Origin of the sequence: Pontibacter harenae (genome assembly GCF_020907245.1) — a bacterium.
GTDB classification, from domain to species: domain Bacteria; phylum Bacteroidota; class Bacteroidia; order Cytophagales; family Hymenobacteraceae; genus Pontibacter; species Pontibacter harenae.
The window spans coordinates 173,014-215,739 of record NZ_JAJJWH010000002.1; the positions used below are offsets into that span (position 1 = coordinate 173,014).

The 42,726-nt window shown below is 43.4% G+C and carries 41 protein-coding genes and 1 tRNA gene (1 of these 42 only partly in view); 23 read left to right on the plus strand and 19 right to left on the minus strand.

Annotation, left to right across the window (positions count from 1 at the left end):
- A protein-coding gene (locus LN893_RS02090; protein WP_229967809.1) for an OmpA/MotB family protein crosses the window boundary here: on the plus strand, window positions 1-747 show its 3' portion. 132 nt of this gene lie to the left of the window's left edge; 747 of the gene's 879 nt are visible here — the last part of the coding sequence; its start codon lies beyond the left edge, outside the window; it ends in the stop codon at window positions 745-747.
- Window positions 748-830: 83 nt separating this feature from the next.
- On the opposite strand, the gene LN893_RS02095 is transcribed toward LN893_RS02090, so the two are convergent.
- Window positions 831-1,334: a DUF2062 domain-containing protein gene (locus tag LN893_RS02095; protein ID WP_369427648.1), complete on the minus strand. Its 504-nt coding sequence runs from the start codon at window positions 1,332-1,334 to the stop codon at window positions 831-833.
- Between the two features lie 319 nt (window positions 1,335-1,653).
- On the opposite strand from LN893_RS02095, the gene LN893_RS02100 reads away from it, so the two are divergent.
- Window positions 1,654-4,437: a TonB-dependent receptor gene (locus LN893_RS02100; RefSeq protein WP_229967812.1), complete on the plus strand. Its 2,784-nt coding sequence runs from the start codon at window positions 1,654-1,656 to the stop codon at window positions 4,435-4,437.
- A gap of 446 nt (window positions 4,438-4,883) precedes the next feature.
- Here the strand turns inward: LN893_RS02100 and LN893_RS02105 are convergent, their stop codons facing one another.
- Window positions 4,884-5,996 (minus strand): AI-2E family transporter, encoded by a 1,113-nt coding sequence (locus LN893_RS02105; protein WP_229967814.1) that lies wholly within the window; start codon window positions 5,994-5,996, stop codon window positions 4,884-4,886.
- Window positions 5,997-6,240: 244 nt separating this feature from the next.
- Between LN893_RS02105 and LN893_RS02110 the strand changes: the two genes are divergently transcribed.
- The 6 genes from LN893_RS02110 (at window position 6,241) to LN893_RS02135 (ending at window position 13,770) form a co-directional block, all read left to right on the plus strand.
- Complete coding sequence (locus LN893_RS02110; protein WP_229967816.1) at window positions 6,241-7,617, plus strand: DEAD/DEAH box helicase; 1,377 nt, start codon at window positions 6,241-6,243, stop codon at window positions 7,615-7,617.
- 142 nt (window positions 7,618-7,759) lie between these two features.
- Window positions 7,760-8,758, plus strand: a complete 999-nt coding sequence (locus LN893_RS02115) for a zinc dependent phospholipase C family protein (protein ID WP_229967818.1) — start codon at window positions 7,760-7,762, stop codon at window positions 8,756-8,758.
- Between the two features lie 188 nt (window positions 8,759-8,946).
- Entirely contained in the window at window positions 8,947-9,783 is an 837-nt protein-coding gene (locus tag LN893_RS02120; protein ID WP_229967820.1) for a histidine phosphatase family protein, read from the plus strand.
- Window positions 9,784-10,314: 531 nt separating this feature from the next.
- Window positions 10,315-11,478, plus strand: coding sequence for an alpha/beta hydrolase (locus LN893_RS02125; RefSeq protein WP_229967822.1), 1,164 nt, complete (start codon window positions 10,315-10,317; stop codon window positions 11,476-11,478).
- A 261-nt stretch (window positions 11,479-11,739) separates the two neighbouring features.
- The gene (locus LN893_RS02130) at window positions 11,740-12,624 is read left to right on the plus strand and encodes an alpha/beta fold hydrolase (RefSeq protein ID WP_229967824.1); all 885 of its coding nucleotides are present in this window, start codon (window positions 11,740-11,742) and stop codon (window positions 12,622-12,624) included.
- Between the two features lie 141 nt (window positions 12,625-12,765).
- Window positions 12,766-13,770 carry an amidoligase family protein gene (locus LN893_RS02135; protein WP_229967826.1) on the plus strand — a complete coding sequence of 335 codons (1,005 nt, stop codon included), beginning with the start codon at window positions 12,766-12,768 and terminating at the stop codon, window positions 13,768-13,770.
- 80 nt (window positions 13,771-13,850) lie between these two features.
- Here LN893_RS02135 and LN893_RS02140 read toward each other — a convergent pair whose 3' ends face one another.
- The 11 genes from LN893_RS02140 to LN893_RS02190 form a co-directional block, all read right to left on the minus strand.
- Entirely contained in the window at window positions 13,851-14,273 is a 423-nt protein-coding gene (locus LN893_RS02140) for a nuclease A inhibitor family protein (RefSeq protein ID WP_229967828.1), read from the minus strand.
- Window positions 14,274-14,300: 27 nt separating this feature from the next.
- Complete coding sequence (locus tag LN893_RS02145) at window positions 14,301-15,155, minus strand: DNA/RNA non-specific endonuclease (RefSeq protein ID WP_229967830.1); 855 nt, start codon at window positions 15,153-15,155, stop codon at window positions 14,301-14,303.
- 313 nt (window positions 15,156-15,468) lie between these two features.
- A tRNA-Ser gene (locus LN893_RS02150) sits at window positions 15,469-15,556 on the minus strand.
- Window positions 15,557-15,622: 66 nt separating this feature from the next.
- Window positions 15,623-16,690 carry an asparaginase gene (locus LN893_RS02155; protein WP_229967832.1) on the minus strand — a complete coding sequence of 356 codons (1,068 nt, stop codon included), beginning with the start codon at window positions 16,688-16,690 and terminating at the stop codon, window positions 15,623-15,625.
- A 3-nt stretch (window positions 16,691-16,693) separates the two neighbouring features.
- Window positions 16,694-17,461 (minus strand): TatD family hydrolase, encoded by a 768-nt coding sequence (locus LN893_RS02160; RefSeq protein ID WP_229967834.1) that lies wholly within the window; start codon window positions 17,459-17,461, stop codon window positions 16,694-16,696.
- A 240-nt stretch (window positions 17,462-17,701) separates the two neighbouring features.
- The gene (locus tag LN893_RS02165; RefSeq protein WP_229967837.1) at window positions 17,702-18,793 is read right to left on the minus strand and encodes a glycosyltransferase; all 1,092 of its coding nucleotides are present in this window, start codon (window positions 18,791-18,793) and stop codon (window positions 17,702-17,704) included.
- Complete coding sequence (locus LN893_RS02170) at window positions 18,790-19,425, minus strand: polysaccharide deacetylase family protein (RefSeq protein ID WP_229967839.1); 636 nt, start codon at window positions 19,423-19,425, stop codon at window positions 18,790-18,792. The genes LN893_RS02165 and LN893_RS02170 overlap by 4 nt, the downstream gene beginning before the upstream one ends.
- 124 nt (window positions 19,426-19,549) lie before the next feature.
- Window positions 19,550-20,773: a GAF domain-containing SpoIIE family protein phosphatase gene (locus LN893_RS02175; RefSeq protein ID WP_229967841.1), complete on the minus strand. Its 1,224-nt coding sequence runs from the start codon at window positions 20,771-20,773 to the stop codon at window positions 19,550-19,552.
- A gap of 347 nt (window positions 20,774-21,120) precedes the next feature.
- Window positions 21,121-21,378 (minus strand): hypothetical protein, encoded by a 258-nt coding sequence (locus LN893_RS02180; protein WP_229967843.1) that lies wholly within the window; start codon window positions 21,376-21,378, stop codon window positions 21,121-21,123.
- Window positions 21,375-22,508, minus strand: coding sequence for a glycosyltransferase family 2 protein (locus LN893_RS02185; RefSeq protein WP_500797090.1), 1,134 nt, complete (start codon window positions 22,506-22,508; stop codon window positions 21,375-21,377). The genes LN893_RS02180 and LN893_RS02185 overlap by 4 nt, the downstream gene beginning before the upstream one ends.
- The gene (locus LN893_RS02190; protein WP_229967847.1) at window positions 22,505-23,494 is read right to left on the minus strand and encodes a lysylphosphatidylglycerol synthase domain-containing protein; all 990 of its coding nucleotides are present in this window, start codon (window positions 23,492-23,494) and stop codon (window positions 22,505-22,507) included. The genes LN893_RS02185 and LN893_RS02190 overlap by 4 nt, the downstream gene beginning before the upstream one ends.
- A 23-nt stretch (window positions 23,495-23,517) precedes the next feature.
- On the opposite strand from LN893_RS02190, the gene ruvC reads away from it, so the two are divergent.
- From ruvC to LN893_RS02210, 4 genes are all read left to right on the plus strand, one after another.
- Complete coding sequence (ruvC, locus tag LN893_RS02195; RefSeq protein ID WP_255709835.1) at window positions 23,518-24,090, plus strand: crossover junction endodeoxyribonuclease RuvC; 573 nt, start codon at window positions 23,518-23,520, stop codon at window positions 24,088-24,090.
- 430 nt (window positions 24,091-24,520) lie between these two features.
- Window positions 24,521-25,339, plus strand: a complete 819-nt coding sequence (locus tag LN893_RS02200; RefSeq protein ID WP_229967849.1) for an MlaE family ABC transporter permease — start codon at window positions 24,521-24,523, stop codon at window positions 25,337-25,339.
- Between the two features lie 12 nt (window positions 25,340-25,351).
- Window positions 25,352-26,125 carry an ABC transporter ATP-binding protein gene (locus tag LN893_RS02205; RefSeq protein ID WP_229967851.1) on the plus strand — a complete coding sequence of 258 codons (774 nt, stop codon included), beginning with the start codon at window positions 25,352-25,354 and terminating at the stop codon, window positions 26,123-26,125.
- Window positions 26,126-27,130: an MlaD family protein gene (locus tag LN893_RS02210; protein WP_229967853.1), complete on the plus strand. Its 1,005-nt coding sequence runs from the start codon at window positions 26,126-26,128 to the stop codon at window positions 27,128-27,130.
- A 171-nt stretch (window positions 27,131-27,301) separates the two neighbouring features.
- Here the strand turns inward: LN893_RS02210 and LN893_RS02215 are convergent, their stop codons facing one another.
- From LN893_RS02215 to rsmA, 5 genes are all read right to left on the minus strand, one after another.
- Window positions 27,302-27,694, minus strand: a complete 393-nt coding sequence (locus tag LN893_RS02215) for an HIT family protein (RefSeq protein WP_229967855.1) — start codon at window positions 27,692-27,694, stop codon at window positions 27,302-27,304.
- Between the two features lie 3 nt (window positions 27,695-27,697).
- A complete protein-coding gene (greA, locus tag LN893_RS02220; protein ID WP_229967857.1) occupies window positions 27,698-28,171 on the minus strand; it encodes a transcription elongation factor GreA in 474 nt (157 codons plus the stop codon).
- A 500-nt stretch (window positions 28,172-28,671) separates the two neighbouring features.
- The gene (locus LN893_RS02225; RefSeq protein WP_229967859.1) at window positions 28,672-29,622 is read right to left on the minus strand and encodes an NAD(P)-dependent oxidoreductase; all 951 of its coding nucleotides are present in this window, start codon (window positions 29,620-29,622) and stop codon (window positions 28,672-28,674) included.
- 171 nt (window positions 29,623-29,793) lie between these two features.
- Window positions 29,794-31,146, minus strand: a complete 1,353-nt coding sequence (gene mgtE, locus LN893_RS02230) for a magnesium transporter (protein ID WP_229967860.1) — start codon at window positions 31,144-31,146, stop codon at window positions 29,794-29,796.
- A 4-nt stretch (window positions 31,147-31,150) separates the two neighbouring features.
- Window positions 31,151-31,930, minus strand: coding sequence for a 16S rRNA (adenine(1518)-N(6)/adenine(1519)-N(6))-dimethyltransferase RsmA (gene rsmA, locus LN893_RS02235; protein WP_229967862.1), 780 nt, complete (start codon window positions 31,928-31,930; stop codon window positions 31,151-31,153).
- A gap of 157 nt (window positions 31,931-32,087) precedes the next feature.
- On the opposite strand from rsmA, the gene LN893_RS02240 reads away from it, so the two are divergent.
- The 11 genes from LN893_RS02240 (at window position 32,088) to LN893_RS02290 (ending at window position 41,854) form a co-directional block, all read left to right on the plus strand.
- Window positions 32,088-33,524, plus strand: coding sequence for a leucyl aminopeptidase family protein (locus tag LN893_RS02240; RefSeq protein WP_229967864.1), 1,437 nt, complete (start codon window positions 32,088-32,090; stop codon window positions 33,522-33,524).
- 3 nt (window positions 33,525-33,527) lie between these two features.
- A complete protein-coding gene (gene pdxA / locus LN893_RS02245) occupies window positions 33,528-34,550 on the plus strand; it encodes a 4-hydroxythreonine-4-phosphate dehydrogenase PdxA (protein WP_229967866.1) in 1,023 nt (340 codons plus the stop codon).
- Between the two features lie 67 nt (window positions 34,551-34,617).
- The gene (locus LN893_RS02250; RefSeq protein WP_229967868.1) at window positions 34,618-35,175 is read left to right on the plus strand and encodes a YceD family protein; all 558 of its coding nucleotides are present in this window, start codon (window positions 34,618-34,620) and stop codon (window positions 35,173-35,175) included.
- Between the two features lie 52 nt (window positions 35,176-35,227).
- Complete coding sequence (rpmF, locus tag LN893_RS02255; RefSeq protein ID WP_229967870.1) at window positions 35,228-35,425, plus strand: 50S ribosomal protein L32; 198 nt, start codon at window positions 35,228-35,230, stop codon at window positions 35,423-35,425.
- Window positions 35,426-35,474: 49 nt separating this feature from the next.
- Complete coding sequence (plsX, locus tag LN893_RS02260; protein ID WP_229967872.1) at window positions 35,475-36,416, plus strand: phosphate acyltransferase PlsX; 942 nt, start codon at window positions 35,475-35,477, stop codon at window positions 36,414-36,416.
- 134 nt (window positions 36,417-36,550) lie between these two features.
- On the plus strand, window positions 36,551-37,549 hold the full coding sequence (locus LN893_RS02265) for a beta-ketoacyl-ACP synthase III (RefSeq protein WP_229967874.1): 999 nt from the start codon (window positions 36,551-36,553) through the stop codon (window positions 37,547-37,549).
- A gap of 253 nt (window positions 37,550-37,802) precedes the next feature.
- Window positions 37,803-38,291, plus strand: a complete 489-nt coding sequence (locus tag LN893_RS02270; protein ID WP_229967876.1) for a GAF domain-containing protein — start codon at window positions 37,803-37,805, stop codon at window positions 38,289-38,291.
- A 259-nt stretch (window positions 38,292-38,550) separates the two neighbouring features.
- Window positions 38,551-39,114 carry an elongation factor P gene (gene efp / locus LN893_RS02275; RefSeq protein WP_229967878.1) on the plus strand — a complete coding sequence of 188 codons (564 nt, stop codon included), beginning with the start codon at window positions 38,551-38,553 and terminating at the stop codon, window positions 39,112-39,114.
- Window positions 39,115-39,117: 3 nt separating this feature from the next.
- Window positions 39,118-39,612, plus strand: coding sequence for an acetyl-CoA carboxylase biotin carboxyl carrier protein (gene accB / locus LN893_RS02280; RefSeq protein WP_229967879.1), 495 nt, complete (start codon window positions 39,118-39,120; stop codon window positions 39,610-39,612).
- 128 nt (window positions 39,613-39,740) lie between these two features.
- Window positions 39,741-41,087, plus strand: coding sequence for an acetyl-CoA carboxylase biotin carboxylase subunit (accC, locus tag LN893_RS02285; RefSeq protein ID WP_229967880.1), 1,347 nt, complete (start codon window positions 39,741-39,743; stop codon window positions 41,085-41,087).
- A gap of 353 nt (window positions 41,088-41,440) precedes the next feature.
- Window positions 41,441-41,854, plus strand: coding sequence for a TolC family protein (locus tag LN893_RS02290; RefSeq protein ID WP_229967881.1), 414 nt, complete (start codon window positions 41,441-41,443; stop codon window positions 41,852-41,854).
- A 141-nt stretch (window positions 41,855-41,995) separates the two neighbouring features.
- Here the strand turns inward: LN893_RS02290 and LN893_RS02295 are convergent, their stop codons facing one another.
- The gene (locus LN893_RS02295) at window positions 41,996-42,574 is read right to left on the minus strand and encodes a DUF3109 family protein (RefSeq protein WP_229967882.1); all 579 of its coding nucleotides are present in this window, start codon (window positions 42,572-42,574) and stop codon (window positions 41,996-41,998) included.
- Window positions 42,575-42,726: the final 152 nt, after the last annotated feature.

The window sequence follows — 42,726 nt, forward strand, 5'->3', positions numbered from 1 at the left end:
GAACTGCAAGAGCAAAAAGCAACACTAGAACAGCAGAAAGCACTACTGGAAGATGAAAAAGCTAACCTGGAGCAAGAGCGTGCACAACTAGAACAACAGAAGGCTGAATACCAGGAAAGCCTTGCAAAAGCTCTTAACGAGGGTAAGTCGCTTAGCGAAACGCTAAACATGAGCAAGTCTCAGATTGATCGTTTGAATGCTGACCTTAAAGCTCGTGAGGCCCGCTTGGCTGAATTGCAGCGTATTCTGAATGAAAAGGAGAAGGCGGTGGCAAACCTGCGTAACAAAGTAAGCAGTGCCCTGCTTGGCTTTAACGACAAAGACTTAAGCATTAACGTTCGTAACGGCAAGGTATACGTATCACTGGCTGAGCAGCTTTTGTTTAACTCAGGTTCTACTAAAGTAGACCCGAAAGGTGTAGACGCTCTTAAAAAAATAGCTACCGTACTGAAAGAGCAGCAAGATGTAAACGTATTGGTAGAGGGTCATACAGACGATGTGCCGATTTCTAAAGGCACAGTAGGCATGCAGGACAACTGGGACCTAAGCGTTTTGCGAGCAACAGAAATAACACGCATTATGGCTGAAGCAGGCTTAAACCCGACCAGAATCACACCATCTGGGCGTTCTAAGTATGTACCTGTAGATGAAGCCAAAACAAAAGAGGCCCGTCAAAAAAATCGCCGCACAGAAATTATCCTGACACCGAAGTTGGATGAGTTGTTCCAGATCTTAGAGACAACCTGATCATACAAAGCAAAATAAAAGCGCCAGCCTTATCTAAGGCTGGCGCTTTTATTTTATACCCATCTAAGGCAAGTTTGGGTTATCTAAAAAGAAGCTTGCACCTCTACCACAGGCTTCGGCAGCACACGCCGAAAAAGCGGAATCAGCAAAAAGTACAGAACAAAGCCAATAGGCAATGCCAGTATAGCCCAAGCTGCCAAGCCTGCTAAATTAGCCATCCAAAGCTTCTTAATAGCCTGAATCCAATCCGCTTTAAACATAGCTACTATTTCGTCTAAAGAGAGCTGTAGCTTCTCCAAACCCAAAGATAAAATTCCGAGCCTGATAAAAGGGACATACAACAGCAACTGTAAAGGCTGTACCAGATAGCTTATAAGTACGGTAGCAGCAATATTTAACCTGAGCCTGGCAGCGACAGCTGTGGCCATGATAGTGGTGAGCCCAAAAGCAGGTATAATACCTACAATAGAACCCACAGCAACGGTAGCAGAAAGCTTAGAAGGTGTCATGCCCTGCTTCAGCAGAGCGAGCATAGGCTTAACAAGCCTGCGCTGAAAAAATGATTGTATAGTTTTTAATATAGACACCTTAAGTAGTTGAAAATGCCTAGCTATTAGAGCAAGGCAACAGATATGTGGTACTAATGCTACATATTTTATACCACAATAGTTTTAAAGTAACCTCCAGACCCAAAATATATTGTATTTTTTTCAAGCATATCAATTTCGGCTTTGTCAGAAAACAGAAAACATGACCAAAACAGGTACCAGCCGCCATTGAAACAAGAACAGAAACATGAAGCCTTCGCAGCTTATTGATATAAAAATAAATATTTTCTATGCTGTTAAACCATTCTAGTAGAACCATGTCTAAACAGGAAAGAAATCATTTATTACCACACTATTCATGAAAAAACTAACACTGACACTGGTTCTACTGATAGCCATTGTTAACGCCTACGCACAAGGTGTTGCTGTGTATGGCACAGTACTCAGCGGAAAAGACACGACTGCTTTACCTGGCGCAGCAGTTATGCTTCAAGGTGCTGCGGGAAGCAATACGGGTGGTGCAGCAGATGTTGATGGCAAATTCAGAGTTGAAAGAGTTAGTCCAGGACAATACACTGTCATCATCAATTATTTGGGGTTCAAGCCTTACAACAGAACGATTCAGGTACAAAACCAGTCTTTGAACTTGGGCAAAATACTCTTGGAAGATGCTTCAGCCACTTTGGGCGAGGTACAGGTTATAGGTCGTGCCCCACTTGGTGAGCAAAAGGGCGACACTACGCAGTTTAACGCAAAGGCCTTTAAAACTGCACCTGATGCAAGTGCCGAAGACCTGGTAACAAAAATGCCAGGCGTAACCATAGAAAACGGAACTGTACAGGCACAAGGCGAAGAGGTTAGGCAAATCATGATAGATGGCAAACGCTACGGTGGCGATGATGTAAGTTCGGCCTTGCGCAACCTGCCAGCAGACGCCATTGAAAGTGTTCAGGTATACGATAGACAAAGTGATCAGGCAGCATTTAGTGGTTTTGACGACGGAAACCGTGCCAAAACCTTAAACTTTGTTACCAGAAAAGACCGCAGACAAGGTCATATGGGTAAAGTATCTGCTGGTTACGGTACCGACGATCGCTATATGGTGGGCGCGGCTCTCAACATCTTCAACAACGACAGAAAAATAACCATCACTGGCCTCACGAATAACATCAACATGTTTGATTTTTCTATTGGCGAAACGCCAGGCGGTGGTATGCGTGGCCGAAGAGGCGGCTGGGGCGGTGGTAGCCCGAACGGCATTATTTCTACAAACACCCTTAGCGCAAACTACAACGACGTTTGGGGGAAAAAAATTGATGTAAGCAGCAACTACAGCTACAATAACCGCGATATTGTAAACAACCAGTATAAGTTCCGTGAATATACTTCTGGCTTAAACGCAGGAGACGTACTAACTGAAAACAGCCTGAACAACAATACTGAAGATAACCATAGACTTAACTTCAGATTACAGTACAACATCAACGAAAATAACAGGTTGTTAGTAACACCAAGCATCTCACTTCAGCAAAATACTTCTACAATATTCAGAGAAGCAATTACAGCGAACGAAGCAGGTGATCAGTTGGCTACCTCCATTAACAGCAACACAACAGACAGCAAGAGCTTCAACTTTAACAATAACATCCTGTACTCACACCGTTTCGGGAAGCCTGGACGTGTATTTACCACCAACTTTAACACTTCTTACAGCAGTTCTGATAACAACAGATACGAAAGAGAATCTACGTTAGACCTGGTAGACCCTAACAGAAACGTAACCAGAAATCAGTTTAACGATATTGAAAGAAACAACCTAGCTTGGTCTGGAAACGCATCTATCTCTGAGCGTGTAGGCGAAAATGCTCTCCTGCAGTTAGAGTACAACATTGGTAACCAAGTAAACGATTCTGATAAATTAGCTTATGACTTTGATGAAAATACGCAAAGCTATAACGAGCTGAACGTACCGCTAAGCAACTCTTTTGAGAGCACATACCTGTCTCAGAGCGTTGGGCCAAGCTACCAGTATCGTACCGATAAAACCAGGCTACAGCTAAACGCACGTTACCAGTATGCCACACTTACAAGCAACGCCCAGTTTCCAGAAGTTTACAACATCAAGCGCAACTTCTCAAACGTACTACCTTCTGCTGAGCTAGAATATAAGTTCTCACAGTCTCAGAGCTTGAACATTAACTTCAGAACAGGGACTAACGTGCCTTCTGCTGAGCAACTACAGGAAGTACTTGATATCTCGAACCCGCTGCAGGTAAGCATTGGTAACCCTGACCTTGACCAGGATTACCAGAACAGATTGTTTATGCGTTTCAGAAGCTTTAACCCTGAAACAAACCGTGTGTTCTTCTTAGGTGTGTTTGGTACCATGACAGATAACTTTATCGCCAACAGCGTATACAGTGGCGATAACGTACCAGCCGAACTGATTGAAGGGTATACCCTGCGTACTGGTGCCCGCCTTTACCGCCCAGTAAACCTAGACGGATATTGGAATGTGCGCTCGTTCTTTAACTACGGACAGCCTATTAACTTTATCAGTTCTAACATTAACTTTAACGGCTCTATTGGTTACAGCAGAACGCCAGGTTTGATTGATGATGTGTTAAACTATGCCAACACCACTAACTTAGGATTGGGTGTTAACCTGAGCAGTAACATCAGCGAAAAAGTAGACTTCAACATCTCTACAAACGGTAACTATAACATTGTAAAGAACACTTCTAACCAGGCTTTACAGAACAACAACTACTTCACGCAGAATTCCAATGCCCGTTTAAGCTGGATCCTGTGGAAAGACCTGGTGTACCGTACCGAACTGAACCACCAGTTTAACTCAGGTTTATCGTCTGGTGTAGATGCCAGCTACCTGCTTTGGAACATGAGCGTAGGTAAGAAATTCTTGAAGAGCAAGAAAGCAGAAGTTAGCTTCAGTGTAAACGACCTGCTGAAGCAGAACGTGAGCATCCAACGTAACGTGACAGAATCTTTTGTTGAAGATGTGCAGTCTACGGTACTACAGCGCTTCTTTATGCTGACACTTACTTACAACATCCGTAACTACAACGGCGAAATGCCAGCACAGAACGGTGGATGGGGTGGCCCAGGACGCCCTCCAAGATAGTAAGTACCATTAAAATCAAATGCAAAAAAGCCTGCCTCGTGCAGGCTTTTTTATTATAAAAGCAGGCAAAACCCACACTGCAGTAATACCAGTTGATATTTAGCTGCTTCCATATCAGTAAAACAAATAAGGTTTTACATTTCACCTTCAGAGCAATTAGCCTGTGCCAGGTGCACTAATGACGATTTTTTGTTTGAGCGTTCAGCGAGTTCAAAATCGAATTGATTCTTTTGCTTACTTTTCTCATCAAGGAGAAAAGTAAGGCCCCGCTGGCGAGGCGAAAAGCTAACAGGGAGCAGTGAACTTCACCAATTGCAGATGGACTTATAGGTTTTTAGAATGTTTGGAGCAATGGAAGCTCCTTTATACGATTTGATATAAGATTCATAAAGCTCTCCGCAGAAGGCGACGACGTTAATGAGTTAACCTACTACGAACAGAATAGCCTAGTTATTTTTCTGCCCTATACCCAATTTGTCTTTTATCTTATCTATGGTAAGCGCATGTTCTTCCGTACCGTCAGTACCTAGCAAAAAGGAGTAAGCATTCAGCTCGCTATGGTTATCACAGTATACTTTAAACATGCCCAGAAAAGGGACGGCCACAAACATCCCTGGCAAACCCCAGATCATCCCTCCTACCACAATGCTAAGAATTGTGAACATAGGATTTATGTTGACCTTGTTTCCTGTAATGTTTGGGGTAAGAATATTATTTTCTGTAAACTGAACTAGCAGAAAAAAACCGACCACTACAAGAGTCTTTTGCGGATCGCCCTGTACCATAAGCGTATAGATAACGGGGAAGGCTCCACCGATAAGCGTTCCGAAGTAAGGTATGAAGTTGATGAGGGCAGCAATAATACCTAACAGTATGGCATAGTCTACTCCAATGATGAGCAAGCCTATACTGTTAATGACACATAGTATGAGAATTACAATAACGACACCACTCATATAACGCTTCATTACGCTGGCAATTTCGTCTATAACGCACTGCGTCGAGGAATGGCGAAAGGAAGGAAGCAGGCGAAGTATAAAGTTCTCAAACTTGTTACGGTAGTAAAGCAGCAAAAACATATAAACAGGTATAAGCCCAAATTTGGTGATGGTGTTCGTTGTGGCCATCAGCACATCTGCAATAAAACCTCCGCTAATCTCGAAGGCATTATAAACCTGCTTCCGCAACCAATGCTCGTTCGCTGAGTCAGTGTCGCCAAACTTATCATCAATCGCGTATTGTAGCCTGTCCAGGTTCTTTAGTGCTTGCTCCTGCAGGCTCGGAAAATCAGACAGGAAAGTAGAAAGCTGTTTATACAAAAGCACAAACAAACCAACTATAGCCAGTGTGCTTAAAATAATGGTTATGAAGTTTGCTAGAATTCTAGGTACACCCCATTCTTCTAGTTTCTTTACCACCGGATATAGCAGATAAGAAAAAAGAACTGCCATAAAAATTGGGTAAAGAAACTCCCGTGCCGCCACCAGTACGTACACCAACAAAACCAAGAAAAGCAGAATCCAAGTAAACTGTTTTATCCGATCGAGTTTTTTTGCCATATATTTTAATACTCCATTTATAGCAAAAAGGGTATGTTTTGATAAGCAGGAATGAAATAGAGAAGGATTTGAAGAAAACACTTATCTGAAGTAGCCATAGTAATTACGTACCTTTGTTACCAGATCAAAACTTAAAAATGAGTTTCAAATCTAACGCTGTTCCCAATAACCATGTTGAGATAGCAGTACAGGTATACAAAGCCTAAAGTCTAACATCTTTTTCTATCATCTAGAATCTAACCCAATGCCAACTTTCCAAGACCTGAAACTAAATCCGCAGCTGCTACAAAGCCTGCAGGAGTTGAATTATACCACGCCCACTCCTATTCAGGAGAGTGCCATACCTGTGTTGTTACAGGGCAAAGATGTAGCAGGACAAGCCGAAACTGGAAGTGGCAAAACGGCTGCTTATGGGTTGCCCCTTTTGCAAAGCGTAAAAACGGAGTTGCAGCATGTACAGGCACTAATAGTGGTGCCTACACGAGAACTGGCTTTGCAGGTGCGCCAGGAGCTAAAGCAATTCGGCAAAAACATCGACAACCTGAAGATCAGCGCCTTCTATGGCGGGCATGCTTTCTCACAGGAGCGAGCTTCCCTGGCCCATCCGCCACAGGTGTTGGTAGGCACACCAGGCCGACTGACAGACCACCTCAACCGCAACACCTTAGATTTGACTCATACCAAAATAGTAACCCTGGATGAAGCAGATAAACTTTTGGAGATGGGATTTCAGGAGGAGCTAGACCAGATTATAGAAGCACTCCCCCGCCAGCGACAAGTTGTTCTTTTTTCTGCCACCATGCCAGACCCTGTAAAAGAACTTATCTCAGATTCACTGAAAGATCCGAAGTTTATAAAAGCCTCCTCCAATGCCATACCTGACCAGGTAAAGCTGATAGGCATAAAGGTTGAGCAATCGGAAAAGAAGGCTACGGTAGTGCAGCTCTTGCAAAGCTTGCCACAGGCAGGCACAGTTGTTTTTGCCAACACCCGCGCAGCCGCCGATGAACTTACAGAACAACTACAGGATGCTGGTTTAGCAGCCAAAGCTTTACACGGTGGCATGGAGCAGCAGGACCGTGAGAAAACCATGACCCTCTTCCGTAACAGCAGCACCCACATTTTAGTCGCCACCGACTTGGCTGCCAGAGGACTTGATATCTCTAGCCTAGAAACAATTATTCACTACGAGTTGCCAGACGACCAGGCCGCCTACCTGCACAGGAGCGGCCGCACAGGCCGTGCTGGCAAAAGTGGCACTGTATATACCTTGGCTACCCTGCGGGACGAGAAAAAGCTACGAGAGTGGGGACTGGTACGAATGGATGAATGGCTTTCGCTACAGAAGCTACAGGCAGCAGAAACAGCACCTGCTAGTAAAGCCCCTGCCTTTGCCACTCTTTATATCAGCGGTGGCCGCAAAGATAAAATTAGTCCACGAGATATAGTGGGAGCACTTATAGCGGAAGCAGGCCTGAAAGCAGACACCATTGGTAAGATAGAGATACAGGATCGCCAAAGCTTTGTAGCTGTGCCAGAGACTGAAGCTCAAATGATTATCAGTAAGCTTAGTGTTGGCAAAATTAAAGGCCGCAAGTTTAAGGTAAGCTTGGTTAACTAAGGTGCTTTCAAGAGGACTCATAGCAACAGCTTATAAGTTCAAGCTGCAGTTCTCTGGCAAGGCCTCTTAATAAGTTTACACGTCTTTAACTCAACTTTAGATCAGAAGCAGTAATTTTGCTTCCGAACACAACTAACATAGCATGAAAAAAATCTCATTGCTTGCAATTGCCCTTTTGGCCTGCAGTGCCTTATCTTATGGCTGGGGCTTTTTTGGCCATAAAGTAGTACATCAACTCGCTATCTATGGTCTGCCAAAACAAATGCAAGCTTTCTTTTACAAGCACCAAGATTACCTGGTTCAGAAATCTGTTAGACCAGATGAGCGTCGTAACGATGATCCTACTGAGGCTCCACGTCATTTTATAGATATTGATGTGTATGGAGAGGATGCCGTATATACCATGCCTCAGGCCTGGGAAGCCGCTGCCGCTCGCTACTCTGCCGATACACTGGTAAAATATGGTATTGTGCCTTGGCATGTTGTTGTAATGAAAGAGCGCCTTACAAACGCCTTCAAGCAGCAAAACGCAGACAACATATTATACTATGCAGCAGACCTAGGCCATTATATAGCCGATGCACACGTACCGCTGCACACCACCGTAAACTACGATGGGCAGCTGACAAACCAAAAGGGTTTACACAGCCTGTGGGAATCGAAAGTGCCAGAGATGCATGCAAAGACATACCAACTACAAAATAAAAAAGCTGTTTATCTTCCCGACACAGAAAAAGCAATTTGGGAAGTTGTAAGAGCTTCTCATAAACTTTTTCCGCAAGTGCTGGAAGTAGAGCGTGAGGCAACCAAAGGATTTACGCCTGAAACGAAATATGTTACTGTTGAACGTTACGGCAGACAACGCCAGTATTATTCAGATGAGTTTGCTGCAAAGTATGCCGAACTGCTGGGCCCAACTGTGGCACAGCGCCTGGAAGGATCTGCAGAGGTAATTGCTAATTTCTGGTATACATGTTGGGTAGACGGCGGCAAGCCTGACCTGGATAAGCTGATGGAAAATAAACTAACCAAAGCTGAAAAGAGAGAACTGAAACAGGAGAAAAAGATTTGGAAGAAAAATCAGCTGTTTCAACAAAACAAGATTATTGCCACGCAAAAGCAAAACAATACAGCTGAGTAATTAAATTCTGCGCCACATATAGCGGCTATACTTGCTTGTGCAGGTATAGCCGCTTTTTCTTTAAGGTTTTATTCGTTGAAGCAATTATTGCCTATGGTTGCTACACTAAAATTGCACTCTTTTACTGAGGTTAAACAGCTCAAGAACGAATAACCTATAAAACAGGAAACTTCGTATACCAAAGATATATGAAGCTACTCTTTCTTATACTCTCTTTCGGTCTTTTGATTATTGCGCCTGTTAGTGCTCAGAATACAAAGCAAATACAGCAGACAGTAGAACAAATTGCACAGAAATACAGAACACTAGACGCCCAAGCTGATTACGTTAAGGCCAACGGTGTGCCCATAGCCAAAGAAACTCGCTTTATCCAACCCGAAGATGAAGTAGTGGAAGAATACAGTAGCTTAAAGCAAATTGCGCTGGTGCGGCACGGTGAACCAGATATAAACAAGACTGGAAAATTTTCGCATCAAGAAGCTCAGCGATATGTAACTCGGTACGACAGCGTAGGCATAGTAGTACCTGACAAACCTTTTTTTGAAATAAAAGACCCTAAAGAAGTAGCTATCTTTTCAAGTTCAGTACAAAGAGCACAAGCTACTGCACAATACCTCTTCGGCGACTCAACCGAAATGGAAGTGTCGCGGGATTTCAGAGAGTTTGAAACCCGTATTGGGAAGCGAGCCATCAAGTTAAGACTACCCATCAAGCTCTGGACAACAAGTGCTCGCATCAAGTGGATGTTAGGCCTGGGTCGCGGTGAAATCGAAAGTTTCGCTGATGCCAAAAATCGTGCTCAAAAGGCTGCCGAACTAATAGCAGATGCTACAGAAGAAAGGCCTAAAGTAGTTTTAGTGGCGCATGGCTTTTTGAACCGATACATAAAAGAAGAACTACAAGGAATGGGCTGGCATGTAGTAAAAGACGGCGGCTCGAGTTATTTTGCTACGACCGTACTTGTCAAAATCGATCCAGAAAAAAAGCAGAAAGAACAAGCTTCCCACGAATCTGCAGGCCAATAGCTTTTTGATTTTACCCTCCGTTTTTAGCAGGCCACAGTTTAATCTGGTTCAAAATAATTGCTTTGGTAATTTTTCAATTTACAAGCATAAGTAATGATCGTTCGTCGCTGTCTGTAGAGCCAGCAGTATCAATAAATCAGAACTTTGTCAGGAATTCTGTACCTGCATTCTCACTATCTCGCTGCCAAGGCTCCTATTACCTGCTCCCGTGTTACCCTATAAACGCTACTTCTGGTAGAGTTACAATAAAAATACGGTATTTGAAATCACAATTTCTCATGCTAAGTATAAACACTGATTTTTGCACTAAAATAAATAAGCTACAAAACCTAAAATTCCATATCACAACTCTCTATAATAGAGAAGAACGAGCAAAATAAAACACTTGTGAACACATGCATGAATTTCAACCACAGCTCAAATTGCACTGCTCTACACTAAGTATAAACTACTATCCACGGATAGATTAGCAAAACTCAGCTGCTTCTGCAGTAGCAGCACGTACAAATCAGTACTAAAACTTATTAAGCTATGAGAAAAAACAACCAGAGTAGTAAAGATTTTACTTCAGAATTAGTACCTCAGCATGGGGTAAAGCAACAACAGAAAAAAAACAAATGGATGCGTTTAGTCCATATGTTAGTCTTAGTAGGAATTGTTTCTTCCTTGTCAGCCTGCGACGATGATGACTCAGGCACCTTAGAACCAGACGGGCCAAGACCTGAATGGGGACCAACTATAACAGACGAGATGCTTACTGTAATAGAAGCGCTGGACAGCTTAATGTCTGGGCCACCTCTACATGAGCGTACAGCAGAAGAGGCACGTATGGCACCTACCCCAGCAGACGCTGTTATGGCCGTAATGGAAAACAACAACATTTCTATGCCACCGTCTATGGTTGATACCACAGGTCAAAAAATCCCTGTGGATGGCGGCATGATCCATGTTCGTATCTATACTCCTCAAAATGCCACCGCACCACACCCAGGCATTGTTTATTATCATGGTGGTGGCTGGGTAATAGCTGGCATCGACACGTACGACGCTTCGGCACGTGCACTTTCAGAAAAGACTGGAGCCGTTGTGGTTTCTGTAGCTTACCGTCAGGCACCAGAATATAAATTCCCTACCGCACATAACGATTCATTTGCGGCTTACCAGTGGGTGCTTAATAATGCAGCGTCGCTTAACATTGACATGGACCGTATAGCCGTAGCTGGTGAAAGCGCAGGTGGTAACCTGGCCGCAGCTGTCAGCATGATGGCTCGTGACAACAACGTGCAAATGCCAGTGCACCAACTACTGGTGTACCCTATTGCAGACCATAATTTTGAAACACCATCTTACCTAGAATATGCTAATGCGAAGCCTCTGAGCAGACCGCTCATGATGTGGTTCTTCGATAAGTACCTAAGCAGCCCTGCAGATGCAGAAAGCCCTTGGATCTCACTGGTAGACGCTCCTGACCTTACAGGACTACCGCCTACCACCATTATAAACGCTGAAATTGATCCACTACTGAGCGAAGGCCAAACGTATGCCGAAAGGCTAGAGGCAGCAGGGGTGCCAGTTACAACGAGGGTGTATGAAGGTGTAACGCATGAGTTTTTTGGAATGGCCGCTGTTGTACCGCAAGCCGCCGATGCACAAGACCTTGCAGCCGAAGAATTAAATGAGGCTTTTGAAGATTAGTTTTTAGATAACTTTAAATCAAGGTAGCAATTATACCAACTATAAAAGTAAAAGCCGCTTGACTGTAGTGTCAGGCGGCTTTTATATTTTACTAGCATTTTGAAAGCATCTGTTCAACTACCTATACATAGGCCATTGTAGCTTCCTATGGCGATGTGCTTAGTGCAGCGGTAAACTTGGTTTTAAAACTCTATGAGCCAAGATCGCCTATACCTTCAGTCATACATTAGCGTAAGAAATAGTATACAGAAACGAAACAGGATGATGAAAGAAACTACCATAGAAGACGTGATAAAGCAGCATGAGGAATCTGGCTACTACTTTAAGGTGAATGGTGTACAAAGTTTTGCTCTTGATGTAGGCTCTGGAGAACCAGTGCTTTGTTTGCATGGTGTTCCTACTTCCTCCTTTCTTTACCGAAAGCTTGCACAGGCTTTGGCTGCCAAAGGCCTGCGAGGAATATCTATAGACTTACCTGGTTTAGGACTAGCTGACAGACCCGCAGACTTCGACTATTCTTTTAGGGGCTTAGCGGACTTTTGCATAAAGGCCACAGATGTTCTTGGCTTAGAAAAGTGTCATTTGGTTGTGCATGATATTGGAGGCCCAATAGGCTTTGCACTTGCTGCACAACTCAGAGGCAGAATTCTATCTCTTACTATTCTGAACACTTGGGTAGATGTAGAGGCGTTTGAAAAACCTCTACCAATGCGACCGTTCGAGAAACCTGTACTAGGCGAAACGGAATTAGCGTTGCTTACCCATAAAACATGGCACCTTGCTTTTTCTTCTTTTGGAGTTTCCAGTACTAATGGGATTTCCAATCCAGAAATAGAGGCTTATATCGACTTATTGAAACGAGATGATAACGGCAGCGCCTCTCTGAAAATAATGCGCAACTTCGATAAAAGCGCTGCTTTCAAGGAAATGTGCTATCAGGCCGTACAAAACACTCCTTATCCTGTACAGGCTATTTGGGGTGCCGAGGATCCTGGGTTAACATACGAGCGTTATGGTTTGGAGATAAAAAAAGCCGCAGGTTTGGCACTAGTGCATAAGCTACAAGCGAAACACCTGCTACAGGAAGAGAAATGGGATGAAATAACTGACCTAATTGTGCTGCAGGCAGCCTCAGGACAGGTTTGAAGCTTATCCATCAAAGACAACAACGAAGTATAATGAGTTAAAAGTCCCTGCTTAGAGTACGCAGTTTGCCTGCAGATAAGGCTAACTTAAAACTGAAATTACTTATTGCCGTTTTAATAATAGAACCAGTTATGAAAACTTATGCAATTTAAAAGACCACCGATACTGCATAACGAGCAAGGAAAAGTGCGGACTGTAGGGTTCGAGTTAGAGTTTACAAATCTTGGAATAGAGGAATCGGTGCAAATTATACAAGACCTTTACGGAGGCGAAGTAAACAAAGAAGGCCGTTTTAAGCAAAAGGTGGTAGGTACAAGTCTTGGCGACTTCACTATAGAGTTTGACCTTACTTTGCTGACCGAGAAAGGCTACAGAAAATTACTGACGCCGTTTAATATCCACCTGGATGAAGTAAAGCTCCAAAATGGCACTTTAGAAGATGAGGTAGAGAAAGCCCTTGAAAGTATAGTGGGCAAAATATTCCCTTATGAAATCGCCTGCCCTCCTGTTCCTTGTACAGAACTGGAACAACTGGAAAGGCTAAGAGAGTCTCTATACAGCCATAGTGCTGAAGGTACTGAGTCTTTTATTACCAATGCTTTCGGAACTCATATAAATGCTGAATCGCCTCGGCTAGATGCAAACACGCTCTTGAACTACATAAAAGCTCTGATACTCCTTTACCCCTGGCTGCTACAGATAGGTAAAACTGATCTAGCCCGTAGATTCAGCCCTTTTATAGATCCATTTCCAAGCACTTATGCGCAGCTTATATTGGCTTCAGACTATAAACCTGATCTCACAAAACTCATATCCGACTATCATACTTATAACCCAGACCGTAATCGGCCGCTAGATATGTATCCAATCTTTGCTGCCTTAGATAAAGACCTAATTCAGCGGTATAAAGATATAGGCAAGGTAAAGGCGCGAAACACCTTCCATTATAGGCTGCCTAATAGTTCTATTGCCCAACCAACTTGGACTTTAGCTCAGGAATGGAACAACTGGATTTTAATAGAAGAACTAGCCTCTGACCAGGAAAAGCTGGATAAGACTAGTCAAGAGTTTATAGCTCTAAAGGAAGACACGCTTATTGGTTTTGATAGTAAATGGACGAAGAGAATAGCGCAGTTAGCTTCCTGATATCTTTGAGGGAACTCTAATATGAAAATATTTAACAGGTTTTATTAAAAACGAACGGGATAGTTGCTTCGCTCTACCTATTACGTTTCAACGAGTATGGTTTTGAGGCCCAGCAACTCCCCTGTACTAGCCTTGCCCAATATGAAAGCTGTGATTTTACGCTCACCAACCCTATAGACTTTAGTTTGTTGCAGGTGCTGTTCTATAAATGCCTGCAGCTTCTGAAAGCGAGAGGCTTCAAGCTTTTCCTCGTCTGACATGTCTTCCGTTTCGTTTGTCATTTTCCGAAAAAAATACTGCAGTTCGACTACTTCTACCTTCTCCTCCTCTGCCTTTCCTGCCCAGGCAAGTAGCTCTGTTGTTGTTGTTGGTTCGCTACCGTCTTTGCCTGAAAAATGTACCACCTCGAATGTAGCATCTGTCTCACTAACGTAAAACAAACCTTCTGACTGCTGTCGAAGCCCCTCCAACAGGTTTGCCGTGGAAATATCTGTATTATCCATCCGTTTTAAGTTGGGTAAATGTTGAGCTTACTTTGTTGGCCCCATGTCCACTTTACTTTCCAGAACTTCCTGCACTGCTTCAGGCACAGCGGAAAGTAAATCATATCCTGTAGCACTTTCGATGGCATCTACAGTTGTGCGGTAGTAACTCCAATCTGATCGCACAGAATTAAGGTTCGGAGTATCTACTGCAATTACACGTGTATCTGAGTTAATGCGCTGCAGGTCATTCTCTCCTTCTGGCAGCACCACCAGTACCTTCCAGATACGTTTGGGAACAGTAACCCTGCCTTTATCTATTGTTTTAGCACTGCCATTGCTACCTGAACCGCCAATGCCATAGCTTCCCATTATAACATATACTTCATTTCCTTCAGCTACCAACCTACGGGTATAATCTTCCAAGTTGGCCCAAGTTTCCTGGTTATTATTTGGAGCCTGCGGAATCATGTTTGTCATCAGAAAGGTGGCAGCGTTATCTTCAACAGTTTTGGTCCTGTCTGCTGAGGGGGCATTATGTCCTCTGTCAAAACCACTACTCCTGTAAGAGCTTGCCGTTACCTTGTACCATCCTTCTGGTAATTCGGGGTCTGCACGGAAATTATCCTGCCTGTCGGCACCGCCCAACCAGCTAGCATTTACATGCCAGCTTACCCAGTTTGGTGTACCCCTATCGCGGCTGTAGGAGAGCGCGAACTGTGGCTTTTGCATCAGGTAATTATTAGGGTTATTTATGTCTGATGTCGCACCATTTGGATTCCCCAGCAGTAACTGCTGCTCTTCTAGTGACTGCCTGGGTGAAACTTGAATTTCCTTACATCCAGACAAGACAAGCAAGAAAAGTAGGATATGGAAATAATATCTATAGGTATGTCTAAGCATTGGTATATAATATAGAATTGGATTTATGGAAGCACTGTACTAATTTTTATAAAGCAACCGCTTCTGTGTTCATTTCTAAAAAAGCTATTTTAATTTCATTCAGTAAGCAAAGGGCCTCGCCTTCAGGTGCTGTTTATACGTGCTTTTTAAGCTGAACCTATGGACTCTTTTGAAATTTTACGACAAGAAATCACTAAGCATGCATCTGGAGGTCTAGCAAATGAATTGCTGTACAGCCAGTTGCATCTACCATCATTTTAAAACAAAAAAGCCTTGCAAGTACCGAACTTACAAGGCTTTTAATTCAAATTAGCAGAGAGTGAGGGATTCGAACCCTCGATACCCTTTTGAGGTATACACACTTTCCAGGCGTGCTCCTTCAACCACTCGGACAACTCTCTAAACAGGGTGCAAAGATAAGAGATTAACTTTTACAGTTGCAAGGGCTTTCCTGCATATATTGTTAATTAAATGGATATCTCTCCCCTAAGATTACTTTCTAAAAGCCTTTTGGTATTAACCTGGTCTTTATTCAGCCCCAACACAAACATCATTTTAGAAATGGCAGCCTCTGTTGTTATATCAACTCCACCTATAATGCCCATGTTAAAGAGATGTTTGCTTGTTTCGTAACGGCCTTGCTCTACCCGTCCTTCATCACATTGCGACACATTCAGTATAAATATACCTCTGTCCATGGCTTCTCTAAGCAAGTCTAAAAGCCAGCTAAAGATGGGGGCGTTGCCAGCACCAAAAGTTTCCATTACTACGCCACGCAAGCCAGGCGTACGCAAGATACTAGCCACTACCTGAGCCGTAATACCAGGAAAAAGCTTTAGAATGGCAACTCTGTCATCCATATGACTATGTACTTTTAATGGCTCCGTAGGGTGAGGCAGGATGGAACTCCAGTAATAGTCTATCACCACTCCTGCCTTGGCTAAAAGCGGATAGTTCTCAGATTTGAAAGCATTGAAATGACTGCTCTCGACTTTCTTACCTCTGTTGCCGCGCAACAGCAGGTTGTGGAAGTAAATGCACACCTCAGGCACCAGGCTATGGCCATCTATTTTGGTGGCGGCAATCTGTAAGGCTGTAATTAAATTTTCGCGTGCATCCGTTCGCACTCTACCGATAGGTACCTGAGCACCAGTAAAGATAACGGGCTTGCACAGGTTCTCGAGCAAAAAACTCATAGCAGAGGCACTATAAGCCATAGTGTCTGTGCCGTGCAGTATCACAAAGCCATCGTAGTTATTGTAGTTCTCTTTTATCAGCTTGGCCAGCAGAATCCAGTTTTCTATCGTTACGTTAGAAGAATCAATAACAGGCTCAACGCTAACAACTGTAAGCAGATACTTAAACTGCGCAAGTTCAGGCACTTTTTCCAGTATCTGGCTAAAGTTGAAGGGCACCAAGTGTTTCTTTTCCTCATCGAAGACCATACCTATAGTGCCACCTGTATAAATGATAAGGATGGATGCCTCAGGGTCTAAGGGTGCAGCTGTATCTATTTCAACTTTTATTACTTGCATGAATTATAGTTTAAACAGGTTAAGGGCATTTTGAGATGTTACAGCAGCAACCTCATCCAGTGGTTTGCCTAGTAACTCGGCTACACGTTTGGCAATAAGTGGCACATACAATGGTTCATTCCTCTTTCCGCGGTGCGGTGCTGGCGCAAGGTAAGGACAATCAGTCTCGAGCACCAAATCTTCTAACTGCACATGAGGCAGCACTTTATCCATGCCTCCATTTTTAAAGGTAGACACTCCGCCTATTCCCATCAGGAAACCCAGCTCTTTTACCCTGACTGCTTCTTCTGCCGTGCCTGAAAAACAATGGAATATACCCTCAAGTGTACCATCCTGTGCCGCAGCTATTATCTCATAAGTCTCTTCAAAGGCATCACGTGTATGCAATATAATAGGCAACTTGTGCTTTTTAGCTAGTTCTACCTGCACTTTAAGCGCCTCCTGCTGTTGCGGCAAAAAGGTCTTGTCCCAGTACAAGTCTATCCCACACTCTCCAACGCCAGCAAAAGATTTTTTGCCTAGCCACTCCTCCACTAGGTACAACTCCCGCTCAAAATCATTTTTTACGTAAGCAGGGTGCAAACCCATCATCGGCAGACACTGAGATGGGTGTTTCTCCTCCGTCTCCAGCATGGCGTCTATAGTAGTATGATCTATATTGGGCATGTAGATTTTTTCTACACCCTCCGCCATAGCTCTCGCCAGCGCCTCTTCCCTGTCTTCCTTAAACTCTTCTGAATATATGTGTGCGTGAGAATCGACTAACATCATGTACTTAAAACATTTTTAGGTGCTAAAAATAGCTCTAACTGAGCGCTAAGTATAAAGCTAAGAGCTGCAAATCAAGAACAATTCTTACTTAGAAACAACTATAAACTAAAAGCCATTGATTTGGAAAAGACTTACTGCACAGGCCGCAGTAAGATAAAAAGTAATAGTTTTTCGAAAATCTTTAACAGGTATAACTTTACTTTAACGATATCTGAAAGAGCCGCTAAAAGAGTTAGTATATTAATAGTTGCGGCCCTTCCAACGAATTTTAAGAGGAAGAAAAAAATAAATGATTAAGGCTATTGAAGTAAAGACGAGGTACAACTCAAAAAGGATATATAGCCACCAAGGTACCTGCCGCTGAATTCTTTTTAAGCTGATGTTTAAATACAAGCTCTGCAGCAAAAGCTTCACACAAAATATGGCAAGCATCACCGAAAATGAAGTATAGGCAAAGAAAGGTAATAAGATAGGATAATAGGCAGAATGAAGTATAAAAATGATCACCATGTACAGGGGCAGGTGCATAGAGCCGCGCATCCAGCGCTTACGCTGCTGCATTAATTGCAGTAGGTTATCAGCAGGTGCAGATAGCGCCAGAACACTTTCATCATAGATGTTTCTTGTGTTCCAGCCTTGCTTTACGAGCTGCTTGAAAATGGCAACATCTTCGGTAACAGAAAACTTAATACTTTCAAACCCACCCACTGATTCATAGGCCTCTCGACGAATGAGCATATTGTTACCCATTGTGCTCACAGGCAATTTCAGGTCAGCGACCACCTGCATCAGCCCTAAAGAGAACAACCAGTCCATAGCTTGTAAATGATCGAAAAGCCTGCAACCCCTAACCGTGGTAATACCTGTCACAATGCCCACGCCTTGTTGCATGGCTGAAAGCATAGACTTCGCCCAACTTTGGTGAACCACAATATCCGCATCTGTATATAAAAAAAAATCGGAGGTGGCTAGTTTGGCTAAATGCGCCAGCACGTTGGCTTTTCCTTTTGTGTCGCCAATGTTTTGAGTGATGGTAACGCAAGTGTATTGTGGCTTACCTTTGATGAAAGCATCTACAATCACTCTGGTCTTATCGGTAGAACTATCGTCTCCAATCAGAATCTCGACCTTATCTTTCGGGAAATCAAGTTGCTCTAAAGCCTCTAAACATTTGATTATTGTATGTTCCTCGTTCCGAGCCGCGATCAGAATACTGATGCGGGGATAAGTAGTTAGGCTGTAGGCATGTGGCTTATGATTGTAAATATGTAAAGCCAACAATACCAGGAAAAGAGAAAAATAAAGTATAAAGTAGACTACCGATACAATCATAGGGTTTCGAAAGTATACCCTTGTGCTGTAAAGTGTTTTAAAAAAGGCGGCAAGGCATACATCATGTTTCGTTTAGCTTTAAGACTGTCGTGAAATACGATGATACTGCCGCTTTGGGTATGCTGCAATGCTTTTTTCAAGCAAGTTTCAGGCGATAAAGAGGCATCGTAGTCGTTGGTGAGCATATCCCACATAACTAACTCATACTGCTCCTGCCTGAGTGCTGTTGCCTGTGCACTTGTAATACGGCCGTGCGGCGGACGAAACAACCTCTTTTGAGGTTCTACTCCAAACTGTTCCAGTTGTTCCTGGCATTGCTGCACGTTTTGCAGGTATATTTGGAGTGGAGTTTGCCAACCTTTCAGGTGATGAAAAGTATGGTTTGCTAGTTGATGCCCTTGTTGCTGTATTTGCAAAGCTATGGCAGGATGCTTGGCCACGTTATCTCCTACGCAAAAGAAAGTAGCTTTTACATTATGCTTTGCCAGTTGCTCCAGTACCCAAGGTGTAACCTCAGGAATAGGTCCATCATCAAAAGTAAGATACAGCTTTTTACCAGCCGCCTCTCGGTGCCAGGTATAGCTTGGCATCAGTTTCTTGAGTAAACGCGGCGTCTTGTAAAGGCGGATCAAAATCGGTTTAAAGATTGGGAGATTTGAGAATTTGAAGATTCAAAGATAATGTGATTACTGAAGAGAAGTTAGGCTTCTTTTTAATAATCTTCAAATTTTTAAAGCTCACATCTAAGTAACGAAACTATTTAAAACGGCAAGATAACAATGTAATGTCGTCATTAAACTTTGCCTCTTCGTTGTAAAGGTTTATTTCTCTTAGGAGTTGCAGGTGCAGCATGCGAGAACTTAGGAACCTGTTTCGCTGCAGGAAATCGATAGTACCTTCTATTCCGAACTCTGTTTCATCCTCATCAAAAACCTCCGTAAGGCCATCGGTATAGCAAACCAAAGTGGCATGAGGCGGAATGTGTACTTTAGTAACAGACATGAACGGAAGCACATCAAAAACACCTAACATCGTGCAGCCTTCGTTTAACAAACGATGAGAATTGTCTTCATACAAAAGTATAGGAGAATTATGACCAGCGTTTACATAGCACAACTCCCTGGTTTTTCGGTTGTAGACAGCCAGAAAAGTGGTGATAAACTTTTCGGCGATCGCATTGCGGTAAATGAGGTTATTCAACTCAGACACAACCGTGTTCAGATCGGTATTCTGGCGCAGAATGGTTCTTAGGCCTGCCTGAAAATTAGACATCAAAAGAGAGGCAGGCACTCCTTTACCAGACACATCAGCCACACAAAAAAGGAACTGGTCCTGGTCTATCTCTATGAAATCGTAATAATCGCCACCTATAGAAGAATGTGGAATGTAACTGGCATGAATGGTTACATCTTTATCGTTGGGCAGATACTTGGGAAATAGCATTGTTTGCACCTCGCGGGCAATCTCTATTTCGCGTCTGATCGCCTCCTGTTCCAAACGTTGGCGGGCCATTCTGTGGTTCTCTATGGCAACCAGCATAATATTACTTACTGTCTGCACAAAGCTCAATGCTTCCATATTGGTATAATATGGCTGTATTTTACCAATCATTACAAAAGCCAGCACTTTGCCGTTATGCAAAATAGGAATAACAATTTCGAAGGCTCGCCACATCTTCTCAACGTTAAGCTTAGCAGTATAAGTTATTTCTTTAAGCTTAAGAATATTCTCTGGCAACTCCTGCTTTGTAAAATCCTGTTCTGTACCTGAACATACTTTGCAATCCCACTCCTCATCGTGCACAAATAACACGAGGCGGCTAATCTGAAGCTGCGCTAACAAGGTAAATCGGTAAATTTTATACAGAGCAGATTCAGGCAGATTATCGTTGATAGCCTGTGTAATCTCTAGTAAAGCGGATAACTCCAGCTTTTTAAGGTTGAGCTCCTGCTGTATGTTAGGAGAGAGTAAATCAGGCATTACAAGTCGTGATCATATAGTTAGTAGTCATGCCCAAGCAACTGGTTTCAGCTAAAAGCAATAACAGTAGGTAGTGTATAAGTTAAGGTAAAACTACAAAAAAAACGAATTTGTAACATAAAATTATTTACCTTCTTCTGTACTTTCAGGTGACAGTGAAAATACTGACAGATGCAAGAACGCACAACCAAAGGCAACTATAACAAAGTGAAACCTGCTAAATAAGCTGTTGTTTGTAGGAGCAATCGCGGCCACAACAATGCTATACATTTGTTAAAAACCTCCTCTGCTGATACTTCACAAGGTGTTATATAACAACATGATTTCCAAAAAGAAACGTTCTATTATCAAACAGAGTTATGAACGATCAATCCAGCTTTGGTGGCCAGAAAGTAATAACTCTGGCAATGCTGGCTAAAGCTTTTCTCCTCATACTCATGCTCAGTATCCTGATCAGGGTATAGGATCTTAACATACCCTTGCTTAATAAGCGACTTTAAGCCTTCACAAAGCTCCTGGTCAGAAAGGGAAAGAGTACTTTTAAGGTCGGCAAACGCCACAACAAAGTAAAGCTCGTCTAAAATATCAAATTCAATATCTGTCATAGGTTCTGAACGTTTCGTCCTTTCCAGGTATAGCGGCCAAGTAAACTGTAAATTGCCACCAGTACTACATAAGGTATATATACGAACTGAAGCGGCAGCATATACAAAAGGTAGCGCGGCTTTCCCAGAAAATGTAGTATACGCTTTAAAAATAAACAATCTACCACAAACTTAACAACATAAGCCATCACAAAAACAGCCAACTGCATATAGTTAAGCAGTACAGCTGGAATAGCCAGAAAAAACATCAGGTTTACCAGAAAAACTGTAGCAGCCAATAGCTGCACCTCTACATTCTGATATGATTTCCATTTACTTGCCCACCGCACCCGCTGCGAAATAAAAGAACCAACCGTTTTGCGAGCCTCTGTGTGTACAATGGCTTTTTGACTTTTCAAAAACGAAATACGATCAGGATACACTTTAGCTACTTTATGAAGCAAAAACTCATCGTCGCCGCTGGCAATTGCCTCGTTACCAGCAAAGCCTCTCACCTCTTGAAAAACAGCCTTTGTGTAAGCTAAATTGGCACCGTTGCACATGTTCGGCTTTCCCAAACCGATAGAAGCACCGCCTGTACCTATCAAGCTAGCAAACTCTACCAGTTGCATCTTTTCGAACCAGGAATGGGTACGATGAAAGCTTACAGGCCCACTGATGAAGCAGGAACGCTTCGTAGTATAGGCATAAGCAAACAAAGCAAGCCATTCGGGTTGCACCCTACAGTCGCCGTCGGTAAAAATCAATAGCTCCCCTTTCGCCAGCTCTACCCCTTGTTGTACTGCTGCCTTCTTACCACCTTGCTTAACATAATTACTCAACTTAAGATATTTAATGGCTATGCTTGAAGTCCAAGCATATTCCGCAACTAGTTGAGGTATTTCATCATCAGAAGCATCATCAATTACTAGTACCTCAAATAGCGCCTTTGGGTAAGTCTGTTGCTCCAGATCCTGAAGTAGGTTTAGTATATTGTCAGCTTCGTTTCGGACAGGAATAATTACTGAAAGTTTTGTAGCTGCCTTATAAGTAGGTGGAAGTTCTACAGAAGGCATTTTTCCCCAAGCAGTGTAGCAGCGTAAAATATACCAACTGTAAGCTAGCAAAGAAACTATTAGTAGAAAGCTCACAGGGCTTCTCCTTTCCGAAACAAGCGAAGGCGGAGCACAAATATAAGCCCTACAGCACTGGGTACTAAAATGTTTAGTAGCCAAAGGCTAAGGCTGGCACTAAGCACCTGTAGCCGCTCCTGTCCTAGTAGTCCGAAAAGGTACATAGCAGACAACTCCCTTACCCCCAAATCTGAAAGCAACGACACAGAAGGCACCACAGATTTAAGAAAAAAAGTACCAGACACACCACACATATACTCCAGCAGGTTTAGCTTTACATTGAACACCTGCAGCAAAAGAATAAACTGCAGCATAAAAACCAGATAACGCCAAAGGGACAGCAACAGCACCTGCGACATTTCGCCTGCGGAATAGTTTCCCATTACGGCCACATACCTCACCAGCTTCTTTAGCGGTTTAATGGCAGCAACTAATGCTACCATTGCTTTTGCATGATATAGAAGGGATAAGAAAACCACATTGATCACCAGCAGCAGCAATGCCATACTAACACAGACACCAGGATAATCTACCCAATACAACAATTGAATAAAGTACAGCAAGCCAACAGAGCCCACTGCCACGGTGGCAGCTAGCTGGCAAACCCTACCTATAAAAATAGCTCCGATGGCATCTAAGCGCTCTTTGCTTTTGAGTTCCAATACGCGGCCAGCATAATCGCCGAGGCGATTTGGAGTAATAAAGCCCAAGGTTAAACCTACCATAACGGCACGATAAGCTCTTTTATAAGATATATATTCTATCTTTTGCCCCAGCAACTGCCATTTGCGTGCTTCCAATCCCCAATTGACAGGTATAAGTACAGCCGCGAATAAATAAAGATACCTAAGCGGGTTCTGAAAAGCTGATTGGAGAATATCTCTCCAAGTGAGAAAAGTATCGGGCGCAGTAAAAATAGTATAGTATAACAGGTACAGCGTGAGTGAAACCAATACAGCCTTCCCCAGAAACGAAAGGAATTTTTTATCGGGATTTATGTTCAAGATAATGTTAATTTTGTGACCTTATGGTTTACCCTTCTGCACTTCCCCCAAATAAGTTGATTCTCGGCATTGACCCAGGAACCCAAGTAATGGGGTACGGCTTGATTGAAGTTACTGGTTCTAAAGTACAACTGCTGCAGTATGGAGTAATCCATTTAAAAAGCTATAGCAACCACGCCATCAAGTTAAAGAAAATTTTCGACCGTGTGCTACAGCTTATCACAGAGTACCTGCCCGACGAGCTGGCTATTGAATCGCCTTTTTATGGGACGAACGTGCAAAGTATGCTTAAGCTCGGCAGAGCCCAAGGCGTAGCCATAGCCGCCGCGCTCTCCCGCGACATACCTTATGTAGAGTATGCCCCTAAAAAAATAAAGCAATCTATAACTGGTAACGGTAACGCTTCTAAAGAGCAGGTAGCCAGTATGCTCATCCAGATTCTAAAAATAAAGGAGGCTCCTAAATTACTGGATGCCACCGATGCTCTGGCAGTAGCGCTTTGCCACCACTACCAAAAAGGAAACAATGCCAAACAAGGAGGTAAATCCTGGAAAAGCTTTCTCACTGATAATCCTGATCGCCTGGCAAGTAAATAGTCTTTTCCACAACCCTTTTAGGTTAGATTATTTAAAGAACTGTCGCCACCTATATTACTAAATATCTTTTGTTTATGCGCTTTCAAGCGGAGCGTATGGAGCTGCACTTAACGATTATAGTAACGGATACCAAAGCAAATCCACCTTCTTGTAAGGTGGCTTTTGCTTTGGTATCCCTGAGTCAAAACCTACAGCACATCCCCTACGCCAACTCAAATTAAAAAATATCAAAAGGCTTATTTTTCCGTTATAACTGACAGTATTGTTCTAACACTATTTCTTTTTTGTAACTTTTGCCCGCATAATAATCAACAAGAGCCATGTTTCTAAACCTTGTGCTTCACCGAAACCGTATGTGGAGGTAGATATTTAAGCGGTTATACCGTTTAGCAGATATCATCTGATGAATTTTGGCTTTCTATAGCAGCTAATGAACCAAAGTAATAACAACAACTTAAACGAACCCCAAAAACGCAAATATGTGCTCTCCAGAAGACTGGATCGTGCATTTTTGGAACTGTACAATATATATGCGTTCGTTGCTCGCTTCTTTAAGGAGGTATTTTTACCGCCCTATGAATTCAAAGAAATAATTAAGCAGTGTTATGAAGTAGGCGTACGTTCGCTTCCGCTAGTTTCTGTTACAGCCTTCATCATCGGTATTGTTTTCACAAACCAGTCCAGGCCTTCGCTTGCCGACTTTGGAGCCACAGCCTTACTTCCAGCCCTTATTTCGGTTGCCATCATAAGAGCCATTGGCCCACTGGTAACAGCCATTATCACCTCTGGTAGGGTTGGGTCAAGTATAGGAGCCGAGATAGGATCTATGCGCGTTACGGAGCAAATAGACGCAATGGAAGTATCAGCTACTAACCCTTTTAAGTTTTTAGTAGTCAGCAGAGTGCTCGCCACTACTTTCATGATTCCAGCTTTAACGATGTACACCACGCTGCTAGCTCTGTTGGGCGGCTACTTAAACGTACACCAAAACGAGCAAACAACCTTAATTACGTTCTTTTCGCAGGTATTCGAGGCTATCACCTTTTTGGATATAGTCGCATCATCCGTAAAATCGGTGCTATTTGGTTTTACCATTGGCATGGTTGGCTGTTATAAAGGCTACAATTCATCTAAAGGTACAGAGGGCGTGGGTAAGGCTGCCAATACATCTGTTGTAACGGCTATGTTCCTCATTTTTGTGGAAGAGCTTTTGGTTATGCAAGTTATAAACGCTGTAAGAGGCATATAACCTCAGGTATTTATGAAAAAAATTAACCCTAATATAAACCGAGACAAAAAGGCTATCGAGATCAGAGGGCTACAAAAAGCTTTCGATGATTTCGAAGTTCTTAAAGGCGTTGACTTGGATCTTTACCAAGGCGAAAACCTGGTTGTGCTTGGTCGTTCGGGCACAGGTAAGTCTGTCTTAATTAAAATCATCTCAGGCTTGCTGAAAGCGGATTCTGGTATCGTGAACGTATTAGGTAAGGATGTCTGCTGCTTAACGTCGAAGGAAATGGACGCCCTGCGCCTGAAGATTGGTTTCTCTTTTCAGAATAGCGCGTTGTATGATAGCATGACTGTAAAAGAGAACCTTGAATTTCCGCTGGTTCGGCACGCCAAACACATGACGCAGAAAGAGCGCGACGACCTGATAGATGTTATACTGGATGCCGTTGGTCTGGCACAAACAATCGATCAGATGCCTTCTGAGTTATCTGGGGGGCAGCGGAAACGCATTGGCATAGCACGCACACTTATTCTGCGCCCAGAAATAATGCTGTACGATGAACCGACGGCTGGTCTGGACCCAATTACGTGCATAGACATAAACAATCTAATAAATGAGGTACAGCGCAGGTTTAACACCTCCTCTATTATCATTACCCACGACCTTACCTGTGCCCGTGCTGTAGGCGACCGACTGGTCATGCTGCTAGATGGACAGTTTCAGCGGGACGGCACTTTTGAGGAAGTTTTCAATTCAGAAGACAAGCGTGTAAAAGCATTCTATAACTACAACTTTACAGACTAAATGGGTACTGCAGAAAATAAACGTTCCGTGTTAGTAGGCATTTTCGTCCTGCTGGCAATTACAATACTTTTGGTAGGCATTTTTACATTGGGTGGGCAGCAAAAGCGCTTCAGCAGTAGCATTACTCTAACTGCCGTGTTCGATGATGTAGGTGGCCTTAAACCAGGAAACAACGTCTGGTTTTCGGGTGTTAAAATCGGAACTGTCAAAAACATCAGCCTCTTCGGAAGTTCTCAGGTACTGGTAACCTTAAACGTTGAGGAAAGTGTACAGGAATATATTCGAGAGAATGCTGTTGCACGCATCAGTTCTGAAAGCTTTATCGGTAACAAAAACATTGTTATTGAGGGTGGCACACAAGAAGCATCTCCTGTAGAGGATGGCGCTAGAATTATGGCAGAAAACCCACTAGACACCGATGCGTTGATCGAGAAGCTTCAGGAGAATAACAACAACCTTGTGGCCATTACGGGTAACCTGAAACAGCTGACAGGCAATCTGGTGAAGGGCCAGGGAACCATTGGCAGGCTTTTAACGGATTCTACCATGGCTGACGATTTAGGAGCGATGGTTGCTAACCTGCAAAGAACCTCCCAAAACAGTGTAGCCGCATCCAGATCTTTAAATCAATTTACTTCTAAGCTTAACACGCCTGGCGGTTTGGCTAACCAGGTTTTAACAGACACAACGGTTTATAGCCAATTGAGGCAATCGATGGCTCAGCTACAAGAGGCAACAAATTCAGCAGCGGCCTTAACAGAAAACCTACGGGAAACCAGCACCAGGCTGAACAACGAGAACAATGCACTGGGTGTGTTGCTGCAAGACGAAGAGTTTGCCCGTAACCTGCAAAACACCATGCAAAATTTAGAAACCAGCTCCCAAAAATTTGATGAAAACATGGAAGCTTTGCAAAGTAACATCTTGTTCAGAGGCTTCTTCAGACGCAGAGATAAGGAAGAAGCCAAACAGCAGGAGCAACAACAAGAACAGCAAAATCAGTAATCCACTTTTTTACTCATGATTAAAGATTGTTGCTCTTCACTGATTTTTTAAAAGGTTTGCTTCTGATATACAAAAAGTATTCGGGTTTATAAACGGTGCACACAGACAAAAAGAAAAGGCGCTGGCAATTATTTGCCAGCGCCTTTTTAATGTCATCCTATAGTTAAGAAACTACAGTTGGGCTTTTATCTTTTCCAGCACCTCTTCAAACTCTTCTTTGGTGTACTTCTGTTTGTTGGCAAAATCCATGTCCTGCATGCCGTTTAGCGGAATGAGATGTACGTGTGCGTGGGGTACCTCTAAGCCCACAACAGCCACTCCTACTCTTTTGCAAGGCACTGCCTTCTCTACTGCCGCAGCTACTCTTTTGGCAAAAGACATCAGGCCCAAGTATAGTTCATCATCCAAATCGAAGATGTAATCAATCTGCTGCTTCGGTATTACCAAGGTGTGGCCTTTAGTAGTCGGGAATACGTCCAGAAAAGCAAGGTAGCGGTCGTCTTCTGCTATTTTATAGGCAGGAATCTCACCATTTACAATCTTTGTGAATATCGAAGCTTCCATAGGTTAACGGCTGATTTCTAAAATTTCAAACTCTATCTTACCTGCTGGTATGGTAATTTCGGCTTTGTCGCCCACGCTCTTGCCCAACAGTCCTTTGCCAATCGGAGATTTTACAGAAATTTTTCCAGCAGCCAAATCAGCCTCTTCTTCCGCTACTAAAGTGTAGTCTACCACCATGTTATTCTTCAGGTTCTTGATCTTTACTTTAGATAGAATAAGCGCTTTGCTGCTGTCCAGGTTAGACTCGTCAATCAGGCGGGCGTTGCCTACAATCTCCTCCATCTTGGAAATCTTCAGCTCCAGGTGGCCTTGTGCATCCTTGGCAGCGTCGTATTCAGCATTCTCGCTCAGGTCTCCTTTGTCGCGAGCCTCAGCCAGCTGGCGTGCTACCTCGGCACGTCCTTTTGTTTTGAGCTCTGCCAGTTCGTCCTTTAATTTCTGCAAACCTTCAGCAGTGTAATAAGAAATCTTGCTCATAGTAGTATCGTCTTCTCGTTTAAAACACAAAAACAAAAAGAACGGTTATGGCCTGCATAACCGTTCTTTTTGCCAAATATGTAAATTTATTTAATCTCTTTTTCAGTAGCAGGAAGTAAAATTACTTTAACTGCTCTAGTTTAGCATATGCTTTACTTTATGAAACATATAAAACCATTGGGCAACTCCCGCTGTGTTCTGATATAAGGCAAATATACGTTTAATTTAATACAGAGCAAAGTGTTTAAGCCCTGATTCTTCTGACGTTTAAACACTTTCTGCGATCGCTCTAACTGTAAATATATACGTTCAAGCTCCGTAAATGTGTTGTGCTCAGGTAGGTTTGTCTCTATCAGTCTCACTTTTAGCACCTCTTCAATTACCAGCACGGCATCCGTTAGAAACACAACCCTTACACTCCTAGGTTAATGCTGCAACTGCCAAAACATATCTTTTCAGCCTTGCAATTATAAAGCTTATGTTAAAGAATTGTTTTGAAGCTACTCACCATGTAGCACCTGCTTGATTTTCTCTACCAGCACCTCGTTTATCTTCACATAAGATTCGTGTGTCCAGCCTGCAATGTGCGGCGTAAGCAGTACATTATCAGCAGATGCAAGAAAATTGAAATTTGCCTGTTGCTCCGCAGTCAGGGTTTTGAGTTTTTCGTTCTCCAACACATCCAGGGCTGCGCCTTTTATAGTACCTGTTTTCAGGTGCTGCACGAGTGCCTCCTGGTCCACTACTTCTCCTCTAGACGTGTTGATAAACCACACCTGCTTCTTCAACCCTTTAAGAAATCTATCATTTATTAAATGATGATTATCAGGGATATATGGAATGTGCAAAGTAATAACATCTGCTTCGGCCTGTAGCGCTTCTAATGAAACCACCTCGGCAGGCACATCTATTTTTTCAGGAGCAAACCGATCGTAGGCCATAATGCGGCAGCCAAAGCCTGTAAGAAGCCTTGCAAAACTCTGCCCCATATTACCATACCCGATAACACCGATGGTTTTGCCGCCCAACTCTTCGCCTCTGTTTTCTTCGCGAAGCCACACCTTCTCCCGCACCTGTTTGTCGGCCCTATTCATGTTTCGCATCAGCGACAGTAGCATACCCAAAGCATGCTCTCCCACTGCCTGACGGTTTCCCTCGTTGGCACCCAATACAGGTATGCCCATTTGCTCCAGCTTCTCCACTTCAATATTATCGAGTCCTGCTCCTGCCCTGGCTACAAATTTGAGTTTCGTAGCAAGCGCAATGGTGTCAGAAGTTATCCGCATTTTAGAACGCACAATCAAACCATCCATGTCAGCTAAGGCCTGCTTTACATCTGTCGGATTTATGTTGGGTTTATACACAACTTCTACTCCTATGCTTTCCAGCAGCGGAAATATATTGGGGTGCAGTTCATCTATAATCAGAATTCGGAAAGTAGCAGCAGACATAATATATATTTGATTTATATCTACAAATTTACAGCCATACGCACAACTTACAAGCAGAACTGCTATGCAGAGGTGAGAAGTTGTTTTAGCAGGTTGGTTGAAGGATGAAAAGCAGATCTATTTCTCGCCTGGAGTTTATTTAACTTAACAAGAAGTTACTCCTAGACTCTGTTACAAATTATACAGCATATGCGCCACGGCAAAATAAATGGTGAGCCCAAGCAAATCGTTGGCCGTGGTAATAAAAGGCCCTGCAGCCACCGCAGGATTGATACCAAACCTATCCAGCACCATGGGTGTGATTGTGCCCATGAGTGAGGCCAACAGCACCACCGAAAATAAGGCAACAGATACCACCAAAGAAAGAGTAAGTTCTCTTCTAAATAGATAAGTGAAGCTAAAAACAAGAATAGAAATGATAGCAGCATTTAGTAGCGCCACTAGCAGTACTTTCAGAATACGTTGGGCAAAATTCTCGAACATTACCTCGTTCGAGGACAAGGTTTGGATAATGATGGACGAAGACTGAATACCGACATTACCGCCTGTGGCCGTTATGAGCGGCACAAAAAGGGCAACAGCAGGTAACAGAGCGATATCTTCCTCAAACAAGCCCATAAACTGGGCAGCCAGCAAGCCGCCCACCATACCAATAATCAACCAGGGCAAGCGCGAGCGGGAAATACGGAATACACTATCGTCTTCCTCCACATTCTCGGTGATACCTGTCATGAGTTGGCGGCTCAGTTCAGCCTGCTCCTGCATTACATCCACCACGTCGTCTATGGTAATGCGCCCCAGCAACCTGCCTTGTATATTCACCACGGGTATCGACTCTAAGTCGTACTTGCGCATCACACTTACCACCTCTCCTTCGTCACGGAATGACTCGATGGAGATGACGTCTTCGTTGTAGATGTCCTTTACCAGCCTGGCGTCTTTAGCCAGCAGCAGCGTTTTTACACTTACTCTGCCAACCAAAATATCTTTATTATCGACAACGTACACAGTATAGATGCGCTCCACATCCTCTGCCTGCCGCCTTATCTCTTCTATACATTGGCGCACGCGCCAGTACAGGTTCACCTTGATAAGTTCTTTTGCCATAAGGCCACCCGCACAGTCTTCATCGTAGCGTAGTAGGTCCAGAATGGCGGCAACTTTTTCGTCGTTGTCCAGCAGAGCAATTACCTCTTCGCGGGTCTGCACACTCTGCTCATTCAGAATGTCTACGGCGTCGTCAGAGTCCATCAGGTTTACATAGCGGGCAACCTCCTGGCTCGTGAAGTTTTGTAGAAAATCCGTTCGTATGTCATAGTCCAGGGCGGAGAGTATCTCAGAACCAACTTCTGGCGGCAGCAAATCCATCACGTACTTCGATTCCTGCGTGTCCAGTTCGTACAGCACCGTCGTGATATCGGCGGGGTGCATCTCGGCCATCGTCTCCAGAATATAGCTATTGTTTTTCAGCTCAATGGCCTCTTCTACCTGATCTATATATTCACGTGTGATTTCTACCTGCATGGGGTTACTTGTTCTGCTCTACCAGCTGGGTTAATTCAATAAAATCCTGCACCGAAAGCTGCTCGGCTCGCTTATCGAAAACAGGTTGTGCAGTAACTTCTGGTGGCAAATTAAACGTTTTAAGGCAGTTTCGCAGCGTTTTGCGTCTTGTTCCGAAACTCGATTTCACCACCGAAAAGAAAAGCTTCTCATCGCAAGGCAAGCTTTCCCGCTCATTCCGCACCAGGCTTATTACGCCAGACTTCACTTTCGGCGGCGGATGGAACACATGCTCATGCACAGTGAACTTATAATCTATGGTGTAGAAAGCCTGCAGCAACACGCTCAGTATACCATAGGTTTTAGAGCCAGGAGGCGCGGCAATACGCTCAGCCACTTCTTTCTGAATCATACACACCACCTCAGGCACCACCTCGCGGTGCTCCAGCACTTTAAAAAAGATTTGGCTCGATATGTTGTAAGGGAAGTTTCCAATGACAGCGAACTTGCCAGGAAAAAGCTTGCTCAGGTCCGTCTTCAGAAAATCAGCTGAAATAATACGCTCCTGCAGCTGCGGAAAATGCTTTTTTAAATAAGCGATGGATTCACGATCTATATCAACTACGGTGGTGCTGTACTCCTGGTGCTGCAGCAGGTACTTTGTAAGCACGCCCATGCCAGGACCTATCTCCAGCACATCCTGCACACCCTGCGGCAGTGTCAGTTGGTCTACTATTTTCATCGCAATGTTCTGGTCTACCAGAAAATGCTGCCCCAGGTGCTTCTTCGGACTTACTTTGCTCACGGTTTATAATTAGTGGTTTGAAGTATAAAGTATACTTTTTGCCTCAAACCCGTTATACCATTTTAAATACTGCTGAAACCGTACTTTCGTAGAAAGTACTGCTTTTCGCATTACGTATTATACTTACTATATTGCAGCGTCAAAGATACAAAGACAAATGCCAACACAACTCAAATACAGCACAAGCTTGATAAAAAACACCGATTTCGCCCTCATTGCACAGGCAGATCAGGTGGCACAGCTCGAAGAACTGCAGCCAGAGGAGCTACAGTATGTGCAGCAACAGGTATCACAGAAGGCAAAACTCATATCGTTGAACCGTTACCTGCACCGCATTTACGTGGTCATTCAGCCAGACGCTAAAACTGACAGTACTCTGAAAGAGGGCCTGCGCAAGGCTGGTTATAGTTTACTGAAGCAGGTAAAAGCCGACAAGGTGGAGGAGCTGACAATAGTAGACAAAACGGCAAAACGCGCCGCTTTATACTTGGCTGAAGGCATCTACCTGAGCAACTACGAGTTTCAGAAGCATAAAACCAAGGACGTTAAACCAAGTCCGCTTAAAACCATAATCGTAGTAGACCCTGAGCTAACTGAGCAGGACATAGCACAACTGGCGACAGTACTAGAAGGTGTGTATATTGCCCGCGACCTGGTAAACGAACCGCACAGTCACCAAACTGCTCACCAGCTAAGCGAGCAGTTCGAACTACTAGGGCAAGAAGCAGGCTTTAAGACCGAAGTACTGGACGAGCTGAAAATACAAGCCCTAAAAATGGGTGGCCTGTTGGCTGTGAACCAAGGGTCTGAAGATCCGCCAACTTTTACCATAATGGAGTGGAAGCCTGAAAACGCCAAGAACTCCAAACCCTACATTTTGGTGGGTAAAGGTGTGGTATACGATACAGGCGGCCTCAGCCTTAAGCCAACTCCGAACTCCATGGACTACATGAAATCGGATATGGCAGGAGCCGCAGTTGTGGCGGGCACGCTATATGCGGTAGCTAAAAACAAACTACCTATACATGTAATTGGCTTGGTACCAGCTACAGATAACCGCCCAGGCGGAAATGCAGTAGCGCCAGGCGATGTAATTACCATGTTCAGCGGCATGTCTGTAGAAGTAATGAATACCGATGCCGAAGGACGCTTAATATTAGCTGATGCACTTTGCTTCGCGAAGAAGTATGATCCAGCATTAGTGGTAGACTTGGCGACACTGACAGGTTCTGCCATGCGAGCTGTGGGTAAAGAAGGTTTAGTGGTGATGGGAACGGCTGGCGAGGAAGTGATGGCAGGCCTGAAAAAAGCAGGCGACGAAGTATACGAGCGCACCGTAGAGTTTCCGCTTTGGGATGAATATAAAGAACAGTTGAAATCTGACATTGCAGATATAAAAAACTTGGGCGGACCAGATGCGGGGCATATTACGGCAGGCAAATTTTTGGAGGTGTTTACCGATTACCCTTGGGTGCATTTTGATATTGCGGGAACAGCTTACCTCCACAGTGAAGACGCTTACCGCGGCAAATTGGCTACGGGATCAGGTATACGCCTGCTTTACAATTTCCTCAGCTCCCAGTCAGAAAAATAGAGAATGGACAACAAGCATAAAACGAGATTAGGTATCACCATAGGCGACACCAATGGCATCGGGCCTGAGGTGATTGTTAAAACATTATCAGATCAGCGCATCCTGAATTACTGCACACCTGTCATCTATGCATCAGCAGGTTTGATGAACAAAGTGCGTAAAAGCCTGAACGCTGATCATTTTCATTTTCAGCAGGCTGCTTCTGCCGAGGCGTTAGTGCCACGAAAGATAAACGTGGTCAATTGCTGGGAAGAAGACCCAGAACTAGAGCCAGGCACTCCTACTCCAGCTTCTGGCAAAGCATCTCTTGATTCACTTTTGGCGGCTAGCAAAGATTTGAAGGCTGGCTTGATAGATGGTATCGTAACGGCTCCTATTGACAAGGATAACATTCAGGCCGAGGATTTCAAGTTTCCTGGTCATACTGAATTCCTTACCTCTTACTTTGATGCTGCCGATAGCCTGATGCTACTCGTGAGCGGCGATTTGCGTGTGGCTACCGTTACGGGACACATCCCGGTAAAAGACGTAGCAAGCAAACTCAGCTTCGACCTGCTCATCCGTAAAATTACCATCCTTACAGAATCGCTGCGCAGAGACTTTGGCATACTTAAGCCGCGCATTGCGGTGCTGGGCCTTAACCCGCACGCAGGCGAAAAAGGCCTGCTGGGAACAGAAGAAACGGACATTATTCGACCAGCTGTACTGTATCTGAAAGAAAAAGGGCATTTAGTCTTCGGCCCCTTCCCTGCCGACGGCTTTTTTGGAATGCGCCAGTACCAGCAGGTGGATGCGGTGCTCTCTATGTACCACGACCAGGGTCTTATTCCGTTTAAAACGCTGGCCATGGAAAGCGGCGTGAACTATACGGCAGGTTTATCGGTGGTTCGCACCTCCCCCGACCATGGTACTGCGTATGATATTGCAGGTAAGCAGCTTGCCGATGAAACCTCTTTCAGAGAAGCTTTGTTTCTTGCCTGCGACATCGTAAAAAAGCGTGTAAGCGAGCAAATGCCTGCTGTATAATATAGCTTAGGTGTTTTATTTCTCAAAATAATATTCTAATTTTGCGTCTTGCAATAAAAAGTCGGTAGTGAAAAAGGAAAAAGAATTTGAAATCGGCATTGCCAAACTTAGTAATAAGATCCATTATTACGAGTTTGAGCTAGATGACACATTCTTTGAACTTTTCGGGACGGAGATTATTCAAGGAGGAAAGCTACTGGCCAAAGTGGAACTAGATAAGACAGAAACGCTGCTTACCTTCCATTTTGACATAAAAGGACATGTGCGCCTTATCTGCGACAGAAGTCTGGAGGAATTTGATTATCCATTAGACATTCAGCAGGTTTTCAGAATCCGCTACGGAGAAGAAGACGCTGAACTAGACGATGATCTGTGGCAAATAAAAAGCAACACACAGTCCATTAACATTGCGCAGCACCTGTACGATTACATAGGATTATCGCTGCCAATGAAGAAGCTACACCCTCGCTTTGTGGAGGAGATGGAAAACGATGAGGATAACGACGAAGATATACTCATCTACAGTTCCAGAGACCATGACAAAGAAGGTGATGACGAGAATGATGAAGACGATGAGGATGATGATATTGACCCACGTTGGAACGCTCTCCGCAACCTGAATTAAGTTTAAAGAAGTATAAAATATTAAATAACAGCAAGTAAATTTTTAACTAAAAATGGCACATCCTAAACGTAAGATTTCGAAGACCAGAAGAGATAAGAGAAGAACTCATCAAAAACTTTCTGAGAAAGCCATTGCTATCTGCCCTACTACAGATACTCCTCACTTGTATCACCACGCTTATGTGGTAGAAGGTGACCTGTATCACAAAGGCAAACTGGCAATCAAAAATTATACAGCGAACGCCCAGTAAGCAATAGCCTACTTTTTTTAGTTCTGTATAATTTAACACTACCCAGTACATGAGGATCGCCTTAGACGCTATGGGCGGTGACTTTGCACCAGAAGCTATTATAAAAGGTGCTTTGTTAGCCCTAGAGCAGCTCGACAAAGATTATGAAATCTTACTTATCGGTAAGGAAGACATTATCCAATCACTGCTAAAAAATTATGGTTATACTGGCGATGGCATTAAAGTTATAAATGCCACACAGGTGATAGAAATGGGAGAACATCCCACGAAAGCACTTACCCAGAAACCTGACTCCAGCATTGCCATTGGCTATGGATTGCTTAAAGCGCAGAAAGCACATGCTTTTTGCAGCGCAGGCAATACAGGAGCTATGCTAGTTGGAGCAATGTTTAGCGTTAAAGCGATTGAGGGTATATTAAGACCCACTATAGCTAGTCTGGTTCCTAAACTGAAAGGTGGATTTGGAATTATGCTTGATGTTGGCGCCAATGCCGACTGTAAGCCCGAGGTACTCGAACAATTCGGGGAAATCGGTTCCATTTACGCTAAGTATGTATTGGAAATAGAAAACCCTAAAGTGGGCTTGATGAACCTTGGGGAAGAGGAAGGTAAAGGCACTGTAAATTTACAGGCCGCTTACCAACGCCTTAAGGCAAACCCAATCGTTAATTTTATTGGCAACATTGAAGGCAGAGATGTCTTCAATGATAAAGCTGATGTAATAGTATGCGACGGCTACACGGGTAACATTATCCTGAAGATGGCAGAGTCTATCTACGAAATCATGAACGAGAAGAACATGCATGATCCGTTCTTCGACTACTTTAATTATGAGGCCGTAGGTGGAAGCCCTATTTTGGGTATAAATGGTGTTGCCGTTATAGGACATGGTGTTTCCAGTCCGTTAGCGGTATGCAACATGGTACTGCAGGCGCAAAGAATGGTAGCCTCCAACATTTCAGAACGTTTCAGAAAAAATATTACCGCGTAAAGCGTTGATTCTAAGAATCAAAAGGAATAAAGCTTGGCATACGCTGTTCAGTTTCTAATTAAAAGCTGACGGTATATGCCAAGTTTTTTTATACCTTGCCAGCCGTATTTTTAACCTAAAGACCTTTTTACACCATGAGTAAAATTACTGCCGCCATTACAGGTGTTAGTGGCTATGTACCTGAGTACGTCCTGACGAACAAGGAACTTGAGACGTTGGTAGAGACAAATGATGAATGGATTGTTTCCAGGACTGGTATCAAGGAAAGGCGAATATTAAAGGGTGAAGGCTTAGGTACTTCTCATATTGCGGTTCCTGCCGTAAAAGAGCTTCTTAAAAAAACAAACACAAAACCAGAAGAAGTTGATCTTCTTATTTGTGCTACCACAACCCCAGACATGGTTTTTCCAGCCACAGCTAACCTTATTACTGCTGAGGTTGGTGCTGTAAATGCATTTGGCTACGACCTGCAGGCTGCCTGTTCAGGTTTTCTTTTTGCAGTGGCTACTGGAGCTAAATTCGTGGAGTCTGGTCAGTACAAAAAAGTGATCATAGTAGGCGCCGATAAAATGTCTTCTATCATTGACTATACTGACAGAGCAACCTGCATCATTTTTGGTGATGGTGGCGGTGCAGTTATGTTAGAGCCAAACACAGAAGGCTTAGGCATACAAGACCAGATACTGAAGTCGGATGGTTCTGGAGCTCCATTCCTGCACATGAAAGCAGGTGGTAGCCGTAAACCAGCCACTATAGAAACCGTTCAGGCCCGAGAGCATTTTGCTTTTCAGGAAGGCCAGACGGTGTTTAAATTTGCTGTGAAAGGTATGGCTGATGTTGCCGCAGAGGTAATGGAGCGTAATAACCTAACAGCAGACGACGTAGCCTGGCTCGTTCCGCACCAAGCGAACAAGCGTATAATTGAAGCTACAGCCAACCGTATGGGAGTAGGCAGCGACAAGGTTATGCTAAACATTGAGCGCTACGGAAACACCACAAGCGGTACAATTCCACTTTGCCTGTGGGAGTATGAAAATCAGATGAAAAAAGGTGACAACATCATTCTGGCTGCTTTTGGAGGTGGCTTTACCTGGGGTTCTATTTACCTGAAGTGGGCTTACGATCCGAAGTAAAAATATTGTTTACAGAGACAAAAAAAGCGGCTTAACGGCCGCTTTTTTTGTCTCTACGGTTTATGATCAGTTCAACCTAAATGTTATACTGTAACAAGAGGTAGAAGATGAAGCATATTTTAAAAGGAAAAGGTGGTTCTTATTCTTAGTAAGTAAAAATTTATATCTTGCTTATAGTATATGCGTAGTCAAACTATAAGTAAGATATAAAGTACAAGTGTTCACAAACACAGAAACTAGTAAAAAACTGCCCATGACTTTCGAACCTTCTTCCGTCTCTGAAATTCTGCAAAACAGCCAACCTGCCGAAAAATGGCAACAGCTACTTGTTCAAATAATTGAAGCCTTTGATTGTACTACAGGTACGATCCATACTTTAAATAAAAGTACGGGTTTGTTGGAACTACAAGCACAACAAGGTATTCCCGAGTTTTTGTTGCCTAAGATGGAAACAATTCCTGTAGGAAAAGGCATGGCTGGTATTGCCGCTGAACGCCGACAACCCGTGGAGATGTGTAACCTACAAACCGACGAATCTGGCGTGGCACGACCTGCTGCAAAGGAAACGCGCGTTGAGGGTTCCATTGCTGTTCCGATGCTATTGGATGGAGAACTGTATGGTACATTCGGTATTGCAAAACCTATCCCCTACGACTTTACAGAAGAAGAAACCAATACACTGATGCAAATTGGGCAGGAAATGAGCCGCTACATAAAAACAAGCACTACTCAGCCATCATAGGGTGCCAAAAGAAGGGGCTTGGGACTATAGCATTTAGCTTGCCTCTTACTCATTATAGAGCTGATTTATTGTTGAGACCAGCAAATGTTAAAACAACGTTTTTATAGTTAATGCTAATTTGCTTTTATCTATAGATATCAGAAGTTAATCCTGTCCGTTCTTAACAACATTTCCGGTATATTAACTAACTTTGCTTGCAAGACAGCGATTAGAACAATATTTTTATCATTCAATAGCACTATAGATATACAACATTACTATGGCAACTACTGCTGACATTAGAAATGGAGTGTGCATGGAATTCAACAACGATTTGTACGTTGTTACCGAGTTTCAGCACGTCAAGCCAGGCAAAGGCCCTGCCTTTGTTAGAACGAAGCTTAAGAACATCAGAACTGGTAAGGTAATCGACAATACTTTTTCTGCTGGTCACAAAATTACAACAGCTCGTGTGGAGCAGCGCCCTCACCAGTTCATCTACAAAGATGATCTAGGCTACAACTTCATGGACATGAACACTTTTGAGCAAGTGGCTTTAGAGGAAAGAATGGTGCCTTTCGCCGATTTGATGAAAGAAGGTCAGGAAGTAACAATCCTATACCATGCTGAAACAGAAACGCCGCTTACATGCGAAATTCCTCCATTTGTAGAGCTTACCATTACCTACACAGAGCCAGGCCTGAAAGGCGACACAGCCACCAATGCTTCTAAACCAGCCATCGTAGAAACGGGTGCCACCATTCAGGTGCCGCTTTTTATTGGCCAGGACGAAAAAATAAAAGTAGACACTCGTACTTATTCTTACGCAGAGAGAGTAAAATAATATATGAAAGCTAAAGAAATCCAGGATCTAATCGACTTCATCGCCAAGTCTGGTCTTAACAAAGTTAACATCGAAACAGAAGAGTTTAAAATCTCTGTTAAGCGTGACCCAGACCAGAAAGTTAAATATGTAAAAGACTCTGGCGCAGCCAGTGCTCCTGCACCAGTAGCGGCTCCTCAGCCACTGCCTGCTCCTGCGGCGGCGGCTCCTGCTACTCCATCCGCACCTGCTGCTCCTGCCGCTAACGATGAGAGCAAGTATGTTGCCATTAAAGCTCCAATGATCGGTACATTCTACCGTTCATCTACTCCTGAGTCACCTTCGTTTGTAAACGTTGGAGACGAAGTAAAGCAGGGCCAGGTGATCTGCATTATAGAAGCCATGAAACTTTTCAACGAAATTGAATCAGAGGTATCTGGTAAAATCGTTAAAGTATTGGTAGACAACGCCAGCCCTGTAGAATACGATCAGCCGTTATTCCTGGTAGATCCTAGCTAACACAATGATTTAAAATTTGAAAATGTAGAAATTTGAAAATGGAGATGGTATTGATCGTCTCCATTTTTATGTCATTCAGGCTTCAAATCTTTACATCTCCAAATCTTCAAATTTCCAAATCTGATATTATGTTCAAGAAAATACTCATAGCCAACCGTGGCGAAATTGCGCTGCGCATTATCCGTACTTGTAAGGAAATGGGCATCAAAACAGTAGCTGTTTATTCTACTGCCGATAAAGAAAGTTTACATGTTCGCTTTGCAGATGAGGCGGTATGTATTGGTCCACCATCAAGTACGCTGTCTTACTTAAACATTCCCAACTTAATTGCTGCTGCCGAAATAACAAACGCAGACGCGATACACCCAGGCTACGGTTTCTTGTCTGAGAATGCTGAATTCTCTAGAATCTGTGCCGAAAATAACATCAAATTCATTGGTGCATCCCCAGAGATGATCAACTCGATGGGTGATAAAGCTTCGGCTAAAGCTACCATGAAAAAAGCTGGTGTGCCGACTATTCCTGGTTCTGAGGGTTTGCTTAGCTCCATGGAAGAAGGTATTAAGCTGGCAAGTAAAATCAAGTATCCTGTTATCATCAAAGCAACAGCTGGCGGTGGTGGCCGTGGTATGCGCATCATCAAACGTGAAGAAGACTTTGAGAAAGCATGGAACGATGCCCGCACGGAGTCTAAAGCAGCGTTTGGTAATGATGGCATCTACTTAGAAAAATTTGTAGAAGAGCCTCGTCACATCGAGATACAGCTTATTGGTGACCAGCACGGGCAGGTAGCTCACCTTTCAGAACGTGACTGCTCTATTCAGCGCCGCCACCAGAAGCTGGTAGAAGAAACACCGTCTCCGTTCATTACAGATGAGCTTCGCGAGAAAATGGGACAAGCTGCCATAGCTGGTGCAAAGGCCATTAACTACGAAGGTGTAGGTACTATTGAGTTCCTGGTAGACAAAAACCGTGACTTCTACTTTATGGAGATGAACACGCGTATACAGGTAGAGCACCCCATAACAGAAGAGGTAATTGATTACGACCTGATCAAGGAGCAAATAAAAGTAGCCGCAGGCCACAAGCTTAGCGGGAAGAATTACTACCCTAAAATGCACGCTATCGAGTGCCGTATCAACGCCGAAGATCCAAAGAATGGCTTCCGCCCTTCACCAGGTAAAATAACATCACTGCATTTGCCAGGAGGCCACGGCGTGCGTATCGATTCACATGTTTACTCAGGTTATGTAATTCCGCCAAACTACGATTCAATGATTGCAAAGCTGATAGTAAGTGCACAAACGCGCGAAGAGGCCTTAGTTAAAATGAAACGTGCATTAAGCGAGTTTTATATTGAAGGAATCAAAACGACTGTACCTTTTCATCTAAAACTGATGGACGACGAAGGCTTTAAGAATGGTAACTTCACTACCTCCTACCTTGATAACTTCGATTTCAGCTCCTTAGACTAATTTTATATTTCTTATAAAAAAAGCCCCAGTCTCACCACTGGGGCTTTTTTTATGGCTCATGTAACCAAAAAAGTCATTTTTAAGTCTTATATTGTATAATCTAAATCTTTATATTCTAGCTGCTTGTAGAAAAGGTATACCCTCTTTTAGCTACTGACACTGTAAGCTTACTTTGTTGAGTTTGCTGCTACACAACCACCTGCATAAGCATACGCTGGTTTCTATTAGTAGTACGCCTGAAGCAGCAGAATTACGGTCGGTTCTAATTACTTGATTTTTTCAAGTCTGATCTACATTGAAAAAAGTAAAATATATAGGTGAAAAACCGTGCTGGGGGAGTGTTAAACTTTAAAATGGAATTATCTAAAAGTTGTAGTTTTATCGTATTAAAAACAACAGGCAATATTATAGCTGCTTTTATAGTGTTACTGTTGTCCACATCGCTGGCCCATTCACAGGGTTTGTTAGATGCTAGGGTACTCACGCTTCAAGGGGCAGTTGAGCTAGCCAAAGGAAAGCAGATGCTGGGTGCAAAACGTGCCGATGAGATAGCTGAAAAACGCTACAACATCACGAAGTCAAGGTACTTGATGGGCAAAGTAAGTATACTGGATTTAAATGTTGCCACCGAAGAGCGAACTGATAAAGCTACCCGTAGCTTTATCAGTTCGCTCTGGAGCTTCTGGTCTGCCTATTACACCCTCCGCAGGCTTACCCTCTACGACTTCGAACGGAATATGGCGCTGGTGCAAGAAATACCAGAGTAGGTGCTAAATAATTTTTATGAAGCAGGTTTACTTGATAATGAACTGTTCCTCATCAGTAAGCAAAATATACATCTCTAATTTCCTGTAAAACAAAAAGCCTGGCGAAAGCCAGGCTTAACAAAATATTCTGTATAGTACAAACTAAACTTTCGTAGGGTTCTCCTCTTCCATGAGTTGCTCTAAACTACTGTACCAGCTTTCGCCATATTTTCTGATAAGCGGCTCCTTCAGGAACTGATACACACGTACACCTAAATCTTCGCCAAAGCTACAGGCGGCGCTGCAAATGCTCCAACGGTCGTAATTCAAGGCTTCAAAACCATCGTACTTGCTGATTCGGATTGGGTATAAGTGGCAGGAAATCGGTTTTTGCCAATCAATTTTGCCATCTAGATAAGCTTGTTCAATGCCGCACTTTAGCATCAGGTTATCATCGTAAGTGGCAAAAGCGCATTCTCTGTTACCTATTGTGGGCGTGGAATAGTCTCCTTCAAAATCCATCACATACAATCCCTGCTCATCTATAGCTTTTTTACCAGCATCCGATAAGTATGGCTTTATAACGTCGTAATTTTGCTCTAGTATAACCAACTCCTCCCCTTCTAAAGGAGCTCCTAAGTCACCTTCTACACAGCAGGCTCCTTTGCATTTCTCTAAATTGCAGACAAAGAACTTATCGCGAACATCGTCGCTTATAACGGTATTTTGATGGATTATCATGATCTAAAGACAAATAGCTTTGGGATAAAGAACAAAAACTGCTGTTTCTGTTAAATAAAGAAGACAAAGGTAGCCAGAAATAAGTTTAAACAGATGCCAGACTTTACAAGTTAGGGAGTGTAATTTAAACTGTGTCATTTCCATATTTCAAT

Bases quoted from the DNA above. Each gene is read 5' to 3' on its own strand.
- LN893_RS02145 (WP_229967830.1), bottom strand. From the start codon at position 15,155: ATGCTTAGACATACCTATAGATATTATTTCCATATCCTACTTTTCTTG.
- LN893_RS02110 (WP_229967816.1), top strand. From the start codon at position 6,241: ATGCCAACTTTCCAAGACCTGAAACTAAATCCGCAGCTGCTACAAAGC.
- LN893_RS02290 (WP_229967881.1), top strand. From the start codon at position 41,441: ATGGAATTATCTAAAAGTTGTAGTTTTATCGTATTAAAAACAACAGGC.
- LN893_RS02160 (WP_229967834.1), bottom strand. From the start codon at position 17,461: ATGATGTTAGTCGATTCTCACGCACACATATATTCAGAAGAGTTTAAG.
- LN893_RS02295 (WP_229967882.1), bottom strand. From the start codon at position 42,574: ATGATAATCCATCAAAATACCGTTATAAGCGACGATGTTCGCGATAAG.
- LN893_RS02200 (WP_229967849.1), top strand. From the start codon at position 24,521: ATGAACCAAAGTAATAACAACAACTTAAACGAACCCCAAAAACGCAAA.
- accC (WP_229967880.1), top strand. From the start codon at position 39,741: ATGTTCAAGAAAATACTCATAGCCAACCGTGGCGAAATTGCGCTGCGC.
- ruvC (WP_255709835.1), top strand. From the start codon at position 23,518: ATGGTTTACCCTTCTGCACTTCCCCCAAATAAGTTGATTCTCGGCATT.
- LN893_RS02100 (WP_229967812.1), top strand. From the start codon at position 1,654: ATGAAAAAACTAACACTGACACTGGTTCTACTGATAGCCATTGTTAAC.
- rpmF (WP_229967870.1), top strand. From the start codon at position 35,228: ATGGCACATCCTAAACGTAAGATTTCGAAGACCAGAAGAGATAAGAGA.
- accB (WP_229967879.1), top strand. From the start codon at position 39,118: ATGAAAGCTAAAGAAATCCAGGATCTAATCGACTTCATCGCCAAGTCT.
- LN893_RS02270 (WP_229967876.1), top strand. From the start codon at position 37,803: ATGACTTTCGAACCTTCTTCCGTCTCTGAAATTCTGCAAAACAGCCAA.
- LN893_RS02205 (WP_229967851.1), top strand. From the start codon at position 25,352: ATGAAAAAAATTAACCCTAATATAAACCGAGACAAAAAGGCTATCGAG.
- LN893_RS02215 (WP_229967855.1), bottom strand. From the start codon at position 27,694: ATGGAAGCTTCGATATTCACAAAGATTGTAAATGGTGAGATTCCTGCC.
- LN893_RS02115 (WP_229967818.1), top strand. From the start codon at position 7,760: ATGAAAAAAATCTCATTGCTTGCAATTGCCCTTTTGGCCTGCAGTGCC.
- mgtE (WP_229967860.1), bottom strand. From the start codon at position 31,146: ATGCAGGTAGAAATCACACGTGAATATATAGATCAGGTAGAAGAGGCC.
- LN893_RS02175 (WP_229967841.1), bottom strand. From the start codon at position 20,773: ATGCCTGATTTACTCTCTCCTAACATACAGCAGGAGCTCAACCTTAAA.
- LN893_RS02105 (WP_229967814.1), bottom strand. From the start codon at position 5,996: ATGGCAAAAAAACTCGATCGGATAAAACAGTTTACTTGGATTCTGCTT.
- plsX (WP_229967872.1), top strand. From the start codon at position 35,475: ATGAGGATCGCCTTAGACGCTATGGGCGGTGACTTTGCACCAGAAGCT.
- LN893_RS02225 (WP_229967859.1), bottom strand. From the start codon at position 29,622: ATGTCTGCTGCTACTTTCCGAATTCTGATTATAGATGAACTGCACCCC.
- LN893_RS02180 (WP_229967843.1), bottom strand. From the start codon at position 21,378: ATGACAGATATTGAATTTGATATTTTAGACGAGCTTTACTTTGTTGTG.
- LN893_RS02135 (WP_229967826.1), top strand. From the start codon at position 12,766: ATGCAATTTAAAAGACCACCGATACTGCATAACGAGCAAGGAAAAGTG.
- greA (WP_229967857.1), bottom strand. From the start codon at position 28,171: ATGAGCAAGATTTCTTATTACACTGCTGAAGGTTTGCAGAAATTAAAG.
- LN893_RS02165 (WP_229967837.1), bottom strand. From the start codon at position 18,793: ATGATTGTATCGGTAGTCTACTTTATACTTTATTTTTCTCTTTTCCTG.
- LN893_RS02155 (WP_229967832.1), bottom strand. From the start codon at position 16,690: ATGCAAGTAATAAAAGTTGAAATAGATACAGCTGCACCCTTAGACCCT.
- LN893_RS02210 (WP_229967853.1), top strand. From the start codon at position 26,126: ATGGGTACTGCAGAAAATAAACGTTCCGTGTTAGTAGGCATTTTCGTC.
- LN893_RS02240 (WP_229967864.1), top strand. From the start codon at position 32,088: ATGCCAACACAACTCAAATACAGCACAAGCTTGATAAAAAACACCGAT.
- LN893_RS02140 (WP_229967828.1), bottom strand. From the start codon at position 14,273: ATGGATAATACAGATATTTCCACGGCAAACCTGTTGGAGGGGCTTCGA.
- pdxA (WP_229967866.1), top strand. From the start codon at position 33,528: ATGGACAACAAGCATAAAACGAGATTAGGTATCACCATAGGCGACACC.
- efp (WP_229967878.1), top strand. From the start codon at position 38,551: ATGGCAACTACTGCTGACATTAGAAATGGAGTGTGCATGGAATTCAAC.
- LN893_RS02120 (WP_229967820.1), top strand. From the start codon at position 8,947: ATGAAGCTACTCTTTCTTATACTCTCTTTCGGTCTTTTGATTATTGCG.
- LN893_RS02130 (WP_229967824.1), top strand. From the start codon at position 11,740: ATGATGAAAGAAACTACCATAGAAGACGTGATAAAGCAGCATGAGGAA.
- LN893_RS02125 (WP_229967822.1), top strand. From the start codon at position 10,315: ATGAGAAAAAACAACCAGAGTAGTAAAGATTTTACTTCAGAATTAGTA.
- LN893_RS02265 (WP_229967874.1), top strand. From the start codon at position 36,551: ATGAGTAAAATTACTGCCGCCATTACAGGTGTTAGTGGCTATGTACCT.